The following is a 57,671-nucleotide window of genomic DNA, read 5'->3' on the forward strand; positions in this document are numbered from 1 at the left end:
TCTCCTAACAGCGGCACGATATCTGCCAAAGTACCTAAACAAGCCACATCCAATAAGTCATACCACGCCCGTTTGGGCACACCAAGCTTGCGGTAAACAGCCTGTACCAGCTTAAGGGCCACACCGGCTCCCGCCAGTTCTTTAAAGGGGTAATTACAGTCCGGTCTTTTGGGGTTAACCACCGCTTCCGCTTGAGGTAGCTCCCTTCCCGGTTCATGGTGGTCAGTGATCACTAAGGTTAACCCCATTTCTTTAGCCAGTTTGGCCTCCTCCAAAGCACTGATGCCACAATCTACCGTAATAACTAAGCGGTAACCTTCGTCAAGTGCCCACCTCAATGTCTGTTCATGCAAACCGTAACCCTGCTCACGTTGAGGAATATAATAATCCACTACACCGCCCAAACGGTGTAATGCGTTTACCAATAGGGCAGTACCGGAAATGCCGTCAACATCATAATCGCCGTGTACTAATATCGGCTGACCCTTATTTAAACAATCTATCACTGCCGTCACTGCTTTATCCATATCCTTCATTAAGAAGGGATTGTGCATTACCCGTTTGCTTCCCAAAAAAACCCGTGCTTCTTCAACGGTATGAATACCGCGGTTAATTAACAATTGGGCTAATATTTCCGATATATTTAACTGATTAGCCAGTATCACTTTCAACGTAGGGTTTGATTGCTTTACTCGCCAGATTTTTTTATCGCCAATATTTTTGTTTCTCATAGACAGCTCCTAAATTTATTGTTATAGTTATAATTTTATTATAAACTAGGCATACTAGATATTCAATGTAAGCACCGAACGGTTTGTGAAAAACATGACAAGGGTTAGTCTGGGAGGATGTATGATCTATTTTTATATCGGTTTAGCCGGGGCCTTAGGAGCAATATGCCGCTTTTTGGTTGCCATCATCATCACGCCGTTTAACAACTCTGTTTTTCCTTATGAAACATTAGTTGTTAATTTAGCAGGAAGTTTTGCACTTAGCTTTTTAACCTTTTTATCATTAAGCCGCTGGCGGCAGAAAGAAAATCTGCGACTGGCGGTAACCACCGGTTTTATCGGTTCATTTACTACATTTTCTACTTTTTCTTTAGAACTGGTAAATCTGCTTAAATATCAACAATACATTCTCGCGCTGCTTTATGTAGCGATTAGTTTGGTCGGGGGACTGCTGCTTGCCTGGGCAGGCATGTATTTGGCAGAATATATCTGCAAAAAATTTACCTCGGTGGAGAGTCAATAATGATAACAATACTGGCAATTGGCTTAGGTGGACTTTTAGGCGCTACACTTCGTTTTACCGTTTATAATCTTTGCCATAGCAAAGGGGCCGCCGGTTTCCCTTGGGCTACTTTTGCGGTTAATATGCTTGGCTCTTTATTTTTAGGCTTGTTGTACGGCTTAGCGGCCGGGCAAATAATAGTTAATGAACAATTACTACTGTTTTGGGGCACAGGGCTAATGGGTTCATTTACCACCTTTTCTACCTTTACCCTGGAAGCTCTGCAAATAATTAAAAAAGACAAATTACTTCTGTCTGTAATTTATCTCATCGGCTCTGTTTTGTTGGGTATTTTCTTAGCCTTAATCGGCTTTTTAATCGGTCAGAGCATAGGCTAAAAAAAATAACTAACGAATAAAGTGAACAGCCCAGGGATATAATATGGCTAACAAAGCAACTAACGATGGTTAAAAGGAGGAGCAGAAGCGTGATTGAGCAGCTTACCATGACGGAATATTTACACGGAGTAACCAACAGGTTGCCTGCTGAAGCAGAAAACGTCTTAATAGCTCTGCGCGATGACGGGAAAATGAATAAGGAAGAACTCTCACTTACAGCCAAAGTTAAACGCGCTGTTCTGGATCATATTATTATGCAGTTATATGCCTTGGGTATGGTTGATGTAACGTCAGAGGGTAAAAGCAGGATTTGCTCTTTGACGGATTTAGGGGAGGTATACTTAAAGCTAATCAAGCAGGCCTCTTAGACCTGCTTGATTTTAATCAAATACAACAATTATAATTTTATGTAGGGCAGGTCACGGTCAGCCCTACATTAATTTTTTAAGGAGGTTTAAAAACAATGGCTAAAGTAGAGATCTATACCTGGTCAAATTGTCCTTACTGCGTAATGGCAAAGAACCTTTTAAATGCGAAAAAAATTCCTTATACCGAATATAACATTGACAATAATGAACAAAAAAAGGAAGAGTTATACCAAAAAACCAAGCAAACTACCGTACCCTTTATATTTATCAATGATCAATTTATCGGCGGTTATACAGATTTAAAAGAATTGGACAATACCGGTAAATTAAATGAAATATTAAATGAACTTTAGCTATTTAATAACGGCGTCAACTATAAAATTTTGCTTAAAAAAGATTGTGTCCTGGGGTTTTGGGGATTTTTAAAGATCTGTTCCGGTGTGCCTTCTTCTACAATTCGTCCTTCATCCATAAATATTACCCGGTCGCCTACTTCACGCGCAAAACCCATTTCGTGGGTCACCACAATCATCGTCATGCCTTCTTTGGCCAACTGTTTCATAACTGCCAGTACTTCACCGACCATTTCCGGGTCTAAAGCGGATGTAGGCTCATCAAACAGCATTACCCGCGGACGCATCGCCAGTGCGCGGGCAATAGCCACCCGCTGCTGCTGCCCGCCGGAAAGTTGATCAGGGTAAACATCGGCTTTGTCTTCCAGGCCTACTTTTCGCAGCAGCTCTAAGGCTATTTTCTTTGCTTCCTCCGGATGCATTTTACGCACTTTTATCGGTGCCAATACAATATTTTCTAAAGCCGTTTTATGCGGAAACAAGTTAAAACGCTGAAATACCATCCCCAATTCTTGGCGCACAAGATTGATATTTGTACTGGGAGCGGTGATATCTTCACCGTCAAAAAGTATGGTTCCTGACGTTGGCTCTTCCAAACGGTTAATACAGCGCAAAAAAGTACTTTTACCTGAGCCGGAAGGGCCAATAACTACTACCACTTCTCTTTCTTTAATTTCACAGCTCACATCTTTTAAAACCTCTAACTTGCCAAAGTTTTTATATAAGTTTTTCACTTTAATCATCGGTTTTCAGCCTCCGCTCCAATTTGTCCACCAGACGGGAGAAAGTAAAGGTCATAATAAAGTAAATGAGGGCAGTAGTTAGCCATAACTCAAATGTAGCGTATGTACGAGCTACTTCTAACTGTGTTTTGCGAGCCAACTCTTCAAAACCGATTACCGATAACAATGACGTATCCTTTAATAAGGCAATAAACTCGTTGCCCATGGGCGGGATGATCCGCTTAAAGGCTTGGGGAAGAATAACGTAACGCATTGCCTGAACATGGGTCATACCCAATGAACGGGCTGCTTCCATTTGCCCTTTTTCAATCGACTGCACACCGGCGCGAAAAATTTCAGCTATGTAAGCACCGCTGTTCAAAGAAACTGCCGCAATGGCAGTGGTCCACACATCAAAGCTAAAGTTATTCCCGGTGATTAACATCACCAGTCTGGGTATGCCAAAGTGAATGAGCATGATTTGTACAAATAACGGGGTACCGCGCAAAAAGTCAACATAGGCGGTACCTAAAAATCTGACGACTTTATTCCGTGATAACCTAGCCAAACCGGCGGTAAGACCAAAGACACTTCCCAGTGAGACGCCAATTAGGGTAATAAGCAGCGAAATTAAAGCCCCGTAAAATAACAAGGGCAGTGCATGAATAATATTTTCCATAATTCACCTCGTTTATAAAGCTAAAATGCATGAAATATGCGTAACGCCATTTTAACGTTACGCATATTTTTTGGCTAAAACTTATCTTTTATTACAGCAATACCGTTATGCCGGTTCACCGGGCAAATACTCCGGTGGTTCTACACCAAACCATTTTTGATAAAGTTCAGCAAACTTACCGTTTTCCTTCAGTTTTAACAAACCTTCGTTAATAGTATCCAACAACTCACTATTACCTTTTTGAACGGCAATACCGTAGTACTCATCGCCACCGAGAATATCGCCTACCATTTTAACTTTACCTTGACCCTTTTTGTCAATATATTCCTTAGTAACGGGCAGGTCATTAATTACTGCATCTGCACCGCCGTTCTCCAGTTCCATGAATACCAGGTCGGTGGTGTTAAAGGTTTTTACTTTCGCGCCGTATTCTTCCTTAATTTTGTTTGCAAAGTCAGCACCGGTAGTACCAATTTGTACGGCTATGGTTTTTCCGGCTAGGTCTTCCGGCTTGGTTATTTCATTATTTCCTTCTTGTACAGCCATAATCAAGCCGGCCTGATAATAAGGAACGGAAAAGTCAACTTGCTCCGCCCTTTCCGGTTTTATAGTCATACCGGAAATAGCAATATCAATGGTACCGGTTTGCACAGCAGGAATCAAACCGTCAAAGCCTAAGCTTTGCAATTCAACTTCAAAGCCCTGAACTTCTGCAATCGCCTTAATTAAATCGACATCAAAACCGACAAATTCCCCGTTTTCATCAGTATATTCAAACGGTGCAAAGGTTGGTTCAAAAGCGGCAATATACTTTGCTTTTTCCTGAGTTGTTTCCTGAGCGTCTTGATCTGCTGCTGGCTCTTCACCACCGCCGCAGCCTACCGCGGCAACCATCAAAGCCAATAAAGCCAGCATAACAAGGCCTGTTTTAAACAGTTTTCTCATTTTTTAAAATCTCCTCCCTTGAATACAAAGCATCTAGAATTAATAATTATACATTGGTTAGAACATATTCTCTGTCTATCAAAAAAATCCTGCTGGCATTTTAATACTTTTACAATATATTTTTTATTTCGCCATTGCTAAGAAATTAAGGATTATGTTTTGTAGCACAACAATTTTTAAAGCACACAACCTAGATTGTACCACCGGTTAAGGAGGAAAACAATATTTTTTGTTGAATAATGTTGTGTTTCATTGAGCCAATACATATGCGAGTAGGAGGAGCATTGGGAAAATGCAAAAAGCGGGGCATTTTAAGCAATTAAAGGCTGACTTGGCTCTGTTGGCTGTAGCCTTTGTTTGGGGTGCAACCTTTGTAGTGGTTCAGGACGCCCTGGCTGACATCACACCGCATTATTTTAACGCCATTAGATTTTCTTTAGCTTTTATTTTTTTGGCTTTAGTTTATTGGCGCCGATTAAAAAATATTAGCCGAAATACCGCTTTACGCGGGATACTTATCGGTATATTTTTATTTTTAGGCTATGCTTTACAAACGGTGGGCTTGCAGTACACTTCCGCATCTAACGCCGGTTTTATTACCGGCCTTTCAGTTGTACTGGTACCGATACTAACCGCAGTTATGCTGCGCAAATTGCCCACCCCCTTGGCCGTTTTGGGCGTAATCAGCGCCACTGTCGGCTTAACACTGCTCTCTTTAAACCAAGGATTAAGTAATATCAATGTCGGTGACATTTTGGTTTTCTTTTGTGCCATTGCCTTTGCCCTGCAGATAATTATGGTGGGGAAATACGCACCGCTTCATGATTCGGTACAGCTGGCAATCATGCAAATTGCCCTTGTAGCCGTGGCCAGTTTATGTTTTGGTGTCGCCACTGAAAATCCTCCGGTAGCTTTAACTAAAACGGTATGGATTGCCCTTTTAATTACCGCCATACCGGCCACTGCACTGGCCTTCTTAATCCAAAACACCGTACAAAAATACACCTCCCCCACCCATACCGCCATTATCTTTGCCATGGAACCGGTATTTGCGGCACTGACGGCATTCCTGGTAAACGGTGAAGTTTTAACAACCAAGCAGCTTTTGGGCTGCGGCTTAATTTTGATGGGGATGCTCATTGCTGAACTCAAAGGTGACAATGCCGGCCAGTAGTTAGGCAGTAAGCCCACTGCCTTGTCCATTCCGTTTAAGACCAAAGCATTTACCCGCACAAGATAACCGGAGCCTCCGACTGGCCAAAAACGCAGCGGAAGCTCCGGTTTATTTAAACTGCCTACCTTTTGCCAATAAATAGCGGCCTAGGTTCCGGTTATTTTATTGATCTTTTTAATATACATATCAGTAAGCTCCTGAGCTATTTCCATGCTGCTGCCTTCACTGTAAATGCGGCAAACCGGCTCTTCAGAATCGGGCAGTACCAGTGCCCACCCGTTGGGATAGTAAACCTTTACTCCGTCTAAAAGCTCCATCTTATCCGGTTTTTCCTCAATTAAACGCCGAATAACCTTACCTTTTGCCTCCCATGGCACTTCTACCTCGCGCTTATCTACAAAGAAAGTGGGGATTTCTTCCACCAAAGTTGATAACTTAATCCGCTGTTTAGCGCAAAACTCCAATATTTTAGTAAGTGCAGCCACGGCATCAAAATTAATTAAAAACTGAGATATTTTACTGTTATGCCGCTCATCCTCCGCAATAACCCTTTCAATAAGGTCATGAACGGAAGTTTTCGTGCGCACCACTTTGCCGTTATATCTGGATGCTAAATCATCTATTGCCCGCGGTGCGGTCACCGGCACTACAACCGGCCCGCTGCGCTCCTTCAACAACACCAAAACCAACAGTGCGGTCAGCTTTTCTTCTTGAATACTTCGCCCCTGCTCATCAATGAGAACAATGTGCTCACCGTTTAAATCAATTACCGCCCCGGCATGAGCGCCGGCCGCCGTTACCGCCTCACCTATTTTCGGCACCATTCCCAGACAAGCCTGCCAGCTTAAAGGATTAGTGTTCTTATCAGCCGGTGCTAAATTGTCTACTTTAAAGTTGCATTCCTCGGCAACTAAAGAGATATATTCTTCTAGGTTATTGCGGTCATAGCCCATTACAATGTGATACTTTTGAGCACGTAGCGTATCTATGTCAAGCAGTGCCAATAAATCTTTTATATATGCCTTTGTTTGGCTGGGCACCCTTTCTGTCACTGAAATCTGATTAATATCGGCACGCCTACAGTCGCCACGGGCCAGCTTGTTTTCAATTTTTCGCTCAACACTGCGACTGATGTTTCCGCCCCGGGAATTAGTAAATATTATGTTGATTTTATCAGCGCGCAGGTGGGATGTTTTAATGTGCACCCCCCCTTGACAACCCATTTTGCGCACTGCATAACGGTGTAACGGGGTGACGGCATTATCTAAGTTTAGCACTCTTACACCGATCGATTGCAGCCCGCTGACCAGCGCGTTTTTAATCATTTTGCACACCGGATAACTGTCGCTTGATACCAGAATTTTAGAGTGAACTTTAGCAATGGAACCAAAAGCCGCACCCACACTGCTGGCAAATTCCGGTGTGATTTCGATATTAGCCAATCCACTGATGCCTTCAATGCCAAATATATTTTTAGGGGAATTTGTCCCCCAAACAACACTGCGATGCACCACCGCACCTTTTTCCACTACTTTATTCGGCCACAATTTTACATCCGGTTTAATTAAACTGCGTTCTTTAACAGTGGTATCGTCACCGACCACACTTCCTTCATATAATGAAGCATTGGCATAAACCTTTACTCCGTTACCTAAAACGGTACTGCGCAAGGAAGCTTTCGGGCCGATATACACCCCGTTACCGATGACGCTTCTTTTAACCGATGCTTGTTCCTCAATACAACAGCCTTCACCGATGACGGTATAAGGTTCAATTTTTACTTTCGGACCGATTTTGCTTCCTTCACCGATTAAAACCGGCCCTTTGATTTCTGCCGTGGGATCAATAATTACATCATCATCAACCCAGACTTGGGGCCTAATTTCCCGGGCAAAGGTATTCACCCGCACCTTTCCCGCCAATACATCGTGATGAGCTTTTAGATACTGCTTTAAATTGCCGATATCACACCAATAGCCGTCCAGCACTACACCATACATTGCTTTCCCTTTTTTCATCAACAAGGGAAACAAATCTTTGCTAAAATCAAATTTTTCACCGGCTTTAAAATAATTTAACACTTCCGGTTCCAGTATATAGATCCCGGTGTTGACAGTATCACTGAATACTTCTCCCCAACTGGGTTTTTCTAAAAATTGACTAATCCGCCCGTCTGTTTCAGTAATTACCACCCCATATTCCAACGGGCATTCCACCCGTGTTAAAACTATGGTTGCCAAAGAGTCTTTACTGCGATGAAATTCAATTGCTTTGCTTAAATCAAAATCCGTCAAGGCATCGCCGCTGATCACAATAAAAGTTTCATCCAGAAAAGCTTCTGCGTTCTTAACACTGCCGGCTGTTCCCAGCGGCACTTCCTCCAAAAAATAACGCATGTTTACCCCAAATTCACTGCCGCTGCCAAAGTAGTCTTTAATGGCGTCGGGAAGATATTGCAAGGTTACCCCGATCTGTTCAATACCGTGCTCTTTTAACAAATTAACAATATGTTCCATCATTGGCCGGTTCATTACCGGCATCATTGGCTTTGGGCGAGTACAGGTAAGTGGCCTTAGCCGTGAACCCTCACCGCCGGCCATAATAACTGCTTTCAACAACAACCCCTCCTGTGGAGCTAATCATTGCTATTATTCTGGCTTAACCTTGGATCTTTTATACAATTTAAGGAGAATATAGATCCGAATATAAAACATCAGGTTTATCCAGATGTTATATATGTGTATGAAAATTTATATCCGGCATTACCGCTAAAATCGTTAACCAATGTATTTTATTAAAGGGCAAACGACAGCTTTGTTGAATATTGAATAACTAACTATATGTTTCAAACTAATTCATCCGGAGGTAGCCTATGAAAAAGTTTACGGCAATTTTGGTTTCTGTATTTGCGCTATTGCTTTTTCTCTCTCCGCAAGCGGGAACGGCCCAACCGCCTGACAAAGAGATCAAGGTTTTTATTGACGGAGTACAGGTTGACTTTGACGTGCAACCGGCAATAATCAACGATCGCACGTTAGTTCCTTTTCGCCCTTTAGCGGAAGCATTAAATGTCAATGTACGCTGGGATGCAGCGGCGAAAACTGTTACCGCCGCCAACAACGGTACCCATATAAGCCTGAAAATTGACAGCCCTACCGCATATAAAAATAACCGCCCACTGACCTTAGATATGCCGCCGACCATTATCGACAATCGCACCTTGGTGCCGCTGCGATTTTTCAGTGAAGCTTTTGACTGTCAGGTTAGTTGGGATAATTTAAATTACCTAATTCACATTAAATCCAACCCATCATCGTCTTATCACTTGTATGTTTTAGGTTATTATGCTTTAGGCGATCAGCAAAGCAGCAGCTGGACCGACCTTTTTGGCCGCCCATACCCGCACACGGCTACCGGCAATACCGATGCCGTTGATAGTCTGGCTTTGGGTTGGTACAGTATTGACGCAAAGGGAAACCTGATCACGGACAGCAGCACCGGTTGGCGCCGGCCGGAGGGCTGGGTTATGGTGTTGGAAGCAGCGGAAAAATACCGGCTACAGACGGAAATGGCAGTTCATTTAACTGACGGCCAAGGCGTGCTAACTAACTTAATAACTGACAGCAAGATGAGGAATAATGCCATAGCCCAAATAGCTGCGGAAGCAAAACTTTATGACGGAGTTAACTTGGATTTTGAAGGTTTGGGTTGGCGGGAACAAGGTGCCGGTTTAACAGCGGTGAGAAATAACTTTACTGATTTTGTCAATCAACTGGCGGCAGAATTAAAGAAAGAGGGCATTAAATTAACATTGACATTGCATGCCCCTAACAGCGCCTATCAGGGTTATGATTATCAAGCATTGGGACAAATAGCTGACGAAATAGTCATTATGGCCTATGATTACGGGCCAAAACCCGAACCGATAAACTTAGTCAATGATGCCATTGTCACGGCGAAAGCATTGGTACCCGCTGAAAAGCTGGTACTGGGCATCTCCGCCCCTTATGAAACGGCGGAAAGCATGGCAAATAAAATTAAGCTGGCCAAAACCCATCACTTAAAAGGTATCGCCCTTTGGCGGTTGGGTTTGGTCAGCGATGAACAATGGGCAACGATTAAAGGAACTCTGTATTAATTTACAGAGTTCCTTTTTACGGTATTAGGCCTGATGCTGCAGTTGGTGAGTTTCCGACCACTGGGTGCTGTGATATTCAGACAGCACACTGCGGTATAAATCAACTGTTTGCTGGGCAATTGTGGACCAATTATACTTATCGATTACATCTTGATATGCCCGTTCTTTTAGTTTGGCTGCAGACTGCGGATTTAGCAAAATATGCAAAATGTTATCTGCCAATGAATTGGCATTGCCGGTATAGGCCTTTAAGCCGTTGATGCCGTGACTGATGATCTCCGCTAAGCCGCCGGTATCCGATACCACTACAGGCGTACGAAAAGCCATGGCCTCTAAAGCCACTATGCCAAAAGGTTCGTACAAACTGGGGAATACCGCCACATCAGCAAAGCGGTATAAGCTGTTGCGGGTTAGGTCATCTACATAGCCGGCAAAATAAACCTGCCGCTCAATTCCCAGTCTTCGTGCCTGCCGCTTTAGCGCTAATAGGTGCGGCCCTTTACCGGCTATGATGAACTTAGTTTTGCCATGATAATGAAGTATTTTGGGTACGGCATCTAAAAGCACCTGTACACCCTTTTCTTGAACAATTCTGCCTACATATAAAACAATCTTTTCATCATCGGCAGCATAGTCACTTCTTTTTACATCGCGATTATAATCATTAAAATTTTCTAAGTCCACCCCATTAGGAATAACTTTAAGCTTATCTGCCGGCACTTGAAACACCTGTTGCAGTTCCCGATGCATATAGTTGCTGCAAACTATGATTTTCCAGGCTTCATAGCACAACCACCATTCTATGTCACTGATTTGGCGCTGCAAATCGTTGTGCAAACCGTTGTTGCGTCCGTATTCGGTAGCATGAATTGTCGCTATCAACGGCAGTCGCCAGGCATGTTTCAGTGCCCGGGCGGCGTAAGCCACCAACCAATCATGGGCATGAAGAACATCGAAAGACAGATTTAAATTACGCATTATTTCCAAGCTCTTTTCCAGCATGGCCACGTTTAACTGCATGGCCCAAGTGACAAAGTCCCGAGAGCTTACCATATAAGGATTTACCCGATAGACATAAACCCCCTGCTTATTTTCATAGTTCGGTATCCCCGATTCTCCGACCGTAATAATATGTACTTCATGATTTTGTTTGGCCATCGCCCTTGTCAAATCATATACGTGCTGAGCTAATCCGCCGACACTTTTAGGCGGATATTCCCATGAAAGCATTAAAATCCGCACAAATGTACCTCCTTCTACAATAGTCTTATATATTATCTTCCAACCCAGTAATATTTAAACAACAAACTGCAAGCATAAAAAATAGGACTCAAATAATTGAGCCCTAACATAAAAATTGTATTTTTGTTATCCGTTATGCACTTCATAGGACCAGTTTTTGCCGTTGTTGTTATCCCAGTTGTTCGCCGGATCACGGAAGCAAAAGTTAAAGCGAGTACCGACATTAGGCACTTTTAAAGTCTTGACAAAACCCCAGCCGGTTTTAGCCATGCGCAAATCCTGTACGCCGTTCCAATTGTCGGCATCACCGAATCCACAGTGCAGATAGACAGTGTCTGCCCCGCTTTGAGATAACAAGCCGTTATAAAATACCACTATTTCTTCCCCTGCCGTAATCGGCACCGGATCTACTACTACACCGCCCGGATATTGGGCATCATGCATATCTTTTAAACGGAAGGCACCGCTGTCATGAGAACCAAAGTTGGATTTAACTGCCATTAGATATACCTCCCCATTTTTATTCAAGCTTAGTATTAGAATGACCGCTTACTTTTATCACAGGAAAAATAAGCTTTGCCGATAATAAATTGCTTTTATAAATCAAACATTCTTTTTGTAACACCCATGGTAACAAAACCATATAATGTAAAAGCAATAATAAAAAGGAGGGATATTCGTGAAAAAGGACATTGATGACTTTAATTACGAAAAGCAAAGTTATCTCGTCCGCAAAGAAATAGAATACCTAAAAAGAACCGCTAAACATCTGGGCGCCATGCTAGATGATAAATCCAAATGCAGTTTACCGAACATATGCAAGTTAATTGAGGATATCGATAAAAAGTTTAATTATATACTGAGCAAAAAATCAAAATACGGACTTTATGAAATCAAGAGAGAAATCAAAGAAATTGAAGAGCGCTTAAAAGATGAGTTTGGCAAAATTGATAAAATTAAAGAGCTGCTTTCAAACCCCAAATTTGGCTTAAAAGAAATTAAGTGCGAAATTCATAACATTGAAGAAGCCATATTCAGTCCGACCTTTGGCTTAAGCGAAATAAAAAAAGAAATTAAGGATATTGAAGATAATGTAAAAAAATTACCAAAAGACTGTAAGGATATCATTGATATCATCGTCAGCCCGACTTTCGGCTTAAGTGAAATTAAAAGAGAGGTTGCCGGTATTGAAGATGTCATTACCTCTCCCTCTGTCGGTTTAACGGAAATAAAAAAGGAAGTCTCGAACATTGAAAAAGCCGTTTTCAGTCCGAAATTCGGTTTAGAAGAAATTAAAAAAGAAGTGCGTGACATTGAAGATTTACTGACGGACAAAAAATTTGGTTTAAAAGAAATTAAATGTGAAGTTTTTGATATTGAATGCAAACTGGATAATCCGGAATTTGGCTTAAAAGAAATCAAAAAACAAATTCAAGAAATTGAGTGTAAGTTGGATTGGATTATGCAAGTTATGAAAAAAAAGGAACACAAGCACTTCCCCGATGACCCCGACTGCTGTTTTTAATTTAACCGTACCCACATGGTTTTTCCGTAAGCCATGTGGGTTTTTCGCTCATTCTCAATGTATGTCAATGTAACAATTATTACCTTATGTCATATTATGTAAAAGAAAACCAGAGGAGGAGATATACGTGTGGTATAATGACAGCTCGCTGGCTAAAAAGCAGAGTTTTGAATGCTACAAGAATCTAGATACATTAAAAAAGATCGCCAAATGCTTGGATAATATGTACAGCGATAATTTTGATTTTAGTTTTCCCGGTATTAAAAAAGATATTGAAAGAATTGAATATAAATTCAACTACTTGCTGGATAAAAAAAGTGAATATGGACTTTACCGCATGAAAAACGAAATATCCGACGTAGCGAAAAGAATTAAACACTACTTAGGTAAAATAGAAAAAGTTGATAACATCGTTACCACATCCGGCATGGTCATGAATGACGTAAAAAAAAGGGTAAACAAAATAGAAAATTTTATTAATGATCCGGCCTTTGGTTTAAAAGAAATTAGAATCGGTGTACGCAGCGCGGAAAAGCAAATCAAACGGGTGGATGACGCCGTCAATGATCCCGGCTTTGGCTTAAAGAGCATTAAGTGGCAAAGCCAGGAAAATCATAAAAAACTAAATAAAATTGATGATGCTATCTGCGACCCTGCCTTCGGTTTGCAGGAAATTAAACGGCAAGTTAAAGACAACGAAAAAAAACTGGACAAAATTGATGATATCGTCAGCAACCCCAGTTTTGGCTTGCAAGAAGTTAAACGGCAGGTTAAAGAAAATGAAAAAAAGCTGGATCAGATCAAGGATACCGTTAATGATGAAAATTTCGGTTTGCAAGAAATCAAGCGGCAGATTAAAGAAATTGAAAGAATGTTGAAAAAACCGGAAGCAAAAACAGACACTTTAACTACCGGACCGCTGTTTGTAAACTTTACCGGTGCCAATAACGGCGTTATTCAGCTGAGAGCGCAAAATTATACCGACCGGCAGCAAAGTGTCACCTTTACCGTTCACAAACTGGATAACAACTGCCCCTTCACCAACGACCAAACCAAAGTGACATTGGATTTAGAACCCCTGTGTGCCGGTTTGGCGGAAGTGCCCCTTAACAATGATATACAAAGTTTAGAAATACTTGCGCAACTCAGCTGCGACAGCGACTTGCTGGTATACGCCGCCATACTTGAAACCGGTGATTCCGCTGAACTATCGCTAAAAAAAGATATCCTGCATTCAGAATGGACTGTTTTAAAGAACAATTATTATTTTAGCAGTGAAGCGGCTGTAACCGATCATACCTAAGCCCGGTAAACATTTGCTTTTCTTTGCGGCCATGGCAAAAGAAGCCGCACCTCTTGCGTCAAGATATTCTTAAGGCAAATCTGCCGGATTGTGCAAAATAAAAACCGTTTATACTCGGGCGCAGGTACGCGCCCTTTTCTTCTCGGCAAGCACATTTTCTTTTTTCTTACATATAGTGTGCCAAACAACAATTTAGGGGGCCCACCATGATTTCTCTTTGTATGATTGTCAAAAACGAAGGCCGGCAAATCGCCCGTTGCTTAAAAAGTGTGCAGGCCGGTGTCGATGAAATAATTGTTGTCGATACCGGCTCTACCGACAATACCGTCAACATAGCTAAGAAATTTGGCGCCAAAGTGTTCTACTATCCTTGGCATGACGATTTTGCCGCCGCCCGCAACTTTAGTTTAGAAAAAGCAAGCGGCGATTGGATTTTATATTTAGATGCGGATGAGGAGCTGCAACTAGAAAGTCGCGAACAACTCCAACGGTTAACCCGCAACAATAATGTAGAGGCTTATTACTTTCATATTCAAAATTTGCATGATCGGCAGCATTCTTTAAGCCACATCAATGTCCGTATGTTTCGCAACCGCAAAGAATACCGCTTCCAAGGGCGGTTACATGAACAAATTTTAGATTCCATTCTTGAACACGCACCAAAGGGCCGGCAATGTGTTGCTGACTCGCAGATGTATATTATACATTACGGCTATGTTACCGCAGAATTTCTCGGCAAAAACAAAGCGGCACGCAATTACCGCATTATTAAAAAAATGTTGGCGGATAAGCCGGAGGATCCCTATTACCTTTATCACATGGGAAACTGCTTAGTAAATTTAGGAGATATTAAGCATGCAGCTAAATACTACCGGGCCGCAGTTGAAAACTTACCTTTGGGTGCGGCCTATGCCCCCAGTGTTTTTATTTCACTCGTTACCTGTATGCTTCAGCTTGGCAGGTTGGTAGAAGCCTCAAAATATCTGGAGCTCGGCAAACGGATTTATCCCGATTATACAGATATTTATTATCTGGAAGGCCAATTCTATTTTAAATTGGGACATCTGGAAAAAAGCAAACAATGCTTTCAGCAATGCCTTGCTTTAGGAGAACAAACAAACAGCAATTACACCACCCGAACCGGTGTGGGCAGCTTTTTGCCGTTGTTTCAACTGGCGCAAATTTATCAAAACATGGGCGCACTGGATAAAGCAATTGAATGTCAGATTAAAGGGTTAAACATAAAAAACAACTCCCTAAATGACTGGCTTGTACTGGCCAAGTTGATTAAACAATACTGCAATGACCTAACACTGACTTTTTATGTATTAAAACAAATAGTTAGGCATGAAGATCCGGTAGCGGAAAAACTAATTCTCGCCCGCCTGTTGAGCGAAATTGAAGCCTACCAATTTGTTGAGCAAATATTGGTTGAGCTGCCCGACACCGATGAAACACGCTATTTAAAGGGTATTGCCGCCTTAAAAACATCCCGCTATGGGCAAGCAATCGAGCACTTAAAAAAGATTGACGAACCGGTCGGTAAGAAGGAGCTGATTATCGCCCACTGGCTAAGTACACCGGCTGCCGATGCCGCAAACTTCATACAGGATAGCAACCTGGGCAGCAGTAAGGCCTGCCGTATCTATCAATGTATAAACGACATATTAATTCACAATAAGTTTTACGTTGATCTGCCGGTAACCGACCGACATTTTCAGGAAACAATTAACTACCTGCTAACTTTACAGCAGCCGCAGTTAGTTCTTGATATACTGGCAGGCTGCGGCATCTTTACCTCACCGGCAATTGTGGAATTTTTGCTTACCGATCCGACTGCCGCCCGATTAGAATTGGCGGCAAAAGTTGCGCTGTATGAACTTAAAGAAAGCGGCCTTAACGCCGAGTACCTTTATGCCTTGGCACGTTATTTTATGTTTCATCAGGAATTAGATACCGCATTAAAGCTGGCCGAAAAAATTATTGAACTGCAACCGCAAAAGGCCGCCTATCAAAAACTGAGATACAAAATTTATTGTTTGCATTCATTAAACATGGTATGGGAAGCCCTCAAACACTACCCGAATAGCACGCGGTTAAATAACTTTTTAATCGCGCTGCAACAAAAGTTAACAAGCAGCTTGGCTTAAAGGGGGCAAGAAAATGAGCTGTACATTAAGTCTGTGCATGATTGCCAAAGATGAAGAGGAACAAATCGCCCGCTGTATTAACAGCGCTAAAGGATTTGTTGATCAAATAATCGTCGTTGATACCGGCTCGACTGATCGCACGGTTGAGATTGCCCGAGAACTGGGGGCGGAAGTTTATCATTTGCAATGGCAGGACGATTTTAGCCAAGCCCGCAATGAATCTCTGAAATATGCCAAAGGGGATTGGATTATTGTTTTAGATTGTGATGAAGAATTGGATCAAAACAGCGCGCTACTCCTCAAAGAGGCGATTAACCGAGAAAACTACAGCGGTTATTGGCTGACTTGCATCAATATTATTAACGGCAAGCCGCAAAACAAATTTCCGTCCTTTCGCCTGTTTCGCAACAAGCCTCATTTTCGCTACGAATGCCCTATTCACGAACAAATTCTGCCGGCCGTGTTAAAGCATACCAAGCCGGAGCAAATTGGCAAGCTTGATGTTTATATTTATCACTACGGCTATGAAGTCAGTACCGTTAAACAACACAACAAAATTGAGCGCAACATCCGCATTTTGCAAAAGGCGCGGGAGCAGTACGGCAATGCGGGGTTTGTCAACTATTATTTGGGTGTGGAATATCAGCGTGCAAATGACTATCAAACAGCCTTACATTATTATTTACAATCTTTAGCCGTCACCGATGATCAAGTTCCCTATAAGCCGTCCTTAATAAAAAATATTGGGCACTGCTACCTGCATGAAAACAAACCGCAAGCCGCCCTAAAAGTTATTGACCGCTATCTCGATGTATATCCTGATTATGCCGATTTAATTTATCTTAAAGGCGTAATACTTCTGCAATTGGATCAATATCAACAGGCGTTGGCCTGCATGAATGCATGCCTTGCTATGAAAGGGGCACCCGATAAATACATTAACACGCTCGGCATTACTGATTACCTGCCCAAACAGTTCATTAACAAACTAATTGCCGCGCTAATCCAAGAAGCCCGCCGGTTGATATTAAAACAAACTTACGGCAATGCGTTTGACTTATTAAATATTGTTTTTAATCAATTGAAAAAAACACCCAGTGAAACTGCTTACCTTCGGTTGCTGGAAACAATGCACTACTTAATTGACAGCTTAAACAAACAACAGTCCCTTAACCTGGATGATGTGCAGTTGTCTATTTGCATTGTTTGCTTTAATGCCGTGGAGTACACCAAACGCTGTGTGCAAAGCATCAGGCAAAACACCGATATACCTTATAAAATTCACCTGCTGGACAACGGCTCTACAGACGACACCAAAAAGTATTTAGAATCAATAAAAAACGATGCCGATATAGAGGTGTTTTTCAGTGCAGTAAACCTGGGCGCAGCAAAAGGTCGTAACCTACTGATTAAACAAGCAAAGCTATACCCATATGTGGTGTTTTTGGATAATGACGTGGAAGTATTTGCCCACTGGTATCTGCCTTTTTTCCGGCAATTACAGGCAAACCCCTCCCTCGGCATTTTAGGGGTGCAGGGCTATAAGGTCAAAGTAAGGGGAAAAACACGTTACTTAACTCCCGTTAAAAAAGGAAGGGCAGACATTATTACCGGCTACTGCATGTTTACTACCAAGGAGTTGATTAACTACATCGGACTTTTTGATGAGCATTTAGGCCGGTATTGGCACGAAGACGATGACTATTGCTTGCGCGCCATTGGAGCGGGATATTTTAATCAGGTAGTGGCCGCTGACTTAGTGCATTACGGCAGCAAGTCTTCTTCAACCGAGCCGGATATGCTGGACCGGAAGTATTCCCGGCAAAACCTTGCCTATCTTACCGAAAAATGGCGCCGCCTAGGACTGATTAATGCCCAGGGTAAACCGCACTGCGGTAAAATTAACCTTGCCTGGGAAGGGCAATTTGCCGACGGCAGTTTGGCCCATGTCAATCGCGAGATAGCATTGCAGCTTTGTGAACACCCCGCCCTTAACCTAAAACTTGTTCGCAGTGAAGCAGAGCAATTTAACGCCCCAGCAGACCCGCCATTGGACAAAATTACCAAACACTTTGTTTCCCGACCGCCTACTAATGTTAACTTTTATGTTCGCCACCAATGGCCGCCCAACTTTCAAAAACCCCCGGCAGGCAAGTGGATTTTAATGCAGCCCTGGGAGTACGGTGCCATACCAAAAAATTGGGTTAAACCAATGGTGGAAGAAATAGATGAAATTTGGGTACCCAGTACATTTAACAAACAATGCTATGTTGAGTGCGGTATCCCGGAAGAAAAAGTTTACGTTATTCCCAACGGCGTGAATACAGAAATTTTCTGCCCGGGTAAAGATAAGTTTCCGTTAAAAACCGCTAAAAGGTTTAAGTTTGGCTTTGTTGGCGGCACCATTTGGCGAAAAGGTATCGACATACTGCTTAATGCTTATCTTCAGGCTTTTAATCAACATGATGACGTAAGCTTAATAATTAAAGATCACGGCACAAACTCCTTTTATCGTGGGCAAACACTTAGCGATTACATTAAAGAATTAAGAAAAAACCCTAATCATCCGGAAATAATTTATATTTCTGATCAGTTAAGCACCACGGAAATGGTGCAGCTGTACCGCGCCATTGACTGCCTGGTCCATCCTTACCGCGGTGAGGGTTTTGGCCTGCCGATTGCTGAAGCAATGGCCTGTGAAAAGCCGGTAATAGTTACTGATTACGGTGCAGCCTTGGATTTTTGTGATAAGAATAACAGTTTTCTAATACCGGCAACTGTAAAGGTATTTGCCGAAAAATTCGTCGGCGATTTGGAAACCGTTACCTACCCTTATATTGCAGAACCGAAGGCTGACAAATTATCTGAAATATTAAGAGAAGTTTATCATCTTCCTCCGGAGAAGTTAGCCCAGATGGGCCGCAGCGGACGAAAGCGCATTTTAAACCAATTCACCTGGCGGCATACCGCCGATGCCATTATGAAAAGATTGGAGGGGTAATTTTGAAGGCACTGATTTTGGCCGGCGGCACCGGCAGCAGATTGTGGCCGCTGAGCAGAACCTATTACCCCAAACAATTTTTAAAATTAAAAAATATGGAACAATCCCTTTTTCAACAAACGCTGGCACGCTGTGCCCGTTTAGTCGACATCAAAGATATTTTGGTGGTCACCAATGAGGCTTATAAATTTTTAGTCCGCAATCAAGTGGAAGAACTGGGCTATCAACTGACTGAACGGCAAATTTTAGTTGAGCCGCTGGCCAAGAACACTTTACCGGCGGTTTATTACAGTGTTGAGCAAATAAAAAAACAAGGGTCAGATATTGTCATCGTGTTGCCATCGGATCATTTAATTAAAGGAGATGAACAATTTTGTCAGCAAGTTAAAAAAGGATTAACATTGGCAGAAAACTACATCGTAACCTTCGGGATTAAACCCCTTAACCCTCACAGCGGTTACGGTTATATTAAACCGCACAAGCCCATAGAACCCGGCTTTACCGTTGCTGCGTTTAAAGAAAAACCGGATTCACAGACGGCACAAACATATTTAGATGCCGGTTATCTTTGGAACAGCGGCATATATATGTTTTCTACCGATCTTTTTATTGCCGAAGTACAAAAGCACTGCCCGGAAATAGCCAAGGCCTTTGCAACTGCCGACATCAACAGTGCTTATCAGCTAGCGCCGGCAATTTCCATAGACTGCGGCTTAATGGAAAAATCGGCAAAGGCAGCAGTAATTCCCCTTGATATTGAGTGGAATGATTTGGGAAGTTTTGACGCTTTTGAACGTTTATTTCCCTCTGACCAGCAGGGCAACATTTGTTCCGCACAGGATATGATTATCGACGTGAACAACAGTTTAATTTACTCCGATGAGCACAAAGCGGTGGCCCTGATCGGTGTCAGTGACTTAATTGTAGTAGATCAAAAAGATGCCTTGCTAGTCTGTGCAAAAAAACAGGCCCAACAAGTAAAACAAATTGTTGAACTGTTAAAGACGCGCCGCGACCAACGGGCAGATTATCATTTGACAACTTACCGCCCTTGGGGTTCATATACTGTTTTAGAAAACGGCCAATTTTATAAGATTAAGCGTATTACCGTATTGCCGGGAAAAAAACTAAGTTGCCAACTGCACTATCACCGCAGCGAGCACTGGGTAGTGGTACGGGGCACCGCCAAAGTGGCCATAGAAGGGAAAGAAACTTTTGTGCGCAGCGGTGAAAGCACCTTTGTTCCCTCCGGCTTTAAACACCGCTTAGAAAACCCGGGTAAAGTACCGCTGGAAGTAATTGAAGTGCAGCTGGGGGAGTATTTGGCGGAAGATGATATTGTTAGGTTTGATGACGATTTTGGGCGAAGCTGAAAACCAGGCCTTATATATAACAAAAAGTTATTTTACTTATAACGATCGATATGGTATACTTTTTCTGGGGAGAACGGGGGTGGTCCCCCCTATGGACTGCAAATCCATGAGCCGATCTGAGTACGGATCGGAGTCCGGTTCGATTCCGACTTCTCCCCTCCAAATTAAGATTAACATACCAAGTATTCAATATAACGTTGGGGTGTTATTCTACAGCCCCTGTCCAACTGTCCACTGCCCCCCGTCCAACCCTTTGTTGTCAGCTGTCTACTGACCAACTAATGCAAAAAAGGGCTGCAGTACTACAAACCTTTAACTTCGTAGTACTACAGCCCCTATTTTTTTAACCTACCTGTTCATAGCCTTGGCGCGGCGGCGGTGGCGGGTAGCCAAAAATAGGCCACAGCGGAGTTACCGGCTGCATCGGCCCGTTATTATTTTGTTCAAAACTGCCGGCCTGTTCATTAACCTGCTCTGTACTGTTCGGCTTATCTTTAACCGGCTTTGTCTCCTGTTCTGCAAGCGCCTCAACTACAATTTCTTTATCGCGCATCCGTTTTTGTTTAACGTAAGAAATTACGCCGGCAGTAGTTAAGCCTAACACCAACACCCCACCGCCGACCAATAAAATGCTGGTCAAACTAAGTGACTTTTTCCCTACTTTATCTTTCTTGGTAGCTGCTGTTTCTATTTTATTTTTTTCTTTAGAAGATACTTCTTTTGCTTCTTTGTCTGCCGGCTCATCCGTAACTAATTCCCAATCACCGTCGCGATAATAATCTGATACAAAATCATAATCCATATCCATTTCCAACGCCGACAATGACAAAGGACGCTCCTCTTCATTATATTCCACTTCTTCTTGCCGGCGATCATTTTCTTTGGAAATGATGGAATCTAACATGTCTGATATTTCTTTAATTGTTTTCCTTACTTCCCTTCGGCTGCGATATACTGATTCATCTTGAAAAACACTGTCGCTTAACTCAGCAGTTTCTATATCCTTATCCTCGTGCGCAATATCTGCTAAATCCGACTCAAAGTCTTCGATGTCTAAATCTTGTTCTTCTTCAATGTCAAGCTTTTCTTCATCCCGGTTATTTTCTTCTTCATCCTCCAAATCTAAATCCTCCAAGTCATCCCAATCAAGCTCAGGCTCCTCATAAGCTTCATCTTCAATATCTAACAATTCGTCTGGCAAATCTTCATCTGCAAAGTCCTCCCAGTCAATATCCGGCTCCTCTAAATCTTCTTCTTCCACATCTAAATCCAACTCCTCCGGCAAATAATCATCCGCAAGGTCTTCCCAGTCAAACTCAGCTTCCTCTAATTCTTCTTTTTCCAGATTTAAGTAAAATTTCCCGGTCAAATCATCAGCAGAAAAATCTTCCGGAACAAATTTTCCTTCCCTGTCCCCTACTGCGTAATTAATATGAGCAAATTCTTCTTTCTCTTCCTCTTCTTCTGCCGTCTTTTCCTCTGCCAAATTAGCGTCTATAAAATTTAAATTTTGGGCAAAGCAATTTTTACAATAATCAGGCTCAAAATTTATTGATTCCTCGCCCGATTGTTCCTCAAAGACGGCATCGTCATGAACAAGCTCATCCGCTGCTTCTGTTTTTGCTACCGCAACTTTTTCTTCGTTAAATTCCTCAGTATCTTTTATTTCTTCCCCCTCTTTAGCTTCTTCAACCCCTTCTGTTTCTTCTTCTACCGCTGCTATTTTTTCCGGCCGCTCATTTTCTTTCCCTTCAATATCACTACTTATACCCATTTCTTGTTCAATTTCTTCTAACATTAAATCATCCTCTTCAGTGTGCTCATAATATGCATCCATCTCCCGCTCGATTTGCTCTAACAGTAGATCATCTTTAATATCTAACTGATCATCATGCTGAGAGTTATCCGGCATCATTTCTTGCTCAATATCATCGAGATCAAAAAATTCTCGCCTGTTTTCCGTCACCGCTATCTCCTCCAAACCGAGTAGTAAATTTATCCATAAGTTTGAGATCACCAAATTCCTACTCTTTACAGATTATTGATTAACGTGGTTAAAAGTGACAATATTTTTGCAAAAACATCAGTTTGCCTCAGTGGTAATTATTAACTGCTGATAAAAAAAGCGTGTTGTCTAACTACTGCCGTAGTTAGCAACACGCCATTACCCTGCCCAATGGCTGTAACACCGGTCCTACGGACCAACTTTCTTACCGTCTTTTTCATTGGGCATCGTTCTTTTATTTCTATTTATGGTGTTAAGGAGGAAGTTAGCTCAAATAACTGATTATCGCTTCTGTCATGGTATCAGTAGAAGCATTGCCGCCTAAATCAGCGGTAACATTTTTACCTTCCCTTAAGACCGCTTCTACCGCCTTTTGGATCCGTGCGGCTGCGGCATATTCACCCAGGTGCTGCAGCATCATAACGCCGGAAAGAATAACCGCCAGCGGGTTAGCTGTGTTTTTTCCGGCCAAATCGGGAGCGCTGCCGTGAACGGCTTCAAAAACGGCAATATCCTCACCAATATTGGCGGCCGGAGCAACACCCAGCCCACCGACCAAACCGGCACATAAATCTGAGATAATGTCCCCGTAAAGGTTAGGCATTACCAGCACATCATAATTTTCCGGCACTTGCACTAACTTCATGCACATCGCATCAACAATCATCTCTTCATATAGAAGGGTGGGATACTGCCGGGCAATATGGCGAGCCGCTTCTAAAAACAAACCGTCGCTCAGTTTCATAATGTTTGCCTTATGTACCACCGTCACCTTTTGTCGGTTATGCCTGACCGCATAATCAAAAGCATAACGGACAATGCGCTCCGATGCTTGCCGGGTGATTATTTTAATACTCTCAGCGGCATCACCGCCAACCATGTGTTCAATTCCGGCATAGAGATCTTCGGTGTTTTCCCGCACCACCACTAAATCTACCCTATTATAACGGGTAGGCACACCGGGCAGCGTTTTTGCCGGTCTGAGGTTGGCATATAAATTCAACTCTTTGCGCAGTGCTACATTTACACTGCGAAAGCCTCGGCCCACCGGTGTTGTCAGCGGGCCTTTTAAAGCCACTTTATTTTTGCGCACAGAATCCAGCACATTTTGCGGCAGAGGGGTACCGTAATGAGAAATCGCCGCTTCTCCGGCAACTACGGTTTCCCAATTGATTTGCACGCCGGATGCGTCAATTACTTTGCGGGCCGCTGCCGTTATTTCCGGGCCAATGCCGTCACCGGGTATCAGTGTTACGTTGTATACCAATTTAATTACCTCCGACAGTTCCGAGTGTTACAGATTAAAGTCGCCGTATTTTCTAAAATGTTGGCTTAAACCGCCGTCATTTAAGATTTTAATCATTACAGGCGGCAGCGGCTTGGCTTTAATTTCAACACCGGTGGTAAGATTTTTAACAATGCCGGCTGATAAATCCACTTCTAATTTATCGCCGGCGGCAATACGGTCGGTATCACATTCCACCACCGGCAGGCCGGTGTTAATCGCATTGCGGTAAAAAATGCGGGCAAAGGATTTAGCCAGTACCGCTGCAATACCGGCATTTTTAATGGCCAAGGGGGCCTGCTCGCGGGAAGAACCGCAGCCAAAGTTTTTACCGGCAACAATAAAATCGCCGGCGGTAACTTTTGCATAAAAGTCAGGATCTAAATCTTCCATCACATGCTTAGCCAACTCCCGCATGTCCAGCGTTTTGAATTTATATTTACCCGAGATAATGTAATCGGTGTTAATATCATCTAAAGCAAACTTATGCACATTACCGGTAAGTTTCATTATTTCACCTACTTATTTGAAATTAGTTAATCTAAATAATTGCGCGGATCAGTGATTTCACCGGTTAAGGCGGAAGCAGCTACTGTTGCCGGCGAAGCAAGGTAGATGTTGGCGTTACTGTTGCCCATTCGCCCCTTAAAGTTGCGGTTAGCGGTAGAAATGACGTTCTCCCCGTCCGAAGGTATGCCGTTATGCGTGCCGACACAAGGCCCGCAGCCCGGAGTGACCACCGCCGCTCCTGCTTCTACCAGCGTCTGAATAATCCCCTCCGCCATTGCGGCTAAGAAAACCCGCTTAGAAGCAGGGGCTACGATTAACCGCACGCCTTTGGCTATTTTTTTCCCTTTCAGTATGTCAGCGGCAATGCGTAAATCTTCCAGCCGGCCGTTAGTGCAGGTACCGATGACAGCTTGTTGAATCGGTGTGCCCGCGACTTCGCTGACGCCTGCCGTATTATCTACCCGGTGGGGTTTAGCCACCTGCGGTTCTAATTTTGATACATCATACTCTTTTACTTCAGCATAGTTTGCATCAGCATCGGCAAATATCGGGGTGAATTTTTCCTTGGTATATTGCTTCAACCACTGAAGGGTTTTTTCGTCAGCATTCATCAGGCCCGCTTTCGCTCCCATTTCAATCGCCATGTTGGCTATCGTCATGCGTCCGTCTATAGAAAGGGCAGCCACTGCTTCACCGGTATATTCTACCGCTTGATAGGTCGCCCCATCAGCAGTAACGTCACCAATCAGGTAAAGTATTAAATCCTTGGCAAAAACACCGGGCGGCAGCACGCCATTTAGAACAAACTTCACCGTTTCCGGAACCTTAAACCACATTTTCCCGCAAATCATGGCGGCCGCCAAATCAGTGGAACCTACACCGGTAGAAAAAGCGTTTAACGCCCCATAGGTGCAGGTATGGGAATCCGCCCCGATAACCAGTTTGCCCGGCCCTACCTTGCCGCTTTCCGGCAGCAATTGATGGCAAACACCTTCGCCAATATCATACAGTTTAAAACCTTTGTCGGCGGCAAACTCACGCATTAGCTTGTGCAAGGCGGAAACCCCTTCATTAGGACTGGGAGCACTGTGATCTATTACCATCACCACTTTCTCCCGATCGCACACGCCGGCTCCGCCCATATTGTTAAAGGCCTTAATTGCCAGCGGTGATGTACCGTCCTGACCCATAATCATATCTACTTCGGCAACAACTATATCCCCGGCATAGACCCTTTGCCCACAGTGTTCAGACAAGATTTTTTCCGCTATTGTTTGTCCCAAATTAATCCCTCTTTCCCGAATGTCCTTGATGATGATGATGATGGGTATAACCAAAATAATCTTCGTAAATGTACATCAGCTCTTTATCAAAGAGCGGGCGCTTTAAGGACACCGCTGCTTCCCGCACTTTTGGCAACAGTTGTTCTGCCTGGTGCTGACTTAATGCAATGCCGTATTCAGCAAATTTAGCCCTTAATGCCGCCGTACCGGAATGTTTGCCAATAACAATTTGCCGCTCTAAGCCCACTTCCTCCGGCTGAAAGGCTTCGTATGTTTTGGGGTTCTTCAACGCTCCGTCAGCATGGATTCCGGACTCATGAGCAAACATGTTTGAACCGACAATAGCTTTCCAAGCCGGCAGCTCACGACCGGATGCCCGGGAAACGTATTCGGCAACTTCAACAAACATATCCGTTTGGAACCCAAGATCAATACCATGAATGTGTTTTAAAGCCATCACTACCTCTTCTAAAGCGGCGTTACCGGCCCGCTCACCTAAGCCCAATACAGTTACGCCAATATAGTTTGCTCCCGCCTTTACACCGGCCAAAGCATTGGCGGTAGCCATGCCAAAGTCGTCATGGGTATGCATTTCTATTTCAATATCCACTGCTTGACGAATTTTCTTGATATTCTCATAGGTTTGAAAGGGATCTAAAATGCCGACCGTATCACAGTAGCGCAAACGGTCCGCGCCGGCCTGTTTGGCAACCTGAGCATATTTAATTAAAAAGTCAATGTCACTGCGGGATGCGTCCTCAGCATTAACGGATACATAAAGACCGTGTTTTTTGGCAAATTCAACTGCCCGCGCCATATTTTCCAAAACCCATTCTCTGGGCTTATTTAATTTATATTTCATGTGAATATCTGACGTAGATATTGAAATCGCCACCGCATCTACGCCGCACTCTAAGGAGGCCTCAATATCCTTAATTACCGGGCGATTCCAGCCCATTATACTGGCCTTTAAGCCCAATCGACATATCTCTTTAATCGCTTCTTGTTCATCCCCTTCCATAGTGGGGATGCCGGCCTCAATTTGGTCTACACCCAACTCATCTAAAAATTTAGCGATCCGAATTTTTTCCCGATTTGCAAAAACAACTCCGGCAGTTTGCTCCCCGTCTCGTAAAGTGGTATCAACAATGTAGATTTTTCTTTTCTCCATCAAAAATGCACCTCCTCAATAAACCGCCCTTCTATGCTGTGTATCTTATCACAACCAATTAGTTATTTAAAGCTAATCGGCCGATTTATACTGTATACTTTTGTTTTCGCTCATATTTTCTGATTTTTACAAAATATGTCTTATTTATTGCACAATTTGTCTTATGATTCCTGCATTCTGTATAATACATTGGATTAAACTTTTTAAAACGTGCAAGTTTTTAAACAGCAAAATTTTCTCAGCGGCAATTCCTTGAAAAACTTCATTTAGGCGTAAAAAAACTGCTGTACCGCGAACTGTTCAGTTCACAGGATACAGCAGTATCTTTTACTCCAATATCAGTTTAACGGTCACCGGCGAGTTTTCCCAAACTTCTTCCCCGAAATCCTTAATCAATCTCTTTTTAAGGGATTCTTTTTGATCTCGGGTTAATTCCGGTGCCTTATCTCGCCTGTTTAGTTGCACCACTTTACTGCCTTGCTGTTGAGCATTTTGCTTGGGGCTGTTATTTGGCTTAGGGAAAGTTAATTCTTCATTTACTTTACCGTCCAAGTCAAAATAGACATTAAAAAGTTTTAACGAACGCAGATAAACCGGCTTTTTATTAAATTCAACATAAGTTAACTCTACTGCAACAGCTTTTTGACCGGCCAATTCCTCAAATTTGCGATCATCATGCAGCGCGTTAAGAGCTATCCGCTTCACTTTATTTTGGGTAGTTAAATACATCCGCAGCTTGACTTTAGAATTTTGCTTTAATCCTTTTGGACCGTTAACAAATGCTTCCCTGCCGTTAACCGCCTGATTGTCTTCTGCCCGGTTGATGATTACCACATCAGTATCCGTCAAAATAACCAAGTGCCCTTCACGCAGATCAAACAGCACATCTCCTAAAAGCGGTATTAAACAGCCGTCTTCCACCAATCTTTTCTTTATTTGCACATGGCCTAATAAGGCTAATATTTCTACCACGCCGTCACATTGATTACAATATGATTGCGGTGCATAACAGTTTTCACAGGCTTCAACTTCATCAAACACAAATTCATCCAGTTTAAACTTTTTGCAATAGGTATCGCCGTCATAAGAAATCTGCATTACGTTAATATCGAGCCCTTTCCACTCTCCCATCAATACGTTATAAAATACATCACGCGAAGCTGTAATCATTTTTTCCTCCGTACACTGCATCGGTCAACCGTTAGCCTAATTTTTCCTTAAGCAGCTTATTTACCAATTCCGGATTGGCTTTACCTTTAGTGGCTTTCATGGTTTGACCGACTAAAAAGCCAATGGCTTTTGTCTTCCCGTTGCGATAATCCTCCACTGATTTTGGATTATCGGCAATAACTTGATCAATAATTTTGCTCAATTCTTCGGTATCGGTAATTTGTACTAAACCTTTTTCTTTAACGATTACTGCCGGATCCTTGCCGCTGATCACCATTTCTTCCAATACCCTTTTGCCGATTTTACCGCTAATGGTACCGTCATCAATTAGTTTTAACATTTCAGCCAGCTGCTTTGGCGTTACCGGACTTTTATCAATTTCTATTTGATGGGCATAGAGCAGTCGGGCAAAGTCACCCATCATCCAGTTGCTGACGGTTTTGGGATGTGGGTAATAATCCAATACTTCTTCAAAGAAATCCGCTACTTCTTTGCTCAAAGTAAGTATGTTAGCGTCATATTCCGGCAACCCGTATTGCTCAACATATCTGGCACGTCGGGCATCAGGAAGTTCAGGCAAATCCGCTTTGACTTCCTCTAGCCAATCTTCTTCAATGATAATCGGTGGTAAATTGGCATCCGGATAATAACGGTAGTCAACAGCTTTCTCTTTAGTGCGCATAGACACCGTTACACCTTTTGCTTCGTCCCAAGCACGGGTTTCCTGTACAATGCGCCCCCCGTCTTCCAGCACATCAATCTGCCGCTGAATTTCGTATTCCACTGCCCTTTGTACCGCTTTAAAAGAGTTTAGGTTTTTTATCTCCGTCTTAGTACCGAATTCCGTTGCTCCTTGCGGACGTACGGAAACGTTAACGTCACAGCGCAGGGATCCTTCCTCCATCTTGCAGTCAGATACCCCGGTGTACTGAATAATTGCTTTTAACTTTTCCAAATATGCCTTAGCTTCTTCCGGAGTGCGCATATCGGGCTCGGACACTATTTCAATCAACGGCATACCGCCACGGTTATAGTCTACCAGTGAATAAGGGGTAGTCATAATTGAGCCTTGATGTACCAATTTGCCGGCATCTTCCTCTATATGCAGACGGTTAATGCCGATGCGCTTGCGTTCGTTGTTCGCTTCAATCTCCAAATAACCATCCGCGGCAATGGGCGGATCATATTGGGATGTTTGATAGTTCTTCGGCAAATCCGGATAAAAATAATTCTTGCGATCAAATTTAGAAAAGGGGGCAATTTTGCAGTTTAAAGCCAAACCTGCCTTTACGGCATACTCCAACACTTTTTTATTTAAAACCGGCAATGTACCTGGTAATCCCAAACAAATCGGACAAACATGAGTATTGGGATCTCCGCCGAATTCAGTGGAGCAACTGCAAAAGATTTTGGTATTGGTTTTTAATTCCACATGCACTTCCAAGCCGATAACCGCTTCCCACTTAGCCACCACTCTTACCTCCTTTTAAAGAGCCGGGCGCTGCCGGTTAAAGTCTGTATTTTGTTCAAAGGTATATGCCGCCCTCAGCAGTTTTCCTTCGCTAAAAGGCTTGCCAATCAGCTGCAATCCTACCGGCAGGCCGTCAGAAAATCCGGCGGGCAAGCTAATGCCCGGCAAACCGGCTAAGTTTACCGAAACAGTAAGAATATCTTGGTAAATCATTTTAACGGGATCCGCACATTTTTCACCAATCTTAAAGGCCGTAGTTGGCGACGTCGGCGACAAAATTAAATCATATTTTTCAAAAACTCGCTCAAAATCCTGTTTAATTAAAGTACGAACTTTTTGTGCCTTTAAATAGTATTTATCATAACACTCTGCCGAAAGCACATACGTTCCCATCAATATGCGTCGTTTTACCTCCGGACCGAACCCTTTGCTGCGGCTTTTGGTAAACATTTCTACCACATCATTGGCTTCACTGTCACGGTAGCCATAGCGCACACCGTCAAAACAAGCCAAGTTAGAACTGGCATCAGCAGTGGCAATCAAATAAGACACCGGCGTAGAATACTTAGTGTGCGGCAAACTGATTTCTTCTACCACCGCACCCAACTCATTAAACTTGACAATGGCTTCTTCAATTACTTGGCGCACACCGCTGTCCAGCCCGGCCGCCATGTATTCTTTGGGCACCCCTATTTTCATGCCTTTCACATCAGAAACTAAGTACTTGGTATAATCGGGAACATCAAATTTTACTGATGTGGCATCAAGAGGATCATGACCGCAAATAGCATTTAACACCAATGCCATATCGGTAACATCTTTAGTAATTGGGCCAACTTGATCCATCGATGAGGAATAAGCTACCACGCCATAACGGGATACCGCGCCATAGGTTGGCTTCATGCCTACCACACCGCAGAAAGCCGCCGGTTGCCGAATACTGCCGGCGGTATCCGAACCCAAGGCGAAAATACATTCGTCTGCAGCGACCGCCGCAGCCGAACCGCCGCTGGAACCACCGGGCACCCGTTCGGTATTCCATGGATTATAGGTAGGATGGAATGCTGAATTTTCGGTGGAAGAACCCATGGCAAATTCATCCATGTTGGTTTTACCAACAGTGATCGCAGCGTTTTTATTCAACTTTTCCATTACCGTGGCATTATACGGCGGTACAAAGTCAGCTAACATTTTAGAAGCGCAGGTAGTGCGCAGACCTTCGGTACAAATGTTGTCCTTGATTGCCACCGGAATACCGGCCAGCGGCGCAATTTCTTCTCCGGCAGCAATTTGCTTGTCCACCTGAGCAGCCGCTTCTAATGCCTTTTCTTTATTTAATGTCAAATAAGCTTTTACTTTCGGTTCAACTTGTTCTATGCGCTTAAAAACGGCAGTGGTAATTTCCTGTGCACTGACTTCTTTTTTTAAAAGCATTTCGTGCAGCTCGTGGGCAGTCAATTGGTACAAAGCCATTCCCTCATTCAACCCCCTACAAAAAAGAGCCTTTCCGCCCTTTTACTTTTATGTAAAGTTAATGATCGATCCTTTTGCTAAAAAGGCAAAAATGCCGGATTTCCGGCTGTTTTAAAGAATTTTAGGCACCTTAAAGAAATTGCCTTCCGCTTCCGGTGCATTGGCAATTGCCTTTTCGTTTGGTAAGTGTTCGCCTACCACATCCTCACGAAAGACGTTTTTAATGGGCAGAATATGTACCGTCGGTGGTACATCCTCGGTGTTTATTTCTTCCAAATCTTGAGCATGGTTTAAAATATCATTTAACTGCTTTGCATACAATTCTTTTTCATCTTCATCCAGTTCCAAGCGGGCATTCAGAGCAACACTTTCAATATCCTGCTTACTGATCAATCCTAAACCCCTCTTTTCTTTCAAAAACTGGCAACATTATATCAAAATTCCTAATATAGATGCAAGTTTACCACTTTCATAGGACCGTTTCAACTTATTTTTTAATACCACTTTTTGGTTTGATTTTTGTAGACAGTTACTTTACACTACAAACACAACTTCATTAGCAAAAAAATAAGCTTAGGGGCGCATTTATCTCGCGCCCCCGGAACAACAGAGCTTACAAATCCTTTTTGACGAAGCAGGCTACCGCTAAAGCAATACAGGCGGCAATGTAAAATAGCGCATATACCAGCATCGCATTACTGGGCGGGTTGGTCACCCCAAAGGGACCAATTGAAAGTGTGGATAAGGGGTTAGCCGCACTGCCGGTTACTATCGTCAGCATTTTTTTAAACAGCGCATCGCTGGGAATAAGCAAACTGGTTATAATACCGATATTCACCAGTGTAGCTTTAGAAAGCAGGTTGCCGATTTGCTCGATAAAGCCGCCGATTATGCCAAACAGGTAAATAACGGTTGCAACAATACCGGCAGTAAGAGTTCTGAACACTGTACTTAAAAACAAGGCCAGACCTAACAGCACCAATGGCTGCAAAATAAACACCGCGGCACCAAAGATAAAGTTGCCGGCAGTAAGCAGTGTCAGCGACAACGGGTTGTAGTATTTATTCAGCAGTATAATGATAATAAATAAGGCCAACGAGTATACCGTCAACATTAAGCCATAGCCCAAATATTTACCTAACACTATTGAACTGCGCTTAATAGGTTTAGAAACAATTGCATACAGCAAACCGCTTTCTACTTCTGAGGCAATAGAACCGATACTGGTTAACAGCGCCAAAAGGGAAAGCAAAAAGGAGGCAAAATATAACCCCATCGCCAAAAGTTGATTACCAATCACTTGCCGGATTACTAACTGTCCGTTACCCATTTTCGCCATTTCTTTAGCCGCCGCATTTAACGCTCCACCGTATAACAGTGCAAATAGCACAGTTAAAACCAATGTAACCACAAAAACTTTTTTCTTCGATACTTCTAAAAAAGTTAATCTGGCAATGCTAAACACAAAACGCTACCTTCTTTCCGCACGGCCGGTGCCCTTTACCAGCTCGATAAATATTTTTTCCAGTGAATCGGTAATAGGTGATACTTCATAAATGTTTATCCCTGCCTCTACAATCTTTTGTACCAACTGTGGAACTTGACTTTTTTCTCTACAGGCAAAAACCAGCTCTGTTTTTGCTTGTGCAGACATATCGGCAGGCAATTTGCTTTTAGAAAGCAACTTAATATTAATATCTTTAAAGATTTGGCCGGCCTGTTTTTCAAAAAACGGATTTTCTTCTATCACTACCTTCACCTTACAGGCCTTCGCGGTAATTTCCCGCCAGTCACCTTGAAAGGTCAGCCTTCCGTTTTTAATCACCGCAATGCGGTCGCAAACGGTTTCTAACTCACCAAGCAAATGACTGTTAATAAAAACGGTTTTACCTTGTGCCTTTAAACTTACCGTTAAATCGCGCACCATCTTGCGGCCAATAGGGTCTAATGCAGAGCTAGGCTCATCTAAAAATAAAATGTCAGGATCGGCTATTAACGCGCAGGCTAAGCCAATGCGTTGCTGCATGCCTTTACTGTAGCTCCCCACCCGTTTTGTACGCTGCTCAGATAACCCCACCATTGCCAACACTTGTGGTAATCGCCTTTCTGTTTCCGCCTTGGAAAGCCGATAAAGGGAAGCATGAAAACGCAGCAATTCCTCCCCGGTAAGCCAGTCATGATAGTTAAACTTTTCCGGCAAAAAGCCAATTCTTTTTTTTACCTCTAAGTCTGTTAACGGTTTACCCAACAGCCTGGCTTCACCGGCAGTAGGTTGCAGTAAGCCTACTAACATCTTCACCAACGTACTTTTGCCTGCCCCGTTTGGACCAATTAAACCAAAAACGGAGCCCTGGGGCACCGTCAGCGAAATTTCCCGACAGCCCCCACGGCCTTGGTAAGTTTTAGTTAATTGATATGTTTCAATTGCTAACACTCAAAATCTCTCCATTTATTCTTATTGCAATGATTGGGCAATGCTAATGGCGGTATTTTTGTCAATTTGGCCGCTAACTTGACAAATAACGCCATCCTCTACCCACATTAGGTCACTATAGCCATGATTATTATAATAAACAGCATCATTGCCGTTAACAGAAACCGTTTCCGCATCTTCGAAAGTGGGCACAATTAATGTGTTTTGCCAATCCTTCACGGCTGCCAGCTGGGTACGCAAATCCTGCGGTATAAAGGGAATGTCCAGCAGGGCCAGTCTTAATGCGTTAGCATCTACCCCTTGAGGTACATTTAATTCCGGGCTGGCGTATTGCCGCACATAAAATGCTTTCTCGCCGTTCTGGCTTACATAACACATATTCACACCGGCCGGGGTTTTAATGGTAAAGCTTTTACCCTGCAGTGTTTCCGGCAGCATAGTTTCCGCTCCAAGGCTCTTTAACATGGCATTAACCTGCTCAACATTAAGCTCAAATTCTGCTTTCCCTTCCGGCATGAAAAGTACTGTTTGCTCATCTAATACCCAGCCGGCAGGAACAGTTGCCGGTTGTTTCAACTCAAAGGGTAGACCGGCTTTGGCTTCGGCCAGAGATAAAGTTTTCGGCTCAACTGATTTTTCAAAGTTAATTTTACCAAACTGCCGCAGATCTACTTCCCCCACCTGTTCTTCTACCGCTCTGACCATTTCCTGCAACTCATTTGGATCTATTTTTACCATTTGTACTTTTTGCACTCTAAATACAGACAGGAAATCAGCTACTGCGTCCTGCACCGGGGCAATAGTTAAGGCGCCGGCCAACACTGCCGCCGATGCGGCTGCTGCCGCCCATTTTTTAAAGCTACGCTTCATGAAAAATCCTCCTTTAATCATCTTGTTATCGCCTACGTTACCGCTGTCATTGGCAGCGTGCGATATAATATGTTCAATATTTTGCTGATATTGAACGAGTTTTTCGCCGGCCCACAGTTCTAAATCGGTTAATTGTTCCAGTGTTTGTTGGCATTGGGCACAATCATTGATATGTTTTGTAATTTGATTTTTTTCTTCCGGCGAAACTTCATCATCCAAGTATGCCTGTAATACTCCTTTATCCGGGCATTGCATCGGTGTCACCCCCTAACGTTCAGATAAAAGCTGTTGGTATTCACGTTTAAAGCGTTCCCGCGCCCGGGCCAAGACCGTACCTACCGAGCTGCGATTAATCTCCACCGCTTCCGCAATTTGATCATATTTATAACCGCTAAACTTTAACAACAGTACCATCCGATCACGCGGTGGCAATTGATTCAGTGCCTGCCGCACCGTTTGCCATGCTTCCAGATCTAAAACCACACTTTCGGCAGATGCCGCTATATTGAAATTTGCTTGACTTACCGACTGTCGGTAAACCCTTTCTTCTCGGCGGCGGCGGCTGCCCTCACTGCGCAGGTAACTATAGCACAGGTTGTTGGTTACTTTAGTTAACCAGGCCGCCGGATTATCTATCGCCTTTAGACCGAACTTATACAGCTTTATAAAGGCTTCCTGCGCCACGTCTTCTGCTGCCGCCGCATCGCCCAGCAAAAAGGCGGCCTGTCGAACTAACTTCGGATGCATACTTCGGTAAATTTTTTGGAATTCCATTTGTGAATCACCATGAGCCAAAGCGGTCGGTAACCTAACCGCCGGTATTTGAGCACTAATGATTCAGCCCCCCTTTTTCTGCTGCGCAACAGGTTCCCTTTCACGTTACATAATATAGACACAGCAGCGAGCTAAAAAGTGACAGTCTTTTAAAAAATTTTATTTCACACAAATAATACCTTTTTGCCTGTAGCAGTTGTATCTTCAACAATTACCTGTTTTAAAATAAACGCATTAAGTTTTTTTATTCTATAAAGCAAATTTGCCTTATCGTCGTGAAAAATAAAAGCCCTTGTTTTTTCAACAAGGGGCCACTAGAATATACCTGGCTTAACTGAATTGCTTTTTAATTTCATTAACGGCTTCAGCGACCATCTCTGAAGATAGGCCGCCATGAAAGCGCGGTTCACCGTTGATAACAATTAAGGGTGGTGTGAATCTACCCATAATTTTTTGTATGTCAGGGTATTTGGTCAGATCATCTTTTATTAAATCTACATATTCCAGTGAAATATCATCACCGTACATTTGCTGCATCTCAGCAGCGAACTTTTCAAACTGTTCTTTTTGATTCGGATAACCGCAACCGGCTCCAAAGGAAGGTCCTCATCCTACCTGAAAGCTGGGAAGGTCACTGCCAAACACAACAATAGATACTTTTTCACTCATTTTAATAACCTCCCTCTTGCAAAGTTAGCTACTTTCAATCAAATTCTTAAACTGTTCTTCATCTAAAATTTCAACGCCCAGCTGCAATGCTTTTTCATATTTGGAACCCGGATTTTCTCCCACTACAACATAACTGGTTTTTTTGCTCACACTGGAGGCTACCTTGCCTCCCAATTCTTCAATCAGTGCTTTTGCTTGCTCTCGCTTAAATTGTTGCAGCGTTCCGGTAAGGACAAAGGTTTTGCCCGCTAATTTACCGCTTTTGGGCATTAATGCTTCGCTGCTTTCCATGTTAACTCCTGCTGCCTTTAATTTATTTATTAATTTAATATTTTCCGGCTGTTTAAACCATTGTACAATGCTTTCCGCCATTTTGGGACCTACTTCCGGGATACTTAACAATGCCCCTTCATCGGCACCGGCCAAAGCTTGCAGTGAGGGAAAATGCTCGCTCAGTTTTTTGGCCGCAGTCTGCCCTACATGACGAATACCTAAAGCAAAGATCAACCGGCTCAGCGGTCGTTTTTTACTGGCTTCAATGGAGTTAAGAAGATTAGTGGCAGATTTGGGCCCAAATCGGTCAAGCCTAATTAAATCTTCATATTTTAAGCTGTAAATATCGGCAGCATCCCGAATTAAGCCACCCTTCAGCAACTGGGTAACCACTGCCGGCCCCAAACCTTCCACATCCATTGCCCCGCGGGAAACAAAGTGGAAAATATTTTCCCGATTGCGAGCCGGGCAATTTACATTCGGACAGCGATACGCCACTTCCCCTTCCGGACGCACCACGGCAGTGCCACATTCCGGGCACTCTTGAGGAAAGACAAACGCCTTTTCTTGGCCGCTGCGTTTGTCCGGCAGTACCTCCACTATTTCCGGTATAACATCGCCGGCCTTATGTACTACCACCGTATCTCCGATACGAATATCCTTCTTTTTTATGATGTCGGCATTGTGCAGCACCGCCCTGCTTACCGTGCTGCCGGCAACCGTGATCGGCTTAAGATAAGCAGTTGGCGTCAACACCCCGGTGCGCCCCACGGTGATCTTTATATCTTCCACTTTGGTAATTGCCTTTTCCGCCGGGAATTTAAAAGCTATCGCCCAGCGGGGGCTTTTGGCGGTAGCCCCTAACTGCCTTTGCTGAGCTAAATCATTCACTTTCACCACTATGCCGTCGATTGGGTAAGGCAATTGAAATCTCTTTTCCTGCCAAGTGCGGATATATTCTATTACCGAGTCAATACTGTTGAATGATTTCACCTCGGGGTTGACGCGAAAGCCTAATTTCTTCAGCCAAGCCAACCCGGCAGTATGACTTTGTATCTGATGTCCTTCCACCCGGCCTATGGCATAAATAAAAGTGTTCAACTGACGACCTGCCGTTACTTTCGGATCGAGCTGGCGCAAGCTGCCGGCGGCGGCATTGCGCGGGTTGGCAAAAAGCGGTTCACCGTTCTCTTCGCGGGCGGCATTTAATTTGGCAAAAGCCTCTTTAGACATATAGGCTTCACCGCGCACCTCTAAAAGCGGGACATTTTCCCGCAGGCGCAGCGGAATGCTGCCAACGGTTTTTAAGTTTTGCGTAATATCTTCACCGGTTTCACCGTCGCCGCGGGTCGCTCCGCGCACTAAAACGCCGTTTTCATAGAGCAGTGAAATCGCCAGCCCGTCAATTTTCATTTCCACCGCATACTCTACCGGTTGATTACCCAGCGCGGTGCGCACCCGGCGATCAAAATCCCGCAGCTCCCCTTCGCTAAAAGCATTGTTTAGGCTGAGCATTGCTTCAAGGTGTTTAACGGGAGTAAAGCCTTTCTGCACCTCGCCACCGACCCGCTGGGAAGGTGAATCGGGGGTAATGAGTTCAGGGTATTTTTCTTCTAACGATATCAACTGCCGCATTAACTTATCATACTGTTCATCGGTAATTTGCGGATTATCTTCTACGTAATAATGATAGTTATGTTTTTCAATTTGCTGACGTAGTTCTTCAACTTGTCGGCGCACTTCACTTGGTACCGACATACGACAAACCTCCTTAATTGCCCGTTACCATTATTGCCGCTTACAGGCGCTTGCAATCAATATCAGATTTTTTGCAGCGGGGCGTATTCGGCAATCAGTGTTTTAATACCTTGATTGGGGAAAGTTACCTTCAATTCCGCCCCTTTTCCTTCCCCTTTAACTGCCACAATTACCCCTTCACCCCACTTTTTATGGTACACTTTATCGCCCAGCACAAATTCCGGTGTCTCTTTGGAAGAATTACTTTCAGCATCTGCACCGGCACTGTTCCCTTTACTAAGCTTATTTTTCCGCAATCCATGTTGACTGTCATTTAACAAGCGCTCAGGAATTTCAGACAAAAAGCGAGACGGCAGGTTATTTTGCATCCGCCCAAATAAACTGCGGCAAAAACAGTGAGTTAAATAAAGTTTTTCTTTCGTTCTGGTAATACCGACATAACATAGCCGCCGCTCTTCTTCCAATTCATGCTTGCTCTCCAAGGAACGCGAATGGGGAAAGATCCCCTCCTCCATGCCGGCCAAAAACACCACCGGAAATTCCAAGCCCTTGGCCGTGTGCAGGGTCATTAAAGAAACGGTGTCCGCCGTTTCATTATATTTATCCTGATCGGTAACTAAAGAGAGGAAGGATAAAAAATCTTCCAATGTTCCCTCCGGATTGTTGCGATCATATTCTTGCGTTACGGTGATAAATTCATTTAAGTTGTCCAACCGTGTGCGGGCTTCCAGCGTCTCCTCGGCCTCTAATTCACCGCGGTAGCCGCTTTGCTGCAGCACTTCTTCCACCATCTCGGTAACACTTAAAAATTCCGCTTGCTTATTTAAGTTTTTAAACATATCACTTAGCTCAGTGGCCGCTTGGCGCACTTTGCCGCTTAGCTTCGGTATTTCGTAGGCCCTGGCCAACGCCTCTACCAAACTTTTATTATTTTGCTCCGCCCACTCGATAAATTTAGTTATGGACGCCGGGCCGATACCCCGTTTCGGCACATTTATAATGCGCTGAAAACTTACCGTATCATAGGGGTTGATCACCAAGCGCAGGTAACTGAGCAAATCTTTAATTTCCTTGCGCTGATAGAAACCCACTCCGCCTACGATAGCGTAAGGAATGTTGGCGGTAACTAAACTTTCTTCAATTGCCCGCGATTGAGCATGAGTGCGGTAGAGAATAGCAATGTCACTGTATTTTCGGCCCCGTTCTATCTCTTGGCGAATTTTCCTGACAATATAAAAAGCTTCATCCCGTTCGTCTTCACAATATTGTAAGTCAATCGGCTCCCCTTGCCCTAACGCGGTCCACAAATTCATCTCTTTAGAACTGGCATTTTGCGCAATTACTGCATTAGCGGCATCTAAAATTGTTTGGGTGCTGCGGTAGTTTTGTTCCAATTTAACTACTTTTGCCTCCGGGTAATCCCGTTCAAAGCTCAAAATATTGCTGATATCGGCACCCCGCCAGCCGTAAATTGACTGATTGGGATCACCGACCACACATAAATTTCTGTGCCCCTTAGCCAGCATGTTTACCAATACATACTGCACATGGTTGGTGTCCTGATATTCATCAACCAAAATATATTTAAACCGATCCTGATAATAGGTAAGTACGTGATTAAATTGTTCAAACAACTTAACCGTCAGTACCAGCAAATCGTCAAAATCCAGGGCGTTATTACGCTTTAGCTTTTGCTGGTACATTTTATATACCCGGGCAGCCACCTGTTCCGAATAATCAAAAGCATAATTTTCATAATCCTCGGCAGTGAGCAGCTTGTTTTTGGCGGCAGAAATGGCCGCCGACATACTGCGGGGTGTAAACTGCTTGTCATCAATGTTTAATTCTTTTAAGCACTCTTTTAACACCGTCTGCTGATCGGCATCATCGTAAATGATAAAGTTTCTGTCATAACCTAACGCATCAATTTCCCGGCGCAGAATGCGCAAACAGGCAGAGTGAAAAGTACTCACCCAAAGATCATGCGCCTTATGAACGGGTAATAAATTATTTACCCGCTCTTGCATCTCCCGCGCGGCTTTGTTGGTAAATGTAATTGCCAAGATATTCCACGGGGCCACCCCTTGCTCCAACAAATAGGCAATGCGATGGGTCAGCACCCTGGTTTTTCCGCTGCCGGCTCCCGCCAGCACCAATAAAGGTCCATCTTTATGTTGGACGGCCTCTTTTTGGGCCGGATTGAGACTTGCCAAAATGTCTGACATAAATAACAAACCCTCCAAAACATTGCTTGTACTACCTTTTGACAGTATAACACAAAGAGCGCCGTTAATTAATTATAGAAAAAAATAAGTTGCAGCTCAAAGCATCCGCTGCAACTTATTGCCTCCTTGCCGGCACCATCATTAATTGCGGCCTTTGATTTACTTTCTTCTCTTTGCCAGTTCGGCATAAACATCTTGCGGCGTTACGCCCTGATCGGCAAGCAGCACCAGCAGGTGATAAATTAAATCTGCCGCCTCAGCGGTTACCTCTGCCGGGTTGTTGTTTTTCGCCCCGATAATTACCTCGGCAGCTTCTTCGCCGATCTTTTTGCATATTTTATCAGTACCCTTGTCAAAAAGATAAGTTGTATAGGAACCCTCCGGCCGTGTCCCTTTGCGCTGCAAAATCAGCTGATAAAGCACATCAACAATTTTTTCATCGGCTTTATGTTTTCCGCCGTATACCTCAGCCGGATTAAACCGTTGGCTGCCTTCCACGCTGACCTGGCCGTTTGCCACCCGATAGTGGAAACAGCTGCGGTAACCTTCATGACAGGCCCCGGCACCGATTTGCTCTACCAGAACCAACAGCGTATCTTGATCACAGTCATAATATACCGCTCGCACCTTCTGAATATGGCCGCTTTCTTCTCCCTTGTGCCACATTTTTTTCCTGCTGCGGCTGTAGAACCAGGTTTCGCCGGTGGCCAAGGTCTTTTCTACCGCCTCTTGATTCATCCAGGCCATCATCAGCACTTCTTTGCTTTCTGCATCCTGCACAATGGCCGGAATCAAGCCGGCCTCATTGTATTTTAAATCTGCTGCACTAAACCGCAATTTTTAACCTCCTAACGCCTTACCGGTATCCCTTGTTTATGCAAATATTCCTTCACCTCGGCAATGGAATATTCACCGTAATGGAAAATTGACGCCGCTAAAACCGCATCTGCCTTACCTTCTTTTAGTCCCTCTGCCAAGTGCGCTAATGTTCCTGCACCGCCGGAGGCAATCACCGGTACATCTACCGCTTCTGCCACTGCTCTGGTAAGCTCAATATCGTATCCTTCTTTGGTACCGTCCCGATCCATGCTGGTTAAAAGTATTTCTCCGGCACCTAACTCGGTTACTTTTTTCGCCCATTCTACGGCATCAATGCCGGTGGGTTTATGCCCGCCGTGGGTATAAACCTCCCATTTACCGGGACTGACCTGCCGGGCATCTATGGCCACTACAATGCAGCGGCTGCCAAATTTATTTGCCCCCTCACTGATTACCTGCGGATTATTAATGGCTGCGGTGCCCAGCGATACTTTGTCCGCCCCGGCATGAAAAATTCTCTGCATGTCATCTACCGTTCTAATGCCACCGCCAACTATAAAAGGAATAGAAACTACTTCGGCCGTACGGCGCACCACATCCAGCATAGTTTGCCGATTGTCGTTGGTGGCGGTAATATCTAAAAGTACCAGCTCATCAGCTCCTTCCCGCTCATAAAGGGCTGCCAGTTCCACCGGATCGCCGGCATCACGCAAATTGACAAACTTTACCCCCTTAACTACCCGTCCGGCGGCAACATCCAAACAAGGAATTATCCGCTTAAATAACATAATCTACACCTCCAGTCCATTGGCTACTGCCAACGCTTCCTTAAAATCTACCGTTCCGGCATAAAGGGCTTTCCCTATAATTACCCCTTCAACGCCGTATTGTTCCAGCTTCTTAATGCGGCGCAAGTCATCCAGCGCCGCCACCCCACCGGAGGCAATCACTTTTAAACCGGTTGCCCGCGCCAGCTCGCCGGTTGCCTCAAAGTTTGGGCCTTTAAGGGTTCCGTCCCGCCTGATGTCGGTAAACACTACTCTCTTTATACCCAGCTCTTTCATCCTAAGGGCCAAATCAACGGCTGTAATATCCGTCTCACTCACCCAACCCTGCACAGCCACTTTGCCGTCCCGGGCATCTATGCCAAGCACAATTTTTTCCGGGCCAAACTTGGTAATTGCCTGCTTAATCACTTCCGGCCGCTTAATCGCCGCCGTACCTAAAATTACCCGGGCCACGCCGAAATCAAGCAGCCGCTCAACGGTGCTTACATCCCTAATTCCGCCACCAACTTGTACCGGGATATGTAGCGTGCTCACAATTTCTTTAATCACCGCCAGGTTTTTTGGCGCACCGGCAAAAGCCCCGTCTAAATCTACTACATGCAAGTACTCCGCCCCCAACTGCTGCCACCGCTGAGCAATTTCCGTCGGCTGATTGGAATAAACGGTTTTCTGCTCCAAGCGCCCTTCCACCAATCGGACACACTGGCCGTCCTTTAAGTCAATGGCCGGCAGTATTAACATTTTCCTCACCAACTTTCCAAAAATATGCTTTAAAGAATCCCCTTGGTAGACGGTACTCCTTCCATTCTGCTATCAAATGCCGCTGCTTGACGCACGGCCCGCCCTAAGGCTTTAAAAACCGCTTCAATTATGTGATGGGTGTTTTTGCCGCTGAACACGCGTACGTGCAGCGTAAATTCCCCGTTGTTCGCCAGTGCTCGCATAAATTCTTCTACCAACTCGGTATCAAATGCTCCCACCTTTGCCGCCGGCAGCTCGGCATCAAACAGCAAATAACCGCGACCGCTGAAATCCACCACTGCCAGTGCCAGCGCCTCATCCATCGGCACATAGGCATGTCCGTAACGGGTAATCCCCTTTTTATCACCCAGCGCCTCTTTAATTGCTTTGCCCAAACAAATGCCCACGTCTTCTACCGTATGGTGGGCATCAACATCAAGATCGCCTTCGGCCTGCAGTTCTAAATCTATCCCGCTGTGTTTGGCAAAAAGCGTCAGCATGTGATCAAAAAAGCCTACTCCGGTATTAATGCTGCCCTTACCGCTGCCATCGATATGCAAACTTAAAGAGACATTGGTTTCGTTGGTCCGCCGGTCAATTTTTGCCTGCCGCATTTACTTCACCCCATTGCTACAGATAGTTTTCAGCGCCTGAATAAAAGCGTTATTTTCAGAATCCGTGCCGATTGCCACCCTCAAGTAACCGGGCATGCCGTCACCCATGTTTCTAATTAAAATCCCTTGTTCTATCAGCTGCCTGTGCACCATGTTGCAGTCCTGCTCGGTACGGAACAGCAAAAAGTTAGCTTCCGACGGATAGACCGTTACCCCCGGGGTTTCCTTTAGCGCACTGAAAACCCTTATGCGTTCGGATTTAATTTTTTGCCACTGTTCCGCAAAATGAGCGCGATATTTTAAAGCAATGTAAGCTGCCGCTTGGGAAAAACTGTTTAAGTTGTAAGGTTGTTTAAGGCGCATAAGGGCATTTACTGTTTCCGCATTAGCCAATAAATAACCGATACGCAAACCGGCCAAACCAAATGCCTTGGAAAAAGTGCGTAAGATTACCAAGTTGGGATATTTTTTCAACAGTACCGTGCAATCTTCACCGCCAAACTCTAAATAGGCTTGATCCACCACAATTACCGCATTGGTATTTGCCAGTATTTCTTCAATCACTTCCAGTGGTATGGCATTGCCGGTAGGGTTATTGGGACTGCACAAAAACATCAGTTGTGCCCCGGTACTCCGCGCCGCCATAATCATCACCGCCGGGTTAACGGTAAAATCATCATTAAGTGGTACATTGATCAATTCTGCCCCGACAATGCGGCTTTGAATGCCGTACATAGAAAAAGTCGGTTCTGCAACCACCACTTTTCTGCCGCTTCCAAAGGCAATAGCTAAGTAATAAATTAGCTCATCCGAACCGTTGCCAAACATTACCTGCTCAGCTTGTACCCCGGCATACTCGGCAACTGCATTGCGCAATTTTTCTGCCAACGGATCCGGGTAAACAGAAAATTTAATGCGCCGCAATTCCTCACTAAGCTCTGCCCACGCCTGGGCCGGAAAAGGGTAAGGGTTTTCGTTGGCGTCAAGCTTGACGGAGCACGGATAATCGTGGGGCTGATAAGGTAATAAATTGCGCAGATCTTCCCGCATCAGCTGCAGCGGGTCAAAGTTGGCGCAAACCATTATTTCACCTCCCCCTTTTCTCGGGCAAATGAATCCAGCCGCAAACGAATGGCATTAGCATGGGCATCCAGCCCCTCCACGTTGGCCAGGCGTATGACATGCTCACCCAAACGCTTCAGCGTTTCTTTGGAAAAGGAAATCACTGTTGATTTTTTAACAAAGGCATCTACATTCAAGCCGGAGTAAAATTTAGCGGTACCGCCGGTAGGCAGCACATGGTTGGGGCCGGCCAGATAATCCCCTACCGGTTCGGGGGCATAGGGCCCTAAAAATATCGATCCGGCATTTTGTACTTTACCTACCCAGTTAAAAGGATCTTCCACCAGCAGCTCAAGGTGTTCCGGCGCAAAGCGATTGGCAATGGCAAATGCTTCATCTAAATTTTTGGTAATTACGATGCTGCCGTAGTCACCCAGTGAACTTTTAATTACATTTTGCCGGGACAGCCCGCTAACCTGCTTGGCAATTTCTTGCTGAACCTTGTGTGCCAATTGCTCATCCGGCGTCAGCAACACCGCCGCCGCCAACGGATCATGCTCCGCTTGCGACAGCATATCGGCGGCAATATAGGCCGGATTGGCTTTACTGTCTGCAATTACCAGCACTTCACTCGGTCCGGCCAGCATATCTATATCCACTTTGCCGTAAACCTGCTGCTTGGCAAGGGTCACATAAATGTTGCCCGGTCCGGTAATTTTATCTACCGGGGCAATTGTTTGCGTCCCGTAGGCCAAAGCGGCAATTGCCTGGGCACCGCCAATGCGGTATATTTCATTTGCTCCGGCCTCCCTGGCCGCTACCAGCGTATAAGGGTTTATTTTGCCGTCTTTTCCCGGCGGCGTAACAATCACCACTTCCTTTACGCCGGCCACTTTAGCCGGAACAACGTTCATTAACACCGAAGAAGGATAAGAAGCCCTTCCCCCCGGAACATAAGCACCGACCCGAGACAGCGGTCGCACCATTTGCCCCATCACATTTCCGTCGGCATCCGGCTCAAACCAAGAATCCGCCCGCTGACGACGGTGAAAAGCTTCAATCCGATCCCGGGCCAGCCTTAACGATTCCAGCACCGTTGGTTCAACTAACTTATATGCTTCATCGATTTCCTCTTCCGTTACAATCAACTGTTCTCTACTCAGCTCTACCTGATCAAACTGGGCGGTAAAGCGAAGCAATGCGGCGTCTCCTTCCTGACACACCGCTTCAATAATTTTAGCCACATTTTTTGCTATTTCCCGTTTGTCGGTTTCCCGGCGATACAAAATACCGGCCAAGGCCAGGTCATCAGACTTAAGTATTTTAATCATCAAAAATACCCCCATTAATTACTTTCCTAAAACTTTCTACCAACATGTTTACCCGCTCGGCTTTATACTGATGACTTACCCGGTTGGCAATTAACCTTGCGGTAGAGCGCATCACATCAGCCGCAACCACTAAATTGTTTTCCCGCAGCGTACGCCCGGTAGAAACAATATCCACAATCATTTCTGCCAGACCGACAATTGGTGCCAGTTCAATGTTACCGTGCAGCTTAATAATTTCCATTTGCAAACCCCGACTGCGGAAATACTCCTCCGCTATCCGAGGAAACTTGGTAGCTACCCGGGCACGTCCCCAGCTTTCTAATTTTTTGTCTTTTAAAGATTCCGGAACCGCCACTACAAAACGGCAGCCCCCATACTTTAAATCCAATAACTCATAAACATCCTTTTGCTGTTCCACAATTGTATCTTTACCCACCAAGCCAAAATCAGCCGCACCGTATTCTACATATGTCGGTATATCCGTCGGGCGGCAGATAATGTAGCGCACTGCCTGTTCCGGCACCTCAAAAAGCAGCTGGCGGGATTCCCCCTTTAATTGTTCACAATTGAAGCCCACTGCCTCTAATAATTTTACCGTCGGCTTAAACAGCGTTCCTTTCGGAATGGCAAAGGTAATCAGTTCTGCTGCCGCAACCACAAGTCCGCCTCCTTTAGTTAGTTAAAGCAATGATATGTTAAAATAATAAACCCCCAGAGTGGGGGCGTCAAGATAGTTTTTGTTGTTTATAGAAATATTATTTTTCGTTAACATATATTACCTTGCCAATTCCTTTTTTGTTCGCATACTCTTCCGCCTTTTCTTTTGTTTTCGCTTCAACATCAAGCTGTACCTTTAAACTTTCCGCCCGCAACTGCATACATTTTTGTACGGCAAGGGGCAAATTACCTTCCGCCCACGCTACCAGCACGTCAACAGCCGGCTCTTCGGCGGGGCCCTGCTGCTTTTCTATTGCCGTCAATATTTGATCAATGCTTAAGGCAAAACCGGTAGCAGGCAGATCACAGCCAAAATTACCGAGCAAACGATCGTAACGTCCTCCGCCGCAAACCGGGAAACCTAACCCTAAGGTATAGCCTTCAAAAATCAATCCGGTGTAATAATCCAGTCCTAAAAGCAAACCAAGGTCAATAGTAACTTGTTTTTCCACGCCGTAACATTCTAAGGTGCGGTAAACTTTAGCTAAGTTTGTCAGCGCGTCAAGAGCTTTGCTGCCGTTTAAGATGTCTGCTGCCTGAGCAAGTACCTCCGGTCCGCCCCGTAGCGATACCAGCTTGGTAATCTTGCTTTGAATTTCCGGCGCAATTTCCCGGGCAGCCATTAGTTCGCTCAAGCGGACAAAATCTTTTTTGCCAATGGCTGTTTTAATTGCCTGCACATGTTCACAAGACAGCTGCAGTTCTTCCATTAAGCCGCTAAAGATGCCGACATGACCGATAGAAAACCTAAAGTCCTGCAGGGCGAATGTTTGTAGCGCATTAATCGCCAAAGCCACTACTTCCCCATCCGCAGCGGGGCCGGAGGCCCCCAGCAGTTCCACTCCTGCTTGATAAATTTCATGCATCCGCCCCGACAAGTTGTCTTCATAGTTATAGGCATGGGCTAAGTAGTAAAGGCGCAGCGGCAGCTCAGCTTGACACATTCTGGTAGCCACCAATCTGGCGATCGGCCGGGTAATATCCGGGCGCAGCGCCAAAAGATGGCCGTTGCGATCTATAAACTTATACAGCTTATCATCTGCGCTATCCAGTGAACTTAAGTTTTCAAAGTATTCAAAAGTAGGTGTTACCACTTCCTGATAGCCCCATTTTTCCACTAACTCTAAAAACGACTGTTCCAGCTGACGCTTGCGCCGGGCATCCGCCGGCAAAAGATCCCGGGTTCCTTTTGGCAGTCGGCCAAATCGCGGTGATACCATCATCCTCTCTCCTCGTCCAACGGTTTTTCCGAACCGGTTTGTTTTTCAGCCAATCGTTTTAACACTAACTTATATCCGTCGGCACCGTAGTTTAAGCAGCGCTTTACACGGCTAATCGTCGCGGTACTGGCCCCGGTTTTAGTGGCAATATCGCCATAAGTGCGATTGGCTTCCAACATCTTGGCCACTTCCAACCGCTGGCTTAAAGCCCGCAATTCCGCAACGGTACAGATATCTTCAAAGAATCGGTAGCATTCGTCTATGGTTTCTAAAGTAAGAATTGCTTCGAATAACCGATCATTTAACGGGTTCTTCAGCTTGCCCTTATAACTCACCTGTCATCCCTCCGGTATCCGTATTATATCCGCATTTCGACACCCTATATTTAAAATCCTTTAATACGTTAAAAAAAGAAAGTGCAAAAATACTGCTGAATTACAGCCAAGCAGAGAATAAGCATTTTTACCTAATATTACATAGTATAGAAAAACAGACTTTGCTTTTACTAAGGAGGGCGTTTATGGCAGGAAAATATTGTTACATCAATAAACAAGCGGATGCGGTAGCCTATGTGCGCGGCGGACCGCTGCAACCGAAAATTAACGGTGTTGTGCGTTTTTTTGCCGTACCGGGCGGCACCTGGGTCAGTGTAGAAATAAGCGGTTTGCCGGAATATCAACCGGCGTCCGGCGACAAGGGCCCGATAGGCCCCCATGGCTTTCATATTCATGAATACGGCTGTTGCGAAATCGGCGATCGCGCGGATCCCTTCCAAGCAGCCGGTGGGCACTGGAATCCCCATGGGCAGCCCCACGGCAACCATGCCGGGGATTTCCCGGTACTTTTCTCCAACCGGGGATATGCCAGAATGTGCTTCTTTACAGATAAGTTTAAACCAAGTGAGGTGATAGGTAAAGCAATTATTATTCACGAAAACCCGGACGACTACCGCAGCCAACCGGCCGGAGATGCCGGCAAAAGACTGGCTTGTGGAGTGATCAGGGAAGTTTAGTTAGCGGTTAGTTGTTAGTAGCTTAGATGGTTAGTAGTGTTGGGCAGGAAAGCATGTCTGCCCCTTTTTCTCTTTAAACGCAAATTTTCATGTTGTTGCTAATTGAATGTAGCTTGTTCTCGTATATGTAACATTGCTTTTGGGCGCCAAGGCTACTTGACCTTATGCTTTCGATTAGCCGGCTAATTTAAAAAGCATTGCTAACGGAGGATCAGCGCCGAGGACTGTTTGAGGAACTGCGTGTTTGTACTATCTAACAATCATATATACTAAGGATGATAGTATAAGAAAACTTACTTTCCGTCTGCGCCCTTTTGCCTTGACGGAAAGTAAGTTTTCTTTAGGTAGGTAAATGCCTTGGCGCTAAACGCAACCTTTCCATTTGTAAGGGCAAGGTTATACATTTAGTTAAAAGCAAAAAGTAGGGAACGCTTAAGCGCTCCCTACTTCGAGCATTTTCGCCACCGCGGGCGGAGTTAAAACCACCGCTGCGTTGGATAGCTACTTGCCACCTCAACGCACATGGCGTAATTTTAAGTTCACCGTTTCCGCGGATCGCCGCCTTAATTTTTGCTGCTGACGTAAATGGCCAAGTCTACCACACGGTTAGAATAACCCCATTCGTTATCGTACCAAGCAAGTACTTTAACCATATTGTCGCCAATCACCATGGTGGACAAGCCGTCTACAATGCTGGAATGAGCATCGCCGTTGAAATCTTTTGATACCAGGGGCTCTTCTGTGTAATCCATAATACCTTGCAGCTCATTGGCAGCGGCTTCACGCAGTGCTTCGTTAACTTGCTCAGCGGTTACCGGCTCTTTTAACTCGGCAACTAAGTCTACCAGGGAAACGTTCGGAGTGGGAACCCGCACAGAAATACCGTTAAGTCTTCCCTTCAGTTCGGGCAGTACCAGTGCCACTGCCTTTGCCGCTCCGGTAGTGGTCGGGATAATGCTCATTGACGCCGCTCTTGCCCGCCTATAATCTTTGTGCGGCAAATCAAGAACACGCTGGTCATTGGTGAAAGAGTGTACGGTAGTCATAAAGCCTTTAACAATGCCAAACTTCTCATTGAGTACTTTGGCCACCGGCGCTAAGCAGTTGGTAGTACAAGAGGCGTTAGAAATAATATGATGCTCATTTGGATTGTACTTTTCCTCATTAACACCCATGACAATGGTAATATCTTCGTTTTTCGCCGGAGCAGAAATAATTACTTTGCGGGCACCGGCCGCAATGTGTTGGTTACATTGTTCTTTAGTTCTAAACCGACCGGTTGATTCAATGACAATGTCAACTCCCAGTTCACCCCAAGGAAGCTTGGTCGGGTCGGGTTCAGCATACACTTTGATTTCATGCCCGTTAATAACAATGCTGTCATCAGTTGCACTTACATCAGCTTGCAAACGGCCATGAACGGAATCATATTTCAACAGATGTGCCAAGGTAGCAGGTTCAGTTAAGTCATTGATAGCGACAATATTTATCGGTGCATCATCGGATTCAAGGTAACCTCTTTCCAAGGCCACTCTCAATACCGCACGGCCAATACGGCCAAAACCGTTAATTGCTATTTTGGTTGCCGTCATATTATCATTCCCCCTATATTTTTTAATCATGGATAAAAAAGGAAAAGCCGCACTACAGTAGGTAACGGTTAATTACCTCTAACTATAAGTGCGGCTCTCTTCATTCTCGCCTTTTATCAAGTTAGCTTAAGTAAATTATAACATTAAATAACTTATTTATCCATATATTAAGTTTAAGTTTATATTAATTATTTATTAATATTGCAAGTTCCACAGCTTCCGCAAACTGGTGCTGATAGTGGTAATTCCTTTGCTCAAAGCTTCCTTGGCATCTTCTTCGTTTCTCAATAGCCCTCCGGCTAAAATCGGAATGCCTAGGGCCTCTTTTAACTCCTGCACAACATAAGCGGGAACGGTGGCAGGAAGGATCTCCACCGCATGCGGTTTAACACTGCCGGCTAATTTTATGCCGGTTTTTACCGACTCGGAATCAACTATAAAAAGACGTTGAATGGTGCACATTCCTTCCTCTCGGGCATATTTAATTAAGTTTGGTTTAGTACTGACAATTCCGGTCAGTCCCAACTTAGCCAACAAGTGAACTCCCGCTCTGTCCTTGCCAACCCCCTCCAAAAGATCTATGTGAACAAACAACCGCTTGCCCTTACTTTTAGCTTTTCGAATTATTCCCGGCAAATAATTGATATCGCCGCCCAGTAAAATAATGTTGACGATATTGGGGTGGTTTAGTGCTTCCGGTAAGTCCTCAATTCTGCGAATACAAGCCGCAACTCTTTTCTCTTCCCAATAATCCGCTTGCATCCCTCACCCCCCCAATCACAGCAGCTGACAAAAACTTGTTAATTACTTCACATTATCATATCACATCTTATTGTTTTTGTCTTGTAGTTGCAGCGCTTTTTTGCCAATATCCCGGCGATAATGAGCGCCTTTAAAATTAATTTTCTCCACTGCACTGTAAGCCTGAACAATGGCATCGGAAATGTTTTTGCCCCGAGCGGTAACACCCAACACTCTGCCGCCGTTGGTGACAAGCTGCCCATCCTTAACAGCCGTGCCGGCATGAAAAACAACTGCCTCTTTTTCCGCTTCTTCCAAACCGGTGATCACTTCTCCCTTTTTGTAATTACCCGGATAGCCCTCTGATGCCATCACTACGCACACAGCCGCCCCCTGTTTCCAATTGATTTCAATTTCATGTAAACGCCGATCAATAATTGCTTCCATGATTTCCACCAAATCGGTATCCAACATCGTTAATAAGGGCTGCGCTTCCGGATCCCCAAAACGCACATTGTATTCCAGTACTTTTGGCCCCTCTGCCGTGAGCATCAATCCGGCATATAACACACCTTGATATTCCCAATTGTTTTCCTTCAAGCCTTGAAGGGTTGGCAGAAGAATTTCACTCTTTACCTTCTCTTGCAATTCCGGTGTAAAAATCGGTGCCGGGGCATAGGCACCCATTCCTCCGGTGTTGGGACCAAGATCATTGTCAAAGACTCGCTTGTGATCTTGAGAGGCAATCATCGGCACAATTGTTTCTCCGTCGGTAAAAGCCAGTACGCTGACTTCTTCTCCGGTCAGCAGTTCTTCAATTACCACCTGCCGCCCGGCCTGCTCACCAAACTTCTTGTCAATCAATACACTGCGTACCGCCTCTAATGCATCGGCCGGGTGCTGACAAATCATTACCCCTTTGCCGGCTGCCAAGCCTGATGCCTTCACCACCAATGGTTTGGCTTTGTCCCGCACATACTGCATTGCCTCATCCGCCCGGGAAAAAGCTGCATAGCTAGCGGTAGGAATGCCGTACTTTGCCATAAAGTGTTTAGCTAAAGCTTTGCTGCCTTCCAATTGGGCCGCGTTTCTGCCGGGACCGAAAATGCGCAAACCCGCTTCTTTAAAGCGATCCACAATACCGTTAACCAGCGGAGCCTCCGGGCCGACAACGGTGAGATCAATTTTCTCCTTCCGGGCAAAATTTAATAAAGCTTCCGTATCTTCCGTACTGATGTTCACACATTCTGCCTGCCGGGCAATACCGGCATTGCCCGGGGCACAATATATTTTATCTACCAACGGGCTTTGGGCAATTTTCCATACCAGCGCATGTTCTCGCCCGCCGCCGCCAACAACCAAAACCTTCATCGTATTCCTCCTATTTAACATTCTTATTCTGTATGCGGTCAAGTTTTGCTTGCTGTCAAGGCATTTGACCTTATGCTTTCGATTAGCCGGCGAATTCAAAGGGCAACAGCGCCGGGGCTCATTCATTTATTTCTGCCGGCCTGTTTGCTAAGCTAAATTCCAAACTGCCCACAAGCAACATTACTTTTGCGAACAGGGGCGGCTTCACCGCCCCTAGGACATCTGCCTGCGCCCTTTTTTACGAAAGATAAATGCCTTGACAGTCTATATGCTTTGACCGCCTATAGTCACTTAGTGTTTAAAGTGCCGCATACCGGTAAATACCATTGCTATACCGTGCTCATTGCAGGCATCAATTGACTCTTGATCCCGTATTGAACCACCGGGTTGAATGATTGCGGTAATACCGGCTTTTGCCGCCGCATCTACCGTGTCTCTAAAGGGGAAGAATGCATCCGAGGCCAGCACCGCCCCGCGGCATTTATCGCCGGCATGACTGAAGGCAATATTGGCGGAACCCACCCGATTCATTTGCCCGGCACCAACGCCAAGCAGCTGCTTTCCTTTAGTGACGACAATGGCATTAGACTTCACATGCTTGACAATGGTCATCGCAAAGATTAGTTCGTCTAACTGTTCCTGCGTCGGCTGTTTTTCGGTTACTACCCGCATTTCCTCCGGATTAACCACTTCCCGGTCTACCTGCTGCAGCAACAGACCACCGTTTATTTTGCGAATTTCAAAGTCATCATTGGTTTGCTCCGTTAGGTCACCTACCTTCAGCAAACGCAGATTGGGTTTTTTAGTCAGTATTTCTAATGCCTCGGCGGAAAAATCCGGAGCAATGACCGCTTCCAAGAAAATTTCACTCATTTTTTCGGCGGTAGCGGCATCAACTTCCCGGTTTAAGGCTACAATACCACCAAAAGCGGACACCGGATCACCGGCAAAGGCTTTCTCATAGGCTACGCTTAAATTGGCGTCACTGGCGCAGCCGCAAGGGTTATTGTGCTTAATAATCGCCGCTGTCGGTTCCGAAAACTCACGCACCAACTCCAGTGCGGCATTGGCGTCTAACAGGTTATTGTAAGACAGCTCTTTACCGTGCAGCTGCTTTGCATTGGCAATGCATGCACCGCGTACAGAAAGATCCCGGTAAAAGGCAGCCTTTTGATGCGGATTTTCCCCGTATCTCAACTGCTGCACCAATTGAGCGGAAAGATTTAACTCTGCCGGGAAGCTTTCACCGGCAACACCGCTGAGATAGTTAGAAATAGCACTGTCATAACCGGCAGTGTGAGCAAAGGCTTGGCATGCTAAAGACAGGCGCAGTTCATCAGTAACCTGATCATTTTTTATCGCCGTTAATACTTCTTGGTACCTTTCCGGGTCAACTACCACCAACACGTGTTGATAGTTTTTGGCAGCCGCCCGCACCATTGTCGGTCCGCCGATATCAATATTTTCAATAGCTTCAGCCAAAGTAACATCCGGCTTGGCCACTGTCTCTTTAAAAGGATATAAATTCACTACCACCAGGTCAATAGGGGTGATATTCAACTCTTTAAGCTGTGCTAAATGTTCAGGTGTGCGCTGGGCCAGTATCCCGGCGTGAACGTTAGGGTGCAGCGTTTTTACCCGGCCGTCCAAGATTTCCGGAAAACCGGTCACATCGGATATGTAAGTTACCGGCACGTTGGCTTCCTGCAAGGCTTTGGCTGTGCCCCCGGTTGAGACAATTTCCACCCCCAACTCGCTCAATCCCCGAGCAAATTCCACCAAACCGCTCTTGTTTGACACACTAATCAGTGCCCGTTTAATCAAAATGGAAACCTCCTTTATTTTTCCTTCTATGCAACATAGGGCGCGACTAATCGCGCCCCAAGCTGATTCAGATGATTACTTTTTGCCTTCAATTATGGTTACTTTTCGCTTCTCCGTTTTCAACCTACCGTCAGCATATAAACCGATTGCTTGGGGATAAATAATGTGTTCCTGAGTTAAAATTCTTGCCGCCAGCGTCTCCTCGGTATCATTATCGTATACCGGCACTGCAGCCTGCAAAATAATCGGTCCGGTATCCATACCTTCATCTACAAAGTGGACGGTACAGCCCGATATTTTAACCCCATATTCTAAAGCTTGCCGTTGCGCGTGCAGGCCGGGAAAAGCCGGTAACAGTGAGGGGTGAATGTTCATTATTTGCTGCGGATAAGCATCAAGCAGCCTTTTGCCCACAAGCCGCATATATCCCGCCAAACAAACCAATTCTACCCCATGCTGACGCAGCAATTCCACTATTCGGGCTTCATATGAATCTTTATCCGGATAAGCATGAAAGTCAACGTAGTAAGCAGGAATGTTCCGCGCTTTGGCCCGTTCCAACGCATAAGCATTTGGTTTATCGCTGATTACCACCGCCACATGGGCATTAATTTTGCCGCCGGCACAGGCATCCATGATTGACTGTAAGTTAGAGCCACGTCCGGAAGCAAGTACGCCAAGGGTAAGCGCCTTCATTACTCCACATCCTCACCCAGGTATTTAACTTTTCTTTCTCCGGCAGTAATTTCACCGATCGTCACCGCTTTTTCACCACGCTCATTAAGTTCAGCCAACACTGCGTCTGCTTGTTCAGGCGGCACAACCAATATAAAGCCTATCCCCATGTTAAAAGTTCGCAGCATTTCCGCTTCTTCTATTTGCCCGATTCTTTGTAAAAGTTTAAAAATAACCGGCACCGACCATTTGCTGCGATCTACTACTGCGGAACAGTTTTCCGGCAGCACCCGGGGCAGGTTTTCGGTTATACCGCCGCCTGTAATGTGGGTCATTCCCTTGACGGTAAATCTCTCCAACAGCGGCAACACCGTGCTCACGTAAATGCGCGTCGGTTCCAACAACTCCTCACCGACTGTACGGCCCAGTTCCGGCAGAAATTGTTCGGGTTGGTACCCGGCTACCTCAAACAAGGCCTGACGCACCAGCGAATAACCGTTGGAGTGCAGTCCTGATGAAGGCAGGCCAATTAATACATCGCCCGGTGTAATCTTTGAACCGTCAATGATCTTATCTTTATCCACCACCCCAACGGCAAATCCCGCAATATCGTACTCATCCGGGGCATAAAAGCCGGGCATTTCTGCAGTTTCCCCACCAATCAGCGCACAACCGGCCTGCCGGCAGCCTTCCGCCACTCCTTCCACAATTTCCGCTACCCGTTCCGGAACTAATTTACCTACTGCCAAGTAATCTAAAAAGAAAAGGGGCTCCGCTCCACTGACAAGAATATCATTGACACACATCGCCACCGCATCAATGCCGATGGTGTGATGAACATTTAACAGGTGTGCTATCTTAAGTTTAGTGCCCACACCGTCGGTACCGGATACCAGCACCGGTTGGCGGTAGTTTGCAGTATCCAGCGCAAATAACCCGCCAAAACCGCCGATATCGGTAACAACTTCCGGGCGAAAGGTAGTTTGTACCGCTTTCTTTATCAAATCTACCGCCCGGTTACCGGCAGAAATATCTACCCCTGCACCGGCATAGGTAAGTGCCTGCTTTTTATTAGCGACTGAATTTTCCGGCATCAGCATAAAACCTCCACTGGATACTTATTATCAAAACAGGCGGTACAAAATCCGGGAGCGTTTTCCCCAAAGACTTTTATTAAGCCTTCAATACTTAAGTAATGCAGTCCGTCAACACCCACCATATTTTTTATCTCTTCTAACGACTTGTCTGCAGCCACCAAGCTGCCGCCTTTGGTATCTATCCCGTAGTGACAGCCCGCTATTACCGGCGGCGAACTCAAACATAAATGTACTTCGGCTACACCGCATTGCCGCAACATTTTCACAATTTTTTTACTGGTCGTACCCCTTACAAGGGAATCGTCAATCAGCACAATTTTTTTACCTGCTATTACTTCGCGCACCGGATTAAGTTTTAAACGCACTCCTAAATCACGCCGGTCTTGAGTGGGTTGAATAAAGGTGCGACCGATATAGCGGTTTTTCATCAAACCTTCTTCATAAGGAATGCCGGATTCTTCCGCATAGCCCCGGGCAGCGGCAATTCCGCTGTCCGGTACCGGAATGACAATATCGGCATCCACCTGATATTCCCGCGCCAGTTGGCGACCCATTTCCCGGCGCACTTTATTGACGTTATAACCGTCTATAGTACTGTCCGGGCGAGCTAAATAAATATATTCAAAGATGCAGTGTGCCGGTCGGGGTGCGGCCAGAGTTTGCAGCGAGGTTAAGCCGTCCTTGTCTAGGCGCACAATTTCCCCCGGCTTGACATCGCGCACAAACTCTGCCCCTACGGTATCAAGTGCACAACTTTCCGAAGCAACCACCCAGCCGCCGTCCAGACGGCCCAAACACAAGGGACGAAAACCATAAGGGTCGCGCACTGCATATAAAGTATCCTCAGTCAGCACTACCAGCGAATATGCCCCCTTAAGATCTATCATCGCCTTCATAACCGCTTCTTCTATACTATTCTGATGATAACGGGCAATTAAGTTGGCGATCACTTCACTGTCAGTACTTGTTTGAAACACTACCCCGTTGTTAAACAGCATCTCTCTAATGTTGCCGACATTGGCCAAACTGCCGTTGTGAGCTATACCAATTACTCCCTGGCGGTGTTGAAACACCAGCGGTTGGGCATTGGTTACATCGATGGGGCCGATGCCGGCATAACGCACATGCCCGATGGCAGCGTGACCGGATAAAGCTTTTAGTTTTTCTTTGGAAAACACCTCGGAAACCAATCCCGTTCCCTTTAACAAGTCAATGTTCCGGCCGTTAGTTGCGGCAATGCCGGCACTTTCCTGCCCGCGATGCTGCAGCGCATATAAGCCGTAATAAGTCAACTGCACCACATCCACACCCGGAGCATAAATGCCGAACACGCCGCATTCCTCCTGCATCTTATCCTGCTGCCACCACGCCTTATAGTCTCTTACGCCATCAAACATGTTATTGCCCCCCGCCATTTTCTCTCCATTTCCGATACCGGCAGGTCAATTGTGCGGAAGGATTCATCGGCAGTGGCAACATCTATTTTTAAAGCATCGCCCTTTACCGTTCCCAAACGGGTAAAAGGTACGTTTTTTATTGTCAATAAACGAATCAATTCTGCCACTTTATCTTCACCGGAAGTAACAATAATGCGCGATTGACTTTCACCGAACAACAACGCATCCATCCGCATGTTTTTATTTACTGTAACTTCTGCGCCAATACCGCCGGAAATACATGCTTCCGCCAGCGCTACCGCCAAACCGCCTTCCGAACAATCGTGGGCAGATTTAACTAAGCCGCTCTTAATAGCCTGTAAAACAGCCTGCTGCACTTGTTTTTCCAAATCTAAATCCAGCATCGGCGGTTTTCCCGCGGCCTCAATACCATGAATCACTTTTAAATATTCGCTGCCGCCAAGTTCTTCCTTGGTTTCGCCAACCAAAATAATGGTATCCCCTTCGTCTTTAAAAGCTTGAGTGCATACATGCTGCAAATCTTCAACCAAACCAACCATACCTACTATTGGGGTGGGGTATACCGCTGTCCCGCGAGTTTCATTATAAAAGCTCACATTGCCGCCGGTGACCGGAGTATCCAGTTTACGGCAGGCCTCACTCATTCCTTCTACCGCCTTGCGGAACTGCCACAT

The 57,671-nt window shown here is 44.9% G+C and carries 52 protein-coding genes (2 of these 52 running past the window's edge); 12 read left to right on the forward strand and 40 right to left on the reverse strand.

Annotation, left to right across the window (positions count from 1 at the left end; genetic code table 11):
- Nucleotides 1-731, reverse strand: the 5' portion of a protein-coding gene (gene recJ, locus ACZ5NG_RS08255; RefSeq protein ID WP_464251337.1) for a single-stranded-DNA-specific exonuclease RecJ. 1,969 nt of this gene lie to the left of the window's left edge; only the first 731 of its 2,700 coding nucleotides appear in the window; the start codon lies at nt 729-731; its stop codon lies beyond the left edge, outside the window.
- Nucleotides 732-852: 121 nt separating this feature from the next.
- On the opposite strand from recJ, the gene crcB (ACZ5NG_RS08260) reads away from it, so the two are divergent.
- The 4 genes from crcB (ACZ5NG_RS08260) to grxC all read left to right on the forward strand — a co-directional run bounded on the left by crcB (ACZ5NG_RS08260) (nt 853) and on the right by grxC (nt 2,352).
- Nucleotides 853-1,254, forward strand: coding sequence for a fluoride efflux transporter CrcB (crcB, locus tag ACZ5NG_RS08260; protein ID WP_464251338.1), 402 nt, complete (start codon nt 853-855; stop codon nt 1,252-1,254).
- The gene (gene crcB / locus ACZ5NG_RS08265) at nt 1,254-1,631 is read left to right on the forward strand and encodes a fluoride efflux transporter CrcB (RefSeq protein ID WP_464251339.1); all 378 of its coding nucleotides are present in this window, start codon (nt 1,254-1,256) and stop codon (nt 1,629-1,631) included. The genes crcB (ACZ5NG_RS08260) and crcB (ACZ5NG_RS08265) overlap by 1 nt, the downstream gene beginning before the upstream one ends.
- Before the next feature lie 92 nt (nt 1,632-1,723).
- On the forward strand, nt 1,724-1,999 hold the full coding sequence (locus ACZ5NG_RS08270; RefSeq protein WP_464253137.1) for a transcriptional regulator: 276 nt from the start codon (nt 1,724-1,726) through the stop codon (nt 1,997-1,999).
- A gap of 95 nt (nt 2,000-2,094) precedes the next feature.
- Nucleotides 2,095-2,352, forward strand: coding sequence for a glutaredoxin 3 (gene grxC / locus ACZ5NG_RS08275; protein WP_464251340.1), 258 nt, complete (start codon nt 2,095-2,097; stop codon nt 2,350-2,352).
- Nucleotides 2,353-2,372: 20 nt separating this feature from the next.
- Here grxC and ACZ5NG_RS08280 read toward each other — a convergent pair whose 3' ends face one another.
- The 3 genes from ACZ5NG_RS08280 to ACZ5NG_RS08290 all read right to left on the reverse strand — a co-directional run bounded on the left by ACZ5NG_RS08280 (nt 2,373) and on the right by ACZ5NG_RS08290 (nt 4,698).
- The gene (locus ACZ5NG_RS08280) at nt 2,373-3,095 is read right to left on the reverse strand and encodes an amino acid ABC transporter ATP-binding protein (RefSeq protein ID WP_464251341.1); all 723 of its coding nucleotides are present in this window, start codon (nt 3,093-3,095) and stop codon (nt 2,373-2,375) included.
- Nucleotides 3,088-3,753, reverse strand: coding sequence for an amino acid ABC transporter permease (locus ACZ5NG_RS08285; RefSeq protein ID WP_464251342.1), 666 nt, complete (start codon nt 3,751-3,753; stop codon nt 3,088-3,090). The genes ACZ5NG_RS08280 and ACZ5NG_RS08285 overlap by 8 nt, the downstream gene beginning before the upstream one ends.
- Before the next feature lie 105 nt (nt 3,754-3,858).
- On the reverse strand, nt 3,859-4,698 hold the full coding sequence (locus ACZ5NG_RS08290; protein WP_464251343.1) for a basic amino acid ABC transporter substrate-binding protein: 840 nt from the start codon (nt 4,696-4,698) through the stop codon (nt 3,859-3,861).
- Nucleotides 4,699-4,990: 292 nt separating this feature from the next.
- Between ACZ5NG_RS08290 and ACZ5NG_RS08295 the strand changes: the two genes are divergently transcribed.
- Nucleotides 4,991-5,872: a DMT family transporter gene (locus ACZ5NG_RS08295; protein WP_464251344.1), complete on the forward strand. Its 882-nt coding sequence runs from the start codon at nt 4,991-4,993 to the stop codon at nt 5,870-5,872.
- A 146-nt stretch (nt 5,873-6,018) separates the two neighbouring features.
- Here ACZ5NG_RS08295 and ACZ5NG_RS08300 read toward each other — a convergent pair whose 3' ends face one another.
- Nucleotides 6,019-8,487, reverse strand: coding sequence for a sugar phosphate nucleotidyltransferase (locus ACZ5NG_RS08300; protein ID WP_464251345.1), 2,469 nt, complete (start codon nt 8,485-8,487; stop codon nt 6,019-6,021).
- A gap of 257 nt (nt 8,488-8,744) precedes the next feature.
- On the opposite strand from ACZ5NG_RS08300, the gene ACZ5NG_RS08305 reads away from it, so the two are divergent.
- The gene (locus ACZ5NG_RS08305) at nt 8,745-10,010 is read left to right on the forward strand and encodes a stalk domain-containing protein (protein ID WP_464251346.1); all 1,266 of its coding nucleotides are present in this window, start codon (nt 8,745-8,747) and stop codon (nt 10,008-10,010) included.
- Nucleotides 10,011-10,034: 24 nt separating this feature from the next.
- Here the strand turns inward: ACZ5NG_RS08305 and ACZ5NG_RS08310 are convergent, their stop codons facing one another.
- Nucleotides 10,035-11,252 carry a glycosyltransferase family 4 protein gene (locus ACZ5NG_RS08310; RefSeq protein WP_464251347.1) on the reverse strand — a complete coding sequence of 406 codons (1,218 nt, stop codon included), beginning with the start codon at nt 11,250-11,252 and terminating at the stop codon, nt 10,035-10,037.
- Between the two features lie 126 nt (nt 11,253-11,378).
- Nucleotides 11,379-11,753, reverse strand: coding sequence for a carbohydrate-binding protein (locus ACZ5NG_RS08315; protein ID WP_464251348.1), 375 nt, complete (start codon nt 11,751-11,753; stop codon nt 11,379-11,381).
- Between the two features lie 178 nt (nt 11,754-11,931).
- Between ACZ5NG_RS08315 and ACZ5NG_RS08320 the strand changes: the two genes are divergently transcribed.
- The 5 genes from ACZ5NG_RS08320 (at nt 11,932) to ACZ5NG_RS08340 (ending at nt 20,604) form a co-directional block, all read left to right on the forward strand.
- Nucleotides 11,932-12,777, forward strand: coding sequence for a hypothetical protein (locus tag ACZ5NG_RS08320; RefSeq protein ID WP_464251349.1), 846 nt, complete (start codon nt 11,932-11,934; stop codon nt 12,775-12,777).
- A 127-nt stretch (nt 12,778-12,904) separates the two neighbouring features.
- A complete protein-coding gene (locus tag ACZ5NG_RS08325) occupies nt 12,905-14,080 on the forward strand; it encodes a hypothetical protein (RefSeq protein WP_464251350.1) in 1,176 nt (391 codons plus the stop codon).
- A gap of 206 nt (nt 14,081-14,286) precedes the next feature.
- Nucleotides 14,287-16,230 (forward strand): glycosyltransferase, encoded by a 1,944-nt coding sequence (locus tag ACZ5NG_RS08330; RefSeq protein ID WP_464251351.1) that lies wholly within the window; start codon nt 14,287-14,289, stop codon nt 16,228-16,230.
- Between the two features lie 13 nt (nt 16,231-16,243).
- On the forward strand, nt 16,244-19,231 hold the full coding sequence (locus ACZ5NG_RS08335) for a glycosyltransferase (RefSeq protein WP_464251352.1): 2,988 nt from the start codon (nt 16,244-16,246) through the stop codon (nt 19,229-19,231).
- Between the two features lie 2 nt (nt 19,232-19,233).
- Nucleotides 19,234-20,604: a mannose-1-phosphate guanylyltransferase/mannose-6-phosphate isomerase gene (locus ACZ5NG_RS08340; protein ID WP_464251353.1), complete on the forward strand. Its 1,371-nt coding sequence runs from the start codon at nt 19,234-19,236 to the stop codon at nt 20,602-20,604.
- Between the two features lie 343 nt (nt 20,605-20,947).
- Here the strand turns inward: ACZ5NG_RS08340 and ACZ5NG_RS08345 are convergent, their stop codons facing one another.
- The 25 genes from ACZ5NG_RS08345 to ACZ5NG_RS08465 all read right to left on the reverse strand — a co-directional run bounded on the left by ACZ5NG_RS08345 (nt 20,948) and on the right by ACZ5NG_RS08465 (nt 47,602).
- Nucleotides 20,948-22,570 (reverse strand): hypothetical protein, encoded by a 1,623-nt coding sequence (locus ACZ5NG_RS08345; protein WP_464251354.1) that lies wholly within the window; start codon nt 22,568-22,570, stop codon nt 20,948-20,950.
- A gap of 304 nt (nt 22,571-22,874) precedes the next feature.
- On the reverse strand, nt 22,875-23,876 hold the full coding sequence (locus ACZ5NG_RS08350) for an isocitrate dehydrogenase (NAD(+)) (RefSeq protein ID WP_464251355.1): 1,002 nt from the start codon (nt 23,874-23,876) through the stop codon (nt 22,875-22,877).
- 27 nt (nt 23,877-23,903) lie between these two features.
- A complete protein-coding gene (locus ACZ5NG_RS08355; RefSeq protein ID WP_464251356.1) occupies nt 23,904-24,404 on the reverse strand; it encodes a 3-isopropylmalate dehydratase small subunit in 501 nt (166 codons plus the stop codon).
- Between the two features lie 26 nt (nt 24,405-24,430).
- The gene (locus ACZ5NG_RS08360; protein WP_464251357.1) at nt 24,431-25,687 is read right to left on the reverse strand and encodes a 3-isopropylmalate dehydratase large subunit; all 1,257 of its coding nucleotides are present in this window, start codon (nt 25,685-25,687) and stop codon (nt 24,431-24,433) included.
- A gap of 1 nt (nt 25,688) precedes the next feature.
- Nucleotides 25,689-26,858, reverse strand: a complete 1,170-nt coding sequence (gene nifV / locus ACZ5NG_RS08365; RefSeq protein ID WP_464251358.1) for a homocitrate synthase — start codon at nt 26,856-26,858, stop codon at nt 25,689-25,691.
- 327 nt (nt 26,859-27,185) lie between these two features.
- On the reverse strand, nt 27,186-28,028 hold the full coding sequence (locus tag ACZ5NG_RS08370) for a hypothetical protein (protein ID WP_464251359.1): 843 nt from the start codon (nt 28,026-28,028) through the stop codon (nt 27,186-27,188).
- Nucleotides 28,029-28,059: 31 nt separating this feature from the next.
- On the reverse strand, nt 28,060-29,499 hold the full coding sequence (gene gatB / locus ACZ5NG_RS08375; RefSeq protein WP_464251360.1) for an Asp-tRNA(Asn)/Glu-tRNA(Gln) amidotransferase subunit GatB: 1,440 nt from the start codon (nt 29,497-29,499) through the stop codon (nt 28,060-28,062).
- 15 nt (nt 29,500-29,514) lie between these two features.
- A complete protein-coding gene (gatA, locus tag ACZ5NG_RS08380) occupies nt 29,515-30,972 on the reverse strand; it encodes an Asp-tRNA(Asn)/Glu-tRNA(Gln) amidotransferase subunit GatA (RefSeq protein WP_464251361.1) in 1,458 nt (485 codons plus the stop codon).
- Nucleotides 30,973-31,083: 111 nt separating this feature from the next.
- The gene (gatC, locus tag ACZ5NG_RS08385; RefSeq protein WP_464251362.1) at nt 31,084-31,365 is read right to left on the reverse strand and encodes an Asp-tRNA(Asn)/Glu-tRNA(Gln) amidotransferase subunit GatC; all 282 of its coding nucleotides are present in this window, start codon (nt 31,363-31,365) and stop codon (nt 31,084-31,086) included.
- 220 nt (nt 31,366-31,585) lie between these two features.
- Nucleotides 31,586-32,437: an ABC transporter permease subunit gene (locus ACZ5NG_RS08390; protein ID WP_464251363.1), complete on the reverse strand. Its 852-nt coding sequence runs from the start codon at nt 32,435-32,437 to the stop codon at nt 31,586-31,588.
- A gap of 6 nt (nt 32,438-32,443) precedes the next feature.
- Nucleotides 32,444-33,406 carry an ABC transporter ATP-binding protein gene (locus ACZ5NG_RS08395; RefSeq protein WP_464251364.1) on the reverse strand — a complete coding sequence of 321 codons (963 nt, stop codon included), beginning with the start codon at nt 33,404-33,406 and terminating at the stop codon, nt 32,444-32,446.
- Nucleotides 33,407-33,427: 21 nt separating this feature from the next.
- Nucleotides 33,428-34,531 carry a DUF4367 domain-containing protein gene (locus tag ACZ5NG_RS08400; RefSeq protein ID WP_464251365.1) on the reverse strand — a complete coding sequence of 368 codons (1,104 nt, stop codon included), beginning with the start codon at nt 34,529-34,531 and terminating at the stop codon, nt 33,428-33,430.
- Between the two features lie 12 nt (nt 34,532-34,543).
- Entirely contained in the window at nt 34,544-35,050 is a 507-nt protein-coding gene (locus tag ACZ5NG_RS08405) for a sigma-70 family RNA polymerase sigma factor (protein WP_464251366.1), read from the reverse strand.
- A 330-nt stretch (nt 35,051-35,380) separates the two neighbouring features.
- Nucleotides 35,381-35,578 carry a hypothetical protein gene (locus ACZ5NG_RS08410; protein WP_464251367.1) on the reverse strand — a complete coding sequence of 66 codons (198 nt, stop codon included), beginning with the start codon at nt 35,576-35,578 and terminating at the stop codon, nt 35,381-35,383.
- Between the two features lie 165 nt (nt 35,579-35,743).
- Nucleotides 35,744-37,750, reverse strand: a complete 2,007-nt coding sequence (gene ligA, locus ACZ5NG_RS08415) for an NAD-dependent DNA ligase LigA (RefSeq protein ID WP_464251368.1) — start codon at nt 37,748-37,750, stop codon at nt 35,744-35,746.
- A 62-nt stretch (nt 37,751-37,812) separates the two neighbouring features.
- Nucleotides 37,813-39,975, reverse strand: a complete 2,163-nt coding sequence (gene pcrA, locus ACZ5NG_RS08420; RefSeq protein ID WP_464251369.1) for a DNA helicase PcrA — start codon at nt 39,973-39,975, stop codon at nt 37,813-37,815.
- Between the two features lie 159 nt (nt 39,976-40,134).
- On the reverse strand, nt 40,135-40,812 hold the full coding sequence (hisIE, locus tag ACZ5NG_RS08425) for a bifunctional phosphoribosyl-AMP cyclohydrolase/phosphoribosyl-ATP diphosphatase HisIE (protein WP_464251370.1): 678 nt from the start codon (nt 40,810-40,812) through the stop codon (nt 40,135-40,137).
- Nucleotides 40,813-40,823: 11 nt separating this feature from the next.
- Nucleotides 40,824-41,582 carry an imidazole glycerol phosphate synthase subunit HisF gene (gene hisF / locus ACZ5NG_RS08430; protein WP_464251371.1) on the reverse strand — a complete coding sequence of 253 codons (759 nt, stop codon included), beginning with the start codon at nt 41,580-41,582 and terminating at the stop codon, nt 40,824-40,826.
- Between the two features lie 3 nt (nt 41,583-41,585).
- The gene (gene hisA, locus ACZ5NG_RS08435) at nt 41,586-42,323 is read right to left on the reverse strand and encodes a 1-(5-phosphoribosyl)-5-[(5-phosphoribosylamino)methylideneamino]imidazole-4-carboxamide isomerase (RefSeq protein ID WP_464251372.1); all 738 of its coding nucleotides are present in this window, start codon (nt 42,321-42,323) and stop codon (nt 41,586-41,588) included.
- A 29-nt stretch (nt 42,324-42,352) separates the two neighbouring features.
- A complete protein-coding gene (gene hisB, locus ACZ5NG_RS08440) occupies nt 42,353-42,937 on the reverse strand; it encodes an imidazoleglycerol-phosphate dehydratase HisB (protein WP_464251373.1) in 585 nt (194 codons plus the stop codon).
- Nucleotides 42,938-44,020, reverse strand: a complete 1,083-nt coding sequence (gene hisC / locus ACZ5NG_RS08445) for a histidinol-phosphate transaminase (RefSeq protein WP_464251374.1) — start codon at nt 44,018-44,020, stop codon at nt 42,938-42,940.
- Nucleotides 44,020-45,330, reverse strand: coding sequence for a histidinol dehydrogenase (hisD, locus tag ACZ5NG_RS08450; protein ID WP_464251375.1), 1,311 nt, complete (start codon nt 45,328-45,330; stop codon nt 44,020-44,022). Before hisD ends, hisC begins: the two co-directional genes overlap by 1 nt.
- Nucleotides 45,323-45,988, reverse strand: coding sequence for an ATP phosphoribosyltransferase (hisG, locus tag ACZ5NG_RS08455; RefSeq protein ID WP_464251376.1), 666 nt, complete (start codon nt 45,986-45,988; stop codon nt 45,323-45,325). The genes hisD and hisG overlap by 8 nt, the downstream gene beginning before the upstream one ends.
- Before the next feature lie 97 nt (nt 45,989-46,085).
- On the reverse strand, nt 46,086-47,270 hold the full coding sequence (hisZ, locus tag ACZ5NG_RS08460; protein WP_464251377.1) for an ATP phosphoribosyltransferase regulatory subunit: 1,185 nt from the start codon (nt 47,268-47,270) through the stop codon (nt 46,086-46,088).
- The gene (locus ACZ5NG_RS08465) at nt 47,267-47,602 is read right to left on the reverse strand and encodes a YerC/YecD family TrpR-related protein (protein ID WP_464251378.1); all 336 of its coding nucleotides are present in this window, start codon (nt 47,600-47,602) and stop codon (nt 47,267-47,269) included. The genes hisZ and ACZ5NG_RS08465 overlap by 4 nt, the downstream gene beginning before the upstream one ends.
- Nucleotides 47,603-47,787: 185 nt before the next feature.
- On the opposite strand from ACZ5NG_RS08465, the gene ACZ5NG_RS08470 reads away from it, so the two are divergent.
- A complete protein-coding gene (locus tag ACZ5NG_RS08470; protein WP_464251379.1) occupies nt 47,788-48,279 on the forward strand; it encodes a superoxide dismutase family protein in 492 nt (163 codons plus the stop codon).
- Nucleotides 48,280-48,842: 563 nt separating this feature from the next.
- On the opposite strand, the gene gap is transcribed toward ACZ5NG_RS08470, so the two are convergent.
- The 8 genes from gap to purL form a co-directional block, all read right to left on the reverse strand.
- Nucleotides 48,843-49,871: a type I glyceraldehyde-3-phosphate dehydrogenase gene (gap, locus tag ACZ5NG_RS08475; RefSeq protein ID WP_464251380.1), complete on the reverse strand. Its 1,029-nt coding sequence runs from the start codon at nt 49,869-49,871 to the stop codon at nt 48,843-48,845.
- Nucleotides 49,872-50,066: 195 nt separating this feature from the next.
- A complete protein-coding gene (locus ACZ5NG_RS08480; RefSeq protein ID WP_464251381.1) occupies nt 50,067-50,633 on the reverse strand; it encodes a glycerol-3-phosphate responsive antiterminator in 567 nt (188 codons plus the stop codon).
- A gap of 60 nt (nt 50,634-50,693) precedes the next feature.
- Complete coding sequence (purD, locus tag ACZ5NG_RS08485) at nt 50,694-51,983, reverse strand: phosphoribosylamine--glycine ligase (protein ID WP_464251382.1); 1,290 nt, start codon at nt 51,981-51,983, stop codon at nt 50,694-50,696.
- A gap of 291 nt (nt 51,984-52,274) precedes the next feature.
- Nucleotides 52,275-53,810: a bifunctional phosphoribosylaminoimidazolecarboxamide formyltransferase/IMP cyclohydrolase gene (purH, locus tag ACZ5NG_RS08490; protein ID WP_464253138.1), complete on the reverse strand. Its 1,536-nt coding sequence runs from the start codon at nt 53,808-53,810 to the stop codon at nt 52,275-52,277.
- Nucleotides 53,811-53,882: 72 nt separating this feature from the next.
- Nucleotides 53,883-54,503 carry a phosphoribosylglycinamide formyltransferase gene (purN, locus tag ACZ5NG_RS08495; RefSeq protein WP_464251383.1) on the reverse strand — a complete coding sequence of 207 codons (621 nt, stop codon included), beginning with the start codon at nt 54,501-54,503 and terminating at the stop codon, nt 53,883-53,885.
- Nucleotides 54,503-55,576: a phosphoribosylformylglycinamidine cyclo-ligase gene (gene purM, locus ACZ5NG_RS08500; RefSeq protein WP_464251384.1), complete on the reverse strand. Its 1,074-nt coding sequence runs from the start codon at nt 55,574-55,576 to the stop codon at nt 54,503-54,505. Before purM ends, purN begins: the two co-directional genes overlap by 1 nt.
- Nucleotides 55,576-56,976 carry an amidophosphoribosyltransferase gene (gene purF / locus ACZ5NG_RS08505; protein WP_464251385.1) on the reverse strand — a complete coding sequence of 467 codons (1,401 nt, stop codon included), beginning with the start codon at nt 56,974-56,976 and terminating at the stop codon, nt 55,576-55,578. Before purF ends, purM begins: the two co-directional genes overlap by 1 nt.
- Nucleotides 56,961-57,671, reverse strand: the 3' end of a protein-coding gene (purL, locus tag ACZ5NG_RS08510) for a phosphoribosylformylglycinamidine synthase subunit PurL (protein WP_464251386.1). Its footprint extends 1,503 nt past the window's final position; the window shows 711 of its 2,214 coding nt (coding positions 1,504-2,214); its start codon lies off the right edge, out of view; it ends in the stop codon at nt 56,961-56,963. Before purL ends, purF begins: the two co-directional genes overlap by 16 nt.

It is taken from the genome of Desulfovectis peckii (genome assembly GCF_055391705.1).

Excerpts from the sequence above, each read along its gene's own strand:
- crcB (WP_464251338.1), top strand. The coding sequence starts at position 853 with ATGATCTATTTTTATATCGGTTTAGCCGGGGCCTTAGGAGCAATATGC.
- crcB (WP_464251339.1), top strand. The coding sequence starts at position 1,254 with ATGATAACAATACTGGCAATTGGCTTAGGTGGACTTTTAGGCGCTACA.
- grxC (WP_464251340.1), top strand. The coding sequence starts at position 2,095 with ATGGCTAAAGTAGAGATCTATACCTGGTCAAATTGTCCTTACTGCGTA.
- ACZ5NG_RS08280 (WP_464251341.1), bottom strand. The coding sequence starts at position 3,095 with ATGATTAAAGTGAAAAACTTATATAAAAACTTTGGCAAGTTAGAGGTT.
- ACZ5NG_RS08285 (WP_464251342.1), bottom strand. The coding sequence starts at position 3,753 with ATGGAAAATATTATTCATGCACTGCCCTTGTTATTTTACGGGGCTTTA.
- ACZ5NG_RS08290 (WP_464251343.1), bottom strand. The coding sequence starts at position 4,698 with ATGAGAAAACTGTTTAAAACAGGCCTTGTTATGCTGGCTTTATTGGCT.
- ACZ5NG_RS08295 (WP_464251344.1), top strand. The coding sequence starts at position 4,991 with ATGCAAAAAGCGGGGCATTTTAAGCAATTAAAGGCTGACTTGGCTCTG.
- ACZ5NG_RS08305 (WP_464251346.1), top strand. The coding sequence starts at position 8,745 with ATGAAAAAGTTTACGGCAATTTTGGTTTCTGTATTTGCGCTATTGCTT.
- ACZ5NG_RS08315 (WP_464251348.1), bottom strand. The coding sequence starts at position 11,753 with ATGGCAGTTAAATCCAACTTTGGTTCTCATGACAGCGGTGCCTTCCGT.
- ACZ5NG_RS08330 (WP_464251351.1), top strand. The coding sequence starts at position 14,287 with ATGATTTCTCTTTGTATGATTGTCAAAAACGAAGGCCGGCAAATCGCC.
- ACZ5NG_RS08335 (WP_464251352.1), top strand. The coding sequence starts at position 16,244 with ATGAGCTGTACATTAAGTCTGTGCATGATTGCCAAAGATGAAGAGGAA.
- ACZ5NG_RS08355 (WP_464251356.1), bottom strand. The coding sequence starts at position 24,404 with ATGAAACTTACCGGTAATGTGCATAAGTTTGCTTTAGATGATATTAAC.
- nifV (WP_464251358.1), bottom strand. The coding sequence starts at position 26,858 with ATGGAGAAAAGAAAAATCTACATTGTTGATACCACTTTACGAGACGGG.
- ACZ5NG_RS08370 (WP_464251359.1), bottom strand. The coding sequence starts at position 28,028 with ATGATTACAGCTTCGCGTGATGTATTTTATAACGTATTGATGGGAGAG.
- gatA (WP_464251361.1), bottom strand. The coding sequence starts at position 30,972 with ATGGCTTTGTACCAATTGACTGCCCACGAGCTGCACGAAATGCTTTTA.
- ACZ5NG_RS08400 (WP_464251365.1), bottom strand. The coding sequence starts at position 34,531 with ATGCAATGCCCGGATAAAGGAGTATTACAGGCATACTTGGATGATGAA.
- ACZ5NG_RS08405 (WP_464251366.1), bottom strand. The coding sequence starts at position 35,050 with ATGGAATTCCAAAAAATTTACCGAAGTATGCATCCGAAGTTAGTTCGA.
- ACZ5NG_RS08410 (WP_464251367.1), bottom strand. The coding sequence starts at position 35,578 with ATGTACGGTGATGATATTTCACTGGAATATGTAGATTTAATAAAAGAT.
- ligA (WP_464251368.1), bottom strand. The coding sequence starts at position 37,750 with ATGTCGGTACCAAGTGAAGTGCGCCGACAAGTTGAAGAACTACGTCAG.
- pcrA (WP_464251369.1), bottom strand. The coding sequence starts at position 39,975 with ATGTCAGACATTTTGGCAAGTCTCAATCCGGCCCAAAAAGAGGCCGTC.
- hisF (WP_464251371.1), bottom strand. The coding sequence starts at position 41,582 with ATGTTATTTAAGCGGATAATTCCTTGTTTGGATGTTGCCGCCGGACGG.
- hisA (WP_464251372.1), bottom strand. The coding sequence starts at position 42,323 with ATGTTAATACTGCCGGCCATTGACTTAAAGGACGGCCAGTGTGTCCGA.
- hisB (WP_464251373.1), bottom strand. The coding sequence starts at position 42,937 with ATGCGGCAGGCAAAAATTGACCGGCGGACCAACGAAACCAATGTCTCT.
- hisC (WP_464251374.1), bottom strand. The coding sequence starts at position 44,020 with ATGGTTTGCGCCAACTTTGACCCGCTGCAGCTGATGCGGGAAGATCTG.
- hisD (WP_464251375.1), bottom strand. The coding sequence starts at position 45,330 with ATGATTAAAATACTTAAGTCTGATGACCTGGCCTTGGCCGGTATTTTG.
- hisZ (WP_464251377.1), bottom strand. The coding sequence starts at position 47,270 with ATGATGGTATCACCGCGATTTGGCCGACTGCCAAAAGGAACCCGGGAT.
- ACZ5NG_RS08470 (WP_464251379.1), top strand. The coding sequence starts at position 47,788 with ATGGCAGGAAAATATTGTTACATCAATAAACAAGCGGATGCGGTAGCC.
- gap (WP_464251380.1), bottom strand. The coding sequence starts at position 49,871 with ATGACGGCAACCAAAATAGCAATTAACGGTTTTGGCCGTATTGGCCGT.
- ACZ5NG_RS08480 (WP_464251381.1), bottom strand. The coding sequence starts at position 50,633 with ATGCAAGCGGATTATTGGGAAGAGAAAAGAGTTGCGGCTTGTATTCGC.
- purD (WP_464251382.1), bottom strand. The coding sequence starts at position 51,983 with ATGAAGGTTTTGGTTGTTGGCGGCGGCGGGCGAGAACATGCGCTGGTA.
- purN (WP_464251383.1), bottom strand. The coding sequence starts at position 54,503 with ATGAAGGCGCTTACCCTTGGCGTACTTGCTTCCGGACGTGGCTCTAAC.
- purM (WP_464251384.1), bottom strand. The coding sequence starts at position 55,576 with ATGCCGGAAAATTCAGTCGCTAATAAAAAGCAGGCACTTACCTATGCC.
- purF (WP_464251385.1), bottom strand. The coding sequence starts at position 56,976 with ATGTTTGATGGCGTAAGAGACTATAAGGCGTGGTGGCAGCAGGATAAG.